The sequence below is a fragment of the Bradyrhizobium sp. Unk1 genome, assembly GCF_059512345.1.
Map to the genome: position 1 here is coordinate 56,425 of NZ_JCAMOP010000035.1, position 44,712 is coordinate 101,136.

Annotated in this window: 41 protein-coding genes; 19 read left to right on the forward strand and 22 right to left on the reverse strand. The window is 65.1% G+C overall.

Translation table 11 applies throughout. The annotated features are described in order from the left end of the window. Window positions 1-95 precede the first annotated feature (95 nt). A complete protein-coding gene (locus AC5ZFO_RS34685; protein WP_496123200.1) occupies window positions 96-359 on the reverse strand; it encodes a PilZ domain-containing protein in 264 nt (87 codons plus the stop codon). 268 nt (window positions 360-627) lie between these two features. Continuing rightward, window positions 628-939 carry a hypothetical protein gene (locus AC5ZFO_RS34690; protein ID WP_282523311.1) on the reverse strand — a complete coding sequence of 104 codons (312 nt, stop codon included), beginning with the start codon at window positions 937-939 and terminating at the stop codon, window positions 628-630. Window positions 940-1,787: 848 nt separating this feature from the next. Between AC5ZFO_RS34690 and AC5ZFO_RS34695 the strand changes: the two genes are divergently transcribed. Continuing rightward, window positions 1,788-2,003, forward strand: a complete 216-nt coding sequence (locus tag AC5ZFO_RS34695; protein WP_404979834.1) for a hypothetical protein — start codon at window positions 1,788-1,790, stop codon at window positions 2,001-2,003. Window positions 2,004-2,015: 12 nt separating this feature from the next. Here AC5ZFO_RS34695 and AC5ZFO_RS34700 read toward each other — a convergent pair whose 3' ends face one another. Continuing rightward, window positions 2,016-2,258, reverse strand: a complete 243-nt coding sequence (locus tag AC5ZFO_RS34700) for a hypothetical protein (protein ID WP_282523310.1) — start codon at window positions 2,256-2,258, stop codon at window positions 2,016-2,018. Between the two features lie 253 nt (window positions 2,259-2,511). Beyond that, window positions 2,512-4,041 (reverse strand): glycosyltransferase family 39 protein, encoded by a 1,530-nt coding sequence (locus tag AC5ZFO_RS34705; RefSeq protein WP_282523364.1) that lies wholly within the window; start codon window positions 4,039-4,041, stop codon window positions 2,512-2,514. Between the two features lie 299 nt (window positions 4,042-4,340). On the opposite strand from AC5ZFO_RS34705, the gene AC5ZFO_RS34710 reads away from it, so the two are divergent. The 4 genes from AC5ZFO_RS34710 (at window position 4,341) to AC5ZFO_RS34725 (ending at window position 8,219) form a co-directional block, all read left to right on the forward strand. Continuing rightward, window positions 4,341-6,071, forward strand: a complete 1,731-nt coding sequence (locus tag AC5ZFO_RS34710) for an adenylate/guanylate cyclase domain-containing protein (protein WP_496123201.1) — start codon at window positions 4,341-4,343, stop codon at window positions 6,069-6,071. A gap of 219 nt (window positions 6,072-6,290) precedes the next feature. Then, window positions 6,291-7,490: a SorA family sulfite dehydrogenase catalytic subunit gene (sorA, locus tag AC5ZFO_RS34715; RefSeq protein ID WP_282523308.1), complete on the forward strand. Its 1,200-nt coding sequence runs from the start codon at window positions 6,291-6,293 to the stop codon at window positions 7,488-7,490. Between the two features lie 12 nt (window positions 7,491-7,502). Beyond that, window positions 7,503-7,811, forward strand: coding sequence for a SorB family sulfite dehydrogenase c-type cytochrome subunit (gene sorB, locus AC5ZFO_RS34720; RefSeq protein ID WP_282523307.1), 309 nt, complete (start codon window positions 7,503-7,505; stop codon window positions 7,809-7,811). 207 nt (window positions 7,812-8,018) lie between these two features. Further along, the gene (locus AC5ZFO_RS34725; RefSeq protein ID WP_008134691.1) at window positions 8,019-8,219 is read left to right on the forward strand and encodes a cold-shock protein; all 201 of its coding nucleotides are present in this window, start codon (window positions 8,019-8,021) and stop codon (window positions 8,217-8,219) included. Between the two features lie 170 nt (window positions 8,220-8,389). Here the strand turns inward: AC5ZFO_RS34725 and AC5ZFO_RS34730 are convergent, their stop codons facing one another. Further along, window positions 8,390-8,851 carry an Lrp/AsnC ligand binding domain-containing protein gene (locus AC5ZFO_RS34730; protein ID WP_166081550.1) on the reverse strand — a complete coding sequence of 154 codons (462 nt, stop codon included), beginning with the start codon at window positions 8,849-8,851 and terminating at the stop codon, window positions 8,390-8,392. 114 nt (window positions 8,852-8,965) lie between these two features. On the opposite strand from AC5ZFO_RS34730, the gene putA reads away from it, so the two are divergent. The 3 genes from putA (at window position 8,966) to AC5ZFO_RS34745 (ending at window position 14,105) form a co-directional block, all read left to right on the forward strand. Next, window positions 8,966-11,977 (forward strand): bifunctional proline dehydrogenase/L-glutamate gamma-semialdehyde dehydrogenase PutA, encoded by a 3,012-nt coding sequence (gene putA / locus AC5ZFO_RS34735; protein ID WP_282523306.1) that lies wholly within the window; start codon window positions 8,966-8,968, stop codon window positions 11,975-11,977. 116 nt (window positions 11,978-12,093) lie between these two features. Then, window positions 12,094-13,299, forward strand: a complete 1,206-nt coding sequence (locus AC5ZFO_RS34740; protein ID WP_282523305.1) for a CaiB/BaiF CoA transferase family protein — start codon at window positions 12,094-12,096, stop codon at window positions 13,297-13,299. 158 nt (window positions 13,300-13,457) lie between these two features. Then, window positions 13,458-14,105: a glutathione S-transferase family protein gene (locus AC5ZFO_RS34745; RefSeq protein WP_282523304.1), complete on the forward strand. Its 648-nt coding sequence runs from the start codon at window positions 13,458-13,460 to the stop codon at window positions 14,103-14,105. Window positions 14,106-14,116: 11 nt separating this feature from the next. On the opposite strand, the gene AC5ZFO_RS34750 is transcribed toward AC5ZFO_RS34745, so the two are convergent. From AC5ZFO_RS34750 to AC5ZFO_RS34775, 6 genes are all read right to left on the reverse strand, one after another. After that, complete coding sequence (locus AC5ZFO_RS34750) at window positions 14,117-14,284, reverse strand: hypothetical protein (RefSeq protein ID WP_014492272.1); 168 nt, start codon at window positions 14,282-14,284, stop codon at window positions 14,117-14,119. 80 nt (window positions 14,285-14,364) lie between these two features. Next, window positions 14,365-15,912 (reverse strand): hypothetical protein, encoded by a 1,548-nt coding sequence (locus AC5ZFO_RS34755; protein ID WP_282523303.1) that lies wholly within the window; start codon window positions 15,910-15,912, stop codon window positions 14,365-14,367. Between the two features lie 93 nt (window positions 15,913-16,005). Beyond that, window positions 16,006-17,013 carry a hypothetical protein gene (locus tag AC5ZFO_RS34760; protein ID WP_496123202.1) on the reverse strand — a complete coding sequence of 336 codons (1,008 nt, stop codon included), beginning with the start codon at window positions 17,011-17,013 and terminating at the stop codon, window positions 16,006-16,008. A 327-nt stretch (window positions 17,014-17,340) separates the two neighbouring features. Further along, on the reverse strand, window positions 17,341-17,838 hold the full coding sequence (locus tag AC5ZFO_RS34765) for a TPM domain-containing protein (protein ID WP_282523301.1): 498 nt from the start codon (window positions 17,836-17,838) through the stop codon (window positions 17,341-17,343). 5 nt (window positions 17,839-17,843) lie between these two features. After that, window positions 17,844-18,761, reverse strand: a complete 918-nt coding sequence (locus tag AC5ZFO_RS34770; protein WP_282523300.1) for a TPM domain-containing protein — start codon at window positions 18,759-18,761, stop codon at window positions 17,844-17,846. A 138-nt stretch (window positions 18,762-18,899) separates the two neighbouring features. Further along, window positions 18,900-19,514: a LemA family protein gene (locus tag AC5ZFO_RS34775; RefSeq protein ID WP_282523299.1), complete on the reverse strand. Its 615-nt coding sequence runs from the start codon at window positions 19,512-19,514 to the stop codon at window positions 18,900-18,902. A gap of 140 nt (window positions 19,515-19,654) precedes the next feature. On the opposite strand from AC5ZFO_RS34775, the gene AC5ZFO_RS34780 reads away from it, so the two are divergent. The 3 genes from AC5ZFO_RS34780 to AC5ZFO_RS34790 are packed head-to-tail and all read left to right on the forward strand — an operon-like array spanning window position 19,655 to window position 22,865. Further along, window positions 19,655-20,509: an enoyl-CoA hydratase gene (locus tag AC5ZFO_RS34780; RefSeq protein WP_282523298.1), complete on the forward strand. Its 855-nt coding sequence runs from the start codon at window positions 19,655-19,657 to the stop codon at window positions 20,507-20,509. 4 nt (window positions 20,510-20,513) lie between these two features. Then, window positions 20,514-21,653: an acyl-CoA dehydrogenase family protein gene (locus tag AC5ZFO_RS34785; protein WP_496123203.1), complete on the forward strand. Its 1,140-nt coding sequence runs from the start codon at window positions 20,514-20,516 to the stop codon at window positions 21,651-21,653. A gap of 15 nt (window positions 21,654-21,668) precedes the next feature. After that, window positions 21,669-22,865: an acyl-CoA dehydrogenase family protein gene (locus AC5ZFO_RS34790; RefSeq protein ID WP_282523296.1), complete on the forward strand. Its 1,197-nt coding sequence runs from the start codon at window positions 21,669-21,671 to the stop codon at window positions 22,863-22,865. 165 nt (window positions 22,866-23,030) lie between these two features. Here the strand turns inward: AC5ZFO_RS34790 and AC5ZFO_RS34795 are convergent, their stop codons facing one another. The 3 genes from AC5ZFO_RS34795 to AC5ZFO_RS34805 all read right to left on the reverse strand — a co-directional run bounded on the left by AC5ZFO_RS34795 (window position 23,031) and on the right by AC5ZFO_RS34805 (window position 27,510). Beyond that, window positions 23,031-25,355, reverse strand: a complete 2,325-nt coding sequence (locus AC5ZFO_RS34795) for a xanthine dehydrogenase family protein molybdopterin-binding subunit (RefSeq protein ID WP_282523295.1) — start codon at window positions 25,353-25,355, stop codon at window positions 23,031-23,033. A 249-nt stretch (window positions 25,356-25,604) separates the two neighbouring features. Next, window positions 25,605-26,480 (reverse strand): dihydrodipicolinate synthase family protein, encoded by an 876-nt coding sequence (locus tag AC5ZFO_RS34800; RefSeq protein ID WP_496123204.1) that lies wholly within the window; start codon window positions 26,478-26,480, stop codon window positions 25,605-25,607. Between the two features lie 64 nt (window positions 26,481-26,544). After that, window positions 26,545-27,510, reverse strand: a complete 966-nt coding sequence (locus AC5ZFO_RS34805) for a VOC family protein (RefSeq protein WP_282523293.1) — start codon at window positions 27,508-27,510, stop codon at window positions 26,545-26,547. Window positions 27,511-27,710: 200 nt separating this feature from the next. On the opposite strand from AC5ZFO_RS34805, the gene AC5ZFO_RS34810 reads away from it, so the two are divergent. Together AC5ZFO_RS34810 and AC5ZFO_RS34815 are read left to right on the forward strand one after the other, a co-directional pair. After that, complete coding sequence (locus AC5ZFO_RS34810) at window positions 27,711-28,577, forward strand: S1C family serine protease (RefSeq protein ID WP_282523292.1); 867 nt, start codon at window positions 27,711-27,713, stop codon at window positions 28,575-28,577. After that, complete coding sequence (locus AC5ZFO_RS34815) at window positions 28,574-28,945, forward strand: response regulator transcription factor (protein ID WP_282523291.1); 372 nt, start codon at window positions 28,574-28,576, stop codon at window positions 28,943-28,945. The genes AC5ZFO_RS34810 and AC5ZFO_RS34815 overlap by 4 nt, the downstream gene beginning before the upstream one ends. 12 nt (window positions 28,946-28,957) lie before the next feature. Here AC5ZFO_RS34815 and AC5ZFO_RS34820 read toward each other — a convergent pair whose 3' ends face one another. From AC5ZFO_RS34820 to AC5ZFO_RS34835, 4 genes are all read right to left on the reverse strand, one after another. Beyond that, window positions 28,958-30,034: a sensor histidine kinase gene (locus tag AC5ZFO_RS34820; protein WP_282523290.1), complete on the reverse strand. Its 1,077-nt coding sequence runs from the start codon at window positions 30,032-30,034 to the stop codon at window positions 28,958-28,960. Continuing rightward, the gene (locus tag AC5ZFO_RS34825; RefSeq protein WP_208084800.1) at window positions 30,021-30,713 is read right to left on the reverse strand and encodes a response regulator transcription factor; all 693 of its coding nucleotides are present in this window, start codon (window positions 30,711-30,713) and stop codon (window positions 30,021-30,023) included. Before AC5ZFO_RS34825 ends, AC5ZFO_RS34820 begins: the two co-directional genes overlap by 14 nt. A 100-nt stretch (window positions 30,714-30,813) precedes the next feature. Then, on the reverse strand, window positions 30,814-31,398 hold the full coding sequence (locus AC5ZFO_RS34830) for a hypothetical protein (RefSeq protein ID WP_496123205.1): 585 nt from the start codon (window positions 31,396-31,398) through the stop codon (window positions 30,814-30,816). A gap of 338 nt (window positions 31,399-31,736) precedes the next feature. Further along, window positions 31,737-34,073, reverse strand: coding sequence for a Tex family protein (locus AC5ZFO_RS34835; protein WP_496123206.1), 2,337 nt, complete (start codon window positions 34,071-34,073; stop codon window positions 31,737-31,739). A 247-nt stretch (window positions 34,074-34,320) separates the two neighbouring features. On the opposite strand from AC5ZFO_RS34835, the gene atzD reads away from it, so the two are divergent. Together atzD and AC5ZFO_RS34845 are read left to right on the forward strand one after the other, a co-directional pair. After that, window positions 34,321-35,439, forward strand: coding sequence for a cyanuric acid amidohydrolase (gene atzD, locus AC5ZFO_RS34840; protein WP_282523287.1), 1,119 nt, complete (start codon window positions 34,321-34,323; stop codon window positions 35,437-35,439). Between the two features lie 111 nt (window positions 35,440-35,550). After that, window positions 35,551-37,020, forward strand: a complete 1,470-nt coding sequence (locus AC5ZFO_RS34845) for an amidase (protein WP_282523286.1) — start codon at window positions 35,551-35,553, stop codon at window positions 37,018-37,020. A gap of 188 nt (window positions 37,021-37,208) precedes the next feature. Here the strand turns inward: AC5ZFO_RS34845 and AC5ZFO_RS34850 are convergent, their stop codons facing one another. After that, on the reverse strand, window positions 37,209-37,526 hold the full coding sequence (locus AC5ZFO_RS34850) for a hypothetical protein (RefSeq protein WP_212484393.1): 318 nt from the start codon (window positions 37,524-37,526) through the stop codon (window positions 37,209-37,211). A gap of 173 nt (window positions 37,527-37,699) precedes the next feature. On the opposite strand from AC5ZFO_RS34850, the gene AC5ZFO_RS34855 reads away from it, so the two are divergent. Then, window positions 37,700-38,608: a PaaI family thioesterase gene (locus AC5ZFO_RS34855; RefSeq protein WP_282523285.1), complete on the forward strand. Its 909-nt coding sequence runs from the start codon at window positions 37,700-37,702 to the stop codon at window positions 38,606-38,608. 68 nt (window positions 38,609-38,676) lie between these two features. After that, the gene (locus tag AC5ZFO_RS34860; RefSeq protein ID WP_038942774.1) at window positions 38,677-39,042 is read left to right on the forward strand and encodes a hypothetical protein; all 366 of its coding nucleotides are present in this window, start codon (window positions 38,677-38,679) and stop codon (window positions 39,040-39,042) included. Here the strand turns inward: AC5ZFO_RS34860 and poxB are convergent. From poxB to AC5ZFO_RS34875, 3 genes are all read right to left on the reverse strand, one after another. After that, window positions 39,039-40,775, reverse strand: coding sequence for a ubiquinone-dependent pyruvate dehydrogenase (gene poxB / locus AC5ZFO_RS34865; RefSeq protein WP_496123207.1), 1,737 nt, complete (start codon window positions 40,773-40,775; stop codon window positions 39,039-39,041). The genes AC5ZFO_RS34860 and poxB overlap by 4 nt on opposite strands. Window positions 40,776-40,855: 80 nt before the next feature. After that, on the reverse strand, window positions 40,856-41,488 hold the full coding sequence (locus tag AC5ZFO_RS34870; protein ID WP_282523282.1) for a 2-dehydro-3-deoxy-6-phosphogalactonate aldolase: 633 nt from the start codon (window positions 41,486-41,488) through the stop codon (window positions 40,856-40,858). Window position 41,489: 1 nt separating this feature from the next. Next, window positions 41,490-42,416 carry a 2-dehydro-3-deoxygalactonokinase gene (locus AC5ZFO_RS34875; protein ID WP_282523281.1) on the reverse strand — a complete coding sequence of 309 codons (927 nt, stop codon included), beginning with the start codon at window positions 42,414-42,416 and terminating at the stop codon, window positions 41,490-41,492. Between the two features lie 255 nt (window positions 42,417-42,671). Here AC5ZFO_RS34875 and AC5ZFO_RS34880 point away from each other — a divergent pair, with 255 nt between their 5' ends. Together AC5ZFO_RS34880 and AC5ZFO_RS34885 are read left to right on the forward strand one after the other, a co-directional pair. Continuing rightward, window positions 42,672-43,769 carry an LLM class flavin-dependent oxidoreductase gene (locus AC5ZFO_RS34880; RefSeq protein WP_028151542.1) on the forward strand — a complete coding sequence of 366 codons (1,098 nt, stop codon included), beginning with the start codon at window positions 42,672-42,674 and terminating at the stop codon, window positions 43,767-43,769. A gap of 57 nt (window positions 43,770-43,826) precedes the next feature. Next, window positions 43,827-44,381, forward strand: a complete 555-nt coding sequence (locus AC5ZFO_RS34885; protein ID WP_282523280.1) for a flavin reductase family protein — start codon at window positions 43,827-43,829, stop codon at window positions 44,379-44,381. Window positions 44,382-44,712: the final 331 nt, after the last annotated feature.

Consider the following 44,712-nt stretch of genomic DNA (forward strand, 5'->3'; position numbering starts at 1 on the left):
CGGCGGCTTCGGCGCGCGAACTTGGACGCCGGTTGACACGATCCCCTAGTGGTAATTGAGCGCCAAATTACCTGCCGTCAAAGCCCGAACAACCTTCAAACGAACGTCACGTCGATTCTGAAGGGGGCCCGCCAGACCACGCGACAGGGCAACTTCAGAGCAGAGTCTGATATGATCAATGCGAAGGCGACAGGTATTCGGTCAGTCGATTCCTGAAGTTGCAGCGCTGCACCTGACGTCGAGATATTGCGGATCACGCAAGGGATTTTGTCGCGCCTACACTCGATCTGGGCTGGCATTGCCACTCGGAACCGTGGTGCACGCCGGGTCTCTACCATGGGCTGCAGGCTCCTATTCATCCCCTTAAAATGATGCGAACTCCTCGGCGCTTTGATTTATCCAGAGCAGTGCCGCACGGCTATCCAACCAGAAAAGCTGGTCGTCCTCCCCTTCGCCGGAAGTCATGTGCAACAGAAAGGAATTGTCGCCGTATCGAAATAGCGTGTCACGCGCCTGACGCTCAGTCAGAGTCTGGACATCGAGAAAAGAATACCGATGGGTTGCGACAAGCCTCATGTCCCGGGCCCTTTCAACCTCGTGTTAGATCATCTTCCAACCAGGTCGGCGTCACCGCCGGGAACGGCGCAGCGTTAGGTATTTGTTGCCCCGGTCCTGAACCATGTAACGGGCTTCCTCCACCGAAGCGGTCAGCTCTTCCGCGTGCCGAGCAAGCTGACGGATGTTCGGATCATCTGCGAAATCGCGGAGAATGATCCGAACGCACTTGTTGGCAAGGTCGAGCACCCATAGTGCGTGACGCATGTCATCTTGGGTGCGAAGGTTCTCTCCATCCAACTCGGACAGCACATTTGTGAGTCCATCTAGCCGGACGATGGCAGCATGCGGCGCGGGACGAGGGAAATTAATGATGCCGGACATCATTGTCCTTAAAATATTCAATATGCATCGAGTATTATGGCCAACATTCAATAGTTTCTTAAAATGCTTACAAGAGCTGCTATCGGTTTTTGGCGCATACGATTGTACCGGAAGCAATGGCAGATCCTGGCCCTTAGCAGAACGGCGGTACGGGTCACTGCCATGCCTGTTCTCTAGCCGACATCAGACGTGACCGCGCATATCCGCTGATCGGTTCACGCGTCGCAGCACGGAATCCGGCAACGCTCGTGCCAGCGCCTTCGCCTCATACCACGGCGCATCAACCCATTAAGAAACTGGTTACCAGTCAATGTCACCATTTGGATATTAGGCCGCCATTTGCGGCGCGCATTCTGAGAACGGCTCAATATTTCGACACGCCCGGTTGGCGGTCTCTTTCAGGAGAGGCCCAATGTTTAAGGGCTTAACGGCAGCGCTTGTGGCGCTGATCAGCACATTGCAACTGGATCGATACCTAACCAACGGTCGGTACACCGACGCGGCCGCGGATATGCTGCGGCAAATCAGGCGCGCGTTTGGATTTTGAGGTGCACTGGACGATTTGAGGCCGGTGATGAAGGGCATCCCATGGACTGATCTCGATGCGGAGGAGCAACGCGCCATTGCGATATTGGGAGCCGGGCTCTCCATCGAGCTGTGTGACCCCGTCGCTCTCGCAAGATTGAAGCGGCTCGGGCTGATCGCGGGGTCTCATCTGACGGCTGCTGCGCACGCGTTGCGGAGGCGCGTTGTTCTGGAAGAACTCAGTGCGCGGGATTGAGCCGCGTAACCAATTGGCACGCTCGATCCTCGCCTGGTCGGGAATGCCCTGACAGGACTAACAAGGCTTGGGGATTTTGATGCGGGCAGGTGCAATTGAGCTGATCGTGGAGGGCTACGTTTCCCTCAGGGACCAAACAGCTCTTGATGAGCTTCGGACACAGCGCCGCAAACTTATCGCAGATCTCGATGCATGTACCGGGATCGACTGCACGAGTACGATCCGACAGATCGAGGACGACATCGTCGTGATTGAGGCCGGGCTGGCGCGGTTGGCGGCCTAGTCGGCGGGATGTTTAGAGATTGCCCGGTGTCGTATCGACAACGCTGCGCCCGGCGTGGATCAGGTCCTTCTTCGTCACTCGCGCGCTGCGAAGATAATAACCTCGCTCCTGAACGGCTGCCCTGATCTCGTCGCTGACCTTGAGAACTCTCCCTCTGCTCTTGCGCCATTTATTGGAAGAGTAGAGCACGGGCATCGGAGAGCCATTGCTGACGACAAGGAAGTCCCGCTTGCCATTGCGATAGACATCAAACATGTCTCATCCCCGCAGATAATATCAATTAGAGCAAATATGTTTCGTCACGACTGCTCCAGCTTAGTGGCTTAGATGCTTGAGCGGGTGGTAATCTGGGATGGCGACCTGTGAATGTCGGAAAAAATGCTGGTTGCAGCTAAGCGATCAGCTCAGATTTCTGTTTGCATGTTGTTATCATGCCACGCCAAGCCGCTTCAACGCGTGGCCTCGTTGGCATCTGGGACAAAGGGGAGAAAGGAAGAACGGTGCCTCGCTAGGCGAACGTACGCTTCTCGAATTCCCCCGCCAGCACGCGCCATTGAAACAGCGGCGAATCCGTTGGCGGCGAGAGTTCCGGCGTCCAGCCTGTGAGCTTCTCAATCACATACGTGTCCGTCAGAACGCCGCGCCAGCGACGTCCGACCTGGCCGAGCTGCTCGCGCTTCGCCGGGATCGATCCCCACACCGGTGCGCGATTGTCCGGCTCTCGCCCGACATAGATGCCCGCATGCCCGCTGATCCGATCCATGCCGGGATCGCGGAACCCCTGGAAGCGGCCACGTTCGTTGATCTCGATGACGGGCACGCGTCCCCTGAACAGCCAGCGCATCATCGCGTAGGTGCGATAGTCCGTGGTTGCGATCCAGGTCGCGCCGGTCTCGTCGAGCGCGGCCTGCGTACGCACAGCTACCTGCTCGTAGCCGGCTTCGGCGCCGATCGGATCGATCTTGCCGAGGAGATTCCAGGGCGCGGCGACATAGTACAGGAATACGATGACGACGAAGGTGATCCCCGAGACGACCGCCGTGTTGAGCCAGAAGATGCTCGACCGGATCATCCGCGCCGACCAGTGCTCGTGCGACAGCATGACGAGGTTGACCGCAGCGGCGGCAAAGCCGACCGGCCACATGAACATCGGCCAGGTGTCGCCGACCCTGAGCGTCGTCGACTTGAACAAGAAATAGAGGAACGGCACCAGCACCGCGGTCGACAGCAGGATCGCAACCGGCTCGCGCGTGCGATAGCCGCGCCACGCCGTCATCACGAGACCTGACAGCACCACCGGCAGCATGACGAAGCCGACCAGGCCGAATTGCAGGCCGATGTAATCGCCGATCGTGCGCAGCGAGATGCCGTAATTGGCGGTGGCCCGCACGCCCTGGAAACGGAACGAGGCCCAGTCGTGCTGCGCGTTCCAGATCAGCACCGGCGAGAACACGGCAATCGCGATCAGCACCGCGAGATAGGGGTAAGGGCTGCGCAGCCAGCGCCAGCGCCAATCCGGCACCAGCAGAAACGCGGCGACCGCCGGCGCGAACATGATCGCGGTGAATTTCGACAGCATCGACAGCCCGGCGAACAGGCCCGCCGCCAGCCACCAGCGTCCGTCGCCGCCCTGCGCGAGCCGCACCAGGGCCCACATCATCGCCACCGCGAACGGGATCATGGCGACGTCCGGCGCGACCTTGGCCATCAGCAGGCCGTAATAGAGCGCAGCCTCCGGCATCAGCACCGCGAACATGATGGCGCGCGCATCATGGGTGAGGCGGCGGACGATGTCGGCGAGCAGCAGCTGCGTCACCAGCATCGCGACGATGCCACTGAGGCGAACGCCGAGCAGAGTGTCGCCGAAGATCGCGGTGCCAAAACGGATGAACCAGGCGATCATGGGGGGATGATCGAGGAAGCTGAGCGCCCCCTCCTTCGACCAGGTCCAGTAATAGGCCTCGTCGGTGCGCAGCTCGATCGCGGAGGCGTAGATGATGCGCAGCAGCGTCATCGCGGCGATGACGAGCACGGCCATGACGAGGGGACGGCGCGCGGCGCCGGCTGGGGGCGTGGTGATATCGGGGGCTGTCGTCACGGCCGCGCTTTTCGCCAACCTGGGAGGGGGAGTCAATGCGGGGGAGATCGTAGGGTGGGCAAAGCGGAGCGTGCCCACCATCGAGGGATGCGATGCGGGATGGTGGGCACGGCGCCAAGGCGCCTTTGCCCACCCTACGATATCGTAACCTTGCCGCGCATGTGATCAGGCCAGCTGTCCGCCCCTGGAATTAAACGCTACGCTGGCTGTTCTCCTTCATGAACTGATACAACCGAATCATGGCCACCGCATCCTCACGATTGTCCGAACTTTCCCGCGCGACCAGCGTGCGGCAGGTTCGGCTGGTCTGCGGCGTCATCCTGTTCTCCTACGTGGTGAGCCATTTCCTCAACCATGCGCTCGGCAACATCTCGGTCGATGCCATGGAGATCGGAGTCTACTATCACACCGCGTTCTGGCGGTTCCTCCCCATCGCGATCGTGTTCTATACGGCCGCGCTCACGCATATGGGGCTCGGCATCTACGCGCTCTATCAGCGCCGTCAGTTCCGCTGGCGGACGATCGAGCCGCTCCAGCTCGTGCTGGGCTTGAGCATCCCCGCCCTCGTCATGGCCCACGTGATCGGCGTCCGGCTCGGCTACACGCTGTACGGACACCAGAAACTCTATCCGCAGGAACTCTATCTGTTCTTCGTCACCTCGAACCGCATCTGGACCATGACGATCCTGCTGATCATCGCCTGGGTCCATGGCTGCATCGGCATCTATTTCTGGCTGCGCCTGAAACCGTTCTTCGCGCGCGCCGCGCCCTATCTGCTCGCCGCCGCCGTGCTGATCCCGACGCTGTCGCTGCTCGGCGTCTACCAGGGCGGACGCAGTGTCCAGATCGAGGTCGACGACGGCGAGTGGCGCACGCACAATCTCACCCGCCGCCAGCTCGGCTCGACCGCGGAAGCGGCGACGCTCGATCGCATCACCGGCGGCCTCACCATCGGCTATGTCGGCCTGCTCGGGCTGGCGCTGGCGGCGCGCGGCGTGCGCGCCTTGCGCGAACGGCGCCGCGGCATGATCGCGCTGTCCTACGGCAACGGCAAGACGGTGCGCGTGCCGAAGGGTCTCTCCGTGCTGGAGGCGAGCCTGCGCCACAATGTGCCGCATGCCAGCGTCTGCGGCGGCCGCGCCCGCTGCTCGACATGCCGCATCCGCATCATCGGCGACCATGCCGCCCTGCCCGAGCCGTCGCAGCGCGAGGCCTTCGTGCTCGCGCGCGTCGGCACCGCCGATCCCTCGATCCGGCTTGCCTGCCAGCTGCGGCCGGACTCCGACCTCTCCTTCTTCCAGCTGTTCACGCCCCACACCCATTCGGCGGACGGACAGGCCTCGACATCGGCCAGAATCGGCCAGGAGCGCTACCTCGTCAGCCTGTTCGTGGACATGCGCGGTTCGACGCAGCTTGCCGAGAAGCGGCTGCCGTTCGACACCGTTTTCATCGTCAACCGTTTCCTCGGTGCCGTCTCGCGGGCCGTGATCGAGAACGGCGGCCAGCCGAACCAGTTCGTCGGCGACGGCATGCTGGCGCTGTTCGGGCTGTCGGCCGATCCGGAGACCGCCTGCCGGCAAGCGCTGAAGGCTGCCGCCGCCATCGCCACGCATATCGACGAGCTCAACGAGCTCCTGAGCCACGATCTCCGCCAGCCGATCCGCTTCGGCATCGGCATTCACGGCGGCGAGGTCATCATCGGCGATATCGGCTATCGCGATCATATTGTCTTCACCGCGCTCGGTGATGCCGTCAACGTCGCGGCCCGGCTCCAGGACATGACCAAGACGCTGGCCTGCGAGGCGATCGTCTCGGAGGAGGTCCGCCGTACCGCCGGCCTTGCCGACGATGCGCTGCCGCAGCAGGAGGTCGCGATCCGCGGCCGCGACGAGCCGCTGGCCGTGCGCGTGGTTGCGGATACGAGGCAGCTGTCGGCGCTGGTTGACCAAAGCGAGCGCGTCGCGGCCTGAGGCTTCACCTCTCCCCGCAGGCGGGGCGAGGGAGCGCTCCTTCGTTCGCGGCTGCAGCTCGACTCGATCTCGTCGCGGGGTAACACCGGCTTGCTGCAACGCAGCGGCATGGGCCTGCTGCGAAAGCACGAATTGACTTCATCTCAATCGTTGCGACAGATGAGCGCGGGATCGCGGTGATGACCGCTGTCCAACGAAAAGCTCCGGGAGGAGACGAGAATGTTCGATCGACGCGACCTGCTCAAAGGAGCGGGCCTTGCCGCTATGGCGGCCACACTGAATTCCACCAAGGCGCTGGCCCTCGACACCGTCACGCTTCCCTTCGCCAATGGCGAGCGGCCGCTGGTGAAATATCCGCAGAAGCGGCCGATGATCGGCCTGACCAGCCGACCGCCGCAGCTCGAGACGCCGTTTGCGATCTTCAACGACGGTCCGATCACGCCGAATAACGCGTTCTTCGTGCGCTACCACCTCTCGGACCTGCCCTACAATCTCGATCCCGACAAGTTCACGCTCGAGGTCAAGGGCAAGGTCGACAAGCCGCTCAAGCTGTCGCTCAAGGACATCAGGAAAATGAAGGCGACCGAGATCGTCGCCGTCAACCAGTGCTCCGGCAACAGCCGCGGCCTCGTAGAGCCGCGTGTCGCCGGTGGCCAGCTCGCCAACGGCGCGATGGGCAATGCGCGCTGGCGCGGCGTGCCGCTGAAGGCCGTGCTCGAGATGGCGGGCGTGCAGAGCGGGGCCAAGCAGGTCACCTTCAACGGCATGGACGGCCCCGTCAGCGACAAGACGCCGGATTTCGTCAAGGCGCTCGATCTCGAGCACGCCACCGACGGCGAGGTGATGCTGGCCTATGGCATGAACGGAGAGGACCTGCCGTTCCTCAACGGTTTTCCGCTGCGCCTGATCGTGCCCGGCTATTACGGCACCTACTGGGTCAAGCACCTCAACGAGATCACCGTCATCGACAATGTCTATGACGGCTTCTGGATGAAGTCGGCCTATCGCATTCCTGATACCCCGAACAATGCGGTCGAGCCGGGCACCGCGCCGAAGGCGACGATCCCGATCAACCGCTTCACCATCCGATCCTTCATCACCAGTGTGCCCGACGGCGCCAAGCTGAAGGCCGGCGGCACGACGCTGCGCGGCATCGCCTTCGACGGCGGCAAGGGCATCAAGGACGTCCAGGTTTCCACCGACGGCGGCAAGACCTGGGTCAGCGCCAAGCTCGGCAAGGATCTCGGCAAATACTCATTCCGTGAATGGAAGCTGCCGGTGAAGCTCGCGGCGGGCGCCCACGAACTCAAGGTGCGCGCCACCGGCAATGGCGGCGAGACCCAGCCGGATGCGCCACGCTGGAACCCGGCGGGTTATCTACGCAACGTCGTCGAAACCGTCCGCGTGACCGTGGCCTGAGGGAGAATGATCATGCAGCGCACCGTTCTCCTCGCCATCTCACTCGCCGTCGCCGCAATGGTGGGTTCGGCGCTTGCAGCGCCGCTCAACTACAAGACGCCCGACGAGGTCGCCGTCTTCAAGCCGGGCCCCAATCTCGAGGTCGTGCAGGGCAATTGCAGCGCCTGCCACTCGGCCGATTACGTCAACACGCAGCCGCCGATGAAGGACAAGAAGGGTTTTTGGCAGGCCGAGGTGACCAAGATGATCAAGGTCTATGGCGCCCCGATCGACGATGCCGATGTCGGCAAGATCGTCGATTATCTGGCCGCGACTTATTGACGGATGGCGCGCCGCGTGCCGATCAATTGACCGCGAAACGGGCAAAATCGGCAAAAACGCTGCGAAGTTGAGCGGAATTCGGCGAAATGCCGATATGGTTTGAGCTACCAAGCCGGCCACATTCCGCGTATCCTGTTAGGACCGAACCGGCCGGTTGGCGGGGACTGGCGTTCGAGATCTCGGAGGAAGACCCGCGGAGAAGACGTGATGGCTAAAGGTACGGTCAAGTGGTTCAACCCGACGAAGGGTTATGGATTTATCCAGCCTGCGTCGGGCGGCAAGGATGTGTTCGTGCATATCTCGGCAGTGCAGAAAGCCGGTCTGTCGTCCCTGAACGAAGGACAGACGGTGGAATACGAAGAGATCGCAAACCGGGGCAAGACCTCCGCAGAGAACCTCAAAGTATAAGCCCGGCAGCCTTTGCTGCCTCCCGGATCTGTTCGGGAGCCGGGCAAAAAAAATTTTAGAAGACGGCCAGTGCATTCGACGACGGGCGTTGCGATTGCACACGGAGAACTATTTTCCCGCGAAGACCGCTCGTTCAAGGCCACAGCAATGACAATCGCGACGGCACTTCGTTAGTCCACCGGCAATGGTGCGTCGCGCTTGATCTCTTCCATCACCGCATAGGTTCGCGTCTCGCGCACGCCCGGCATCGACAGCAGGGTCTCGCCGAGGAAGCGTCGATAGGCGGTCATGTCCGCAAGCCGCGCCTTCACAAGATAGTCGAAGCCGCCTGCAACCATGTGACACTCCAGCACCTCGGGCGCGAGTTTCACCGCGCGTGCGAAGCGCTCGAAAATGTCGGGCGTGGTCTTGTCGAGCAGCACCTCGACGAACACCAGAAGACCCAGGCCGAGCCGGTGCGGATTGAGCCGCGCCCCATAGCCCTCGACAAAGCCCTCACGTTGCAACCGCTTCAGCCGCTCGCCAACTGAGGTCGGCGACAGCCCGATGCGCTCGGCGAGCTCAACATTGGCGATGCGCCCGTCCTGCTGCAGAATGGAGAGGATCTTCCGGTCGATTCGGTCGAGTTCCATATTTTATGCGGCCAATGCGTCAATGACCTTCATTTCCTAAGGCAAATTGGCTAAATTGTCTATCGAACTACGGCCTAGCGGGCCTTATCCTGGATTTCAGCCACAGGACACGCCATGCCGAACATCCCGCCGCCCTTCACCGCCCCCTACGCGCCCGATGATGCCGAGATTGCCGCGCAGCTCTTGCCGGCTTCGCATCTCAGTCCGCCGCAGGAGGCGCGGATCGACCGCACCGCGACGCGGCTGATCGAGGCGATCCGCAAGCGCGACGACCGGCTTGGCGGGGTCGAGGACATGCTGCGGGAGTTCGCGCTTTCGACCAAGGAGGGGCTCGCCCTGATGGTGCTGGCCGAGGCGCTGCTCCGCGTGCCCGACGCGCGCACCGCCGACCAGTTCATCGAGGACAAGCTCGGCGAGGGCGACTTCATCCACCACGAGACCAAGTCCACGGCCTTCCTGGTCAACGCCTCGGCCTGGGCGCTCGGCCTCTCGGCGCGGGTGATCCAGCCCGGCGAGACGCCCGACGGCACCATCGGTCGGCTGGTGAAGCGGCTCGGCGCGCCGGCGGTGCGCACCGCCACACGTCAGGCGATGCGGCTGATGGGCAACCATTTCGTGCTGGGGGAGACCATCGAGCAGGCACTGGAGCGGGGTAAGCCGCGCTCCGGTGAGAGGCCGCGCTACTCCTTCGACATGCTCGGTGAAGGTGCGCGCACCGCGGCGGATGCCAAGCGCTATTTCGACGCCTATGCCAGTGCGATCGAGACCATCGGCAAGGCGGCGGGCAGCCATCCCCTGCCCGACCGGCCCGGCATCTCGGTCAAGCTGTCGGCGCTGCATCCGCGCTTCGAGGCGATCAGCCGCGCCCGCGTGATGGCCGAGCTGGTGCCGCAACTGCTGGACCTGGCGCAGCGCGCCAAGGCCCATGATCTGAACTTCACCGTCGACGCCGAGGAAGCCGACCGGCTGGAGCTGTCGCTAGACGTCATCGCGGCAACGCTCGCCGATCCCTCGCTCAGCGGCTGGGACGGATTTGGCCTGGCGATCCAGGCCTATCAGAAGCGCGCCAGCGCCGTGATCGACTATGTCGACGCGCTCGCCCGCGCCCATGACCGCAAGCTGATGGTGCGGCTGGTCAAGGGCGCCTATTGGGACACCGAGATCAAGCGCGCACAGGAGCGCGGGCTGGACGGCTATCTCGTGTTCACGCGCAAGGCGATGACGGATCTGAACTACGTCGCCTGCGCGCAGAAGCTGTTGGCCCTGCGGCCGCGCATCTTCCCGCAATTCGCCACCCACAACGCGCTGACGGTCGCGACCGTGCTGGAGCTTGCGCAAGATGGCGGCGGCTTCGAATTCCAGCGCCTGCATGGCATGGGCGAAGCGCTCTACGAGCAGCTCGCCAAGGATCACGTCAAGGATCATCCCGACATCGCCTACCGCACCTATGCGCCGGTCGGCAGCCATCGCGACCTGCTCGCCTATCTGGTGCGGCGACTGCTGGAGAACGGCGCCAACTCGTCGTTCGTGGCGCAGGCGGCCGACTATCGCGTGCCGGTTGTGGCGCTGTTGCAGCGTCCGGCCGATGCCATCGTCCGGCCGCAAGCGGCGGCTCATCCCAAAATTCCGCTGCCGGGCGATCTGTTCGCGCCGGAGCGGCGCAATTCGCGCGGCGTTGAATTCGGCACGCGCGCGGCGCTCGACCGGTTGCTGGCAGAGGTGAAGGCCGAGGCAGCCGGCCTCAAGCCGATCGCGGATGCAACGCCGGACCGAGCCAATGCGGCGGTGACGGCTGCGCGCGCCGGTTTTGCCGCCTGGAGCCGAACGCCGGCGGCCACGCGCGCGGCCGCACTGGAGCAGGCCGCGCATCTTCTGGAGAGCCGGAGCGCCCATTTCATCGCGTTGCTGCAAGCCGAGGGCGGCAAGACGCTGGACGATGCGCTGTCGGAGCTGCGCGAGGCCGCCGACTTCTGCCGCTATTATGCCGCGCAGGGCCGGAAGCTGTTCGGCGTTGATGCCGCCATGCCGGGCCCGACCGGCGAGAGCAATGCGCTCGCCATGCGCGGGCGCGGCGCCTTCGTCGCGATCTCGCCGTGGAATTTTCCGCTGGCGATCTTCCTGGGCCAGGTCACGGCGGCATTGATGGCCGGCAACAGCGTCGTTGCAAAACCCGCCGAGCAGACGCCGCGCATCGCCCGCGAGGCCGTAGCCCTGCTGCACGAGGCCGGCATTCCCAGGAGCGCGTTGTATCTCGTCACCGGCGACGGCCGCATCGGCGCCGTGCTGACCGCGCATGCCGACATCGCCGGCGTCGTCTTCACCGGCTCGACCGAGGTCGCGCGGGCGATCAACCGGACGCTCGCCGCCAAGGACGGGTCGATCGTGCCGCTGATCGCGGAGACCGGCGGCATCAACGCCATGATCGCGGATGCGACCGCGCTGCCCGAGCAGGTCGCCGACGACGTCGTCACTTCGGCCTTCCGCTCCGCCGGCCAGCGCTGCTCGGCGCTGCGGCTGCTGTTCGTGCAGGAGGACGTCGCCGACCGCATGATCGAGATGATCGCGGGCGCGGCGCGGGAACTCAGGATCGGTGATCCCAGCGATGTCGCAACCCATGTCGGTCCGGTGATCGACGCCGAGGCCAAGCAGCGCCTCGATGCGCATATCGCGAGGATGAAGAGCGAGGCGCGGCTGCACTTTGCCGGCACTGTGCCCGATGGCTGCTTCGTCGCCCCGCACATTTTCGAGCTCAAGGACGCCGGCCAGCTCACCGATGAGGTGTTCGGTCCGATCCTGCACGTCGTGCGCTATCGCGCGGAAAACCTCGACCGCGTCCTGCAGGCGATCGAGCGCAGCGGCTATGGACTCACGCTCGGCGTTCACTCCCGCATCGACGACACCATCGAGGCGATCATCGATCGCGTCCAGGTCGGCAACATCTATGTCAACCGCAACATGATCGGCGCCGTAGTCGGCGTGCAGCCCTTCGGCGGCAACGGGCTGTCCGGAACCGGCCCGAAGGCGGGCGGCCCGCATTACCTCGCGCGCTTTGCAACCGAGCAGACCGTGACGATCAACACCGCGGCAGCCGGCGGTAATGCCGCGCTGCTTGCAGGGGAGGAGTGAAGCCCTGCGCCCGGCGCCGTTGCATCCCGGCGAAACATCGGTCTAATGCTGCCATGACTTGGCCTGCGCCAATTCCAGCGCGCGGGAAACAACAAGAGCGAGGGAGCACCGCCGCGATGGAAAAGGGCATTTTTGCAGGCCTGAAGGTTCTGGACTGCGCGAGCTTCATCGCAGCGCCCGCGGCCGCGACCGTGCTGTCGGATTTCGGCGCCGACGTCATCAAGATCGAGCCGCCCGGCGCCGGCGACCCTTACCGCAATCTGCCCAACATTCCGGGCTATCCGACCAGCGAGCACAATTTCGCCTGGCTGCTGGAGGCCCGCAACAAGAAGAGCATCGCGCTCGACCTCGCAAAGCCGGAGGCGCAGGCCGTGCTCTACAAGCTTGTGGAAGAGGCCGACGTCTTCATCACCAACATGCCGCCGCCCGTCCGCGCCAAGCTCGGCATCACCTATGATCATCTCGCCCATCTCAACGACCGGCTGATCTACGCCTCCTTCACCGGCTATGGCGAAAAGGGCGAAGAGGCCAACAAGCCCGGCTTCGACAGCAACGCCTATTGGGCGCGCTCCGGCCTGATGGACCTCGTCCGCGCCGACACCCACACGACGCCGGCTCGCTCGGTCGCCGGCATGGGCGACCATCCCTGCGCCATGGCGTTCTACGGCGCCATCGTCACCGCGCTGTATCAGCGCGAGAAGACCGGAAAGGGCTCGCATGTCGCCTCCAACCTGATGGCCAACGGCGTGTGGGCGGCGAGCGTGCTGGCGCAGGCAAAGCTCTGCGGCGCCAAGTTCGCTGAGAGACGCCCGCGCGAGCGCGCGCTCAACGCCGTCGCCAACCATTACCAGTGCAAGGACGGCCGCTGGCTGATCCTGTCGCTGCTGAGCGAGGAGAAGCAGTTCCCGACGCTGGCCAAGTGCCTGGGACGCGAAGACCTGATCACCGATCCGCGCTTTGCCACCAAACCCGACCGCCACGCCCGCTCGGTCGAGCTGATCAAGATCTTCGACGAGACCTTCGCGACCAGGGATCTTGCCGAATGGCGCAAGATCCTCGACGGCAACGGCCTGGTGTTCGGCATCGTCGGCATTCTCGACGACATCCCCAACGACAAGCAGATGCTCGACAACGAGGTGCTGGTGCCGTTCGAGAACGACACCATGCTCACCATCTCCAGCCCGATCTGGATCGACGGCGCCAAGAAGGTCCAGCCGCGCAAGCCGCCCGGCGTCGGCGAGCACAGTGACGAGATTTTGCGCGGGGCGGGATACGACGAGAAGGCGATCAAGCAGCTGCGGGGTTTGGGGGCTGTTGGTTAGGGTCGGCACGCCCTCGCAACCTCGTCATTGCGAGCGCAGCGAAGCAATCTAGGATCCCATCGCAGATGCATTGCTGGATTGCTTCGCTGCACTCGCAATGACGGCGTGGGACGATCTCGCTATAAACTCACGACAACATCGCGTCTCGTGAGGTCCTCATGCCCAACTACCGCCTGCACTACTTCCCGGAATCCGGCAACAGCTACAAGCTGGCGTTGATGCTGACGCTTTGCGGCGAGAGGTTCGAGCCGGTATGGACCGATTTCGGCGGCGGCGTCACGCGCACGGCGGAATGGCGCAAGGCCGTGAACGAGATGGGCGAGATTCCCGTGCTCGAGGTCGACGGCGTAAAGATGACGCAGACCGCGCCCTTGCTGCTGAAGCTTGCCGAGCAGTACGGCCGTTTCGGCGCCGAGACCGAGGACGAGACGTTCGAGCTGCTGCGCTGGCTGTTCTGGGACAACCACAAGCTCACCGGCTACATGGCGACCTACCGCTTCATGCGGGCGTTCACCGAGAAAAACGATCCGCAGGTGCTGAAGCATTTTCGCCGGCGGCTCGAGGACTTCCTCGGCATTCTCGACGGACATCTCCAGCACAATGCCTTCGCGATCGGCACGAGGCCGACGGTCGCCGATATCTCGATGATGGCCTACCTGCACTATCCGAGCGATGAGCACGGTTTTGATTTCGCGGCGAGCCATCCCGCCGTCCACGCCTGGCTTGGCCGCATGGCCGCGCTGCCCGGCTGGAAGCCGGCCTATGAGCTGCTGCCGGGAAAGCGGATGACGAACTACGCGAAGTGAGGGCGCTGGTACTAACCCCTCAGCGCCAGCCACCCCAGCGTGAACAGAATCCCGCCGACGATCACAACCACCGCGACCGCCCAGGTGCTGACGCGAATGCTGCCGGTGACCTGCTTGGCTTCCTCATTGCGCGCGATCTCGCGATTGCGCTCCTTGTCGGCGTCGCTGGTCTCAGTCATGGGTCATCCAAACCGGTTGCTGGTTTTATCTGGCGCGTGATCTTTTCGAAAAACCGCTGCACACTTTTCCGGATCACGCGCTAACGCGTCTTGATGAAGCACATGCCGATGCGGCTCGATGCCGCGGCAGCCTGACAGGTGAGACCTTTAGCACAGCTCCATGACGTAAAACTCCTGTCCGACGTTCCCGATCCCGCATTTTGCAGGGAACAATGGGCGCCCCAGCCGTCCTGATATTCGGTGCCGGCCAGCTCCTGGCTGCCGCGGGTCTGCGGCCGGCTGGCAAATCCGCGTGAGAAATCAGGGCGTTTGCCCGCGGCGAATGCGGTCAGGATGTCGCGGCGGCGGACCTGGTCGCCGAAGAAATGCGGCGAGGCCGGCACGATGGTGGAATTCGACGGGTTGTCCGCCAGCCAATCGACGCCCGGGAAGTGGAAGCCGCCGATGCCGCGGGTCTGGTGGCAGCCGGCGCAGGTAACGTCGTTGAGGCGGCGCTGGAAGCCTGCGACCGAGCGGATGTTCTGCATGTCCCCGCGCGCGGCGGCCTGCTTCAGCGCGCCGACAACGTCGTTGTCGGTGAAGACGGGATTGTCCTTGCCCTCCCCTTTTCCTTCCCCTTGCATCATGCCGAACTCCGGCTGCAATCCGGAGGCATCGAGGCCGGCAGGCGTCGGCACCACCGCGGCCTTGGCCAGGAATTTCTCGGGGATCAGCACCGTGCCGCGATCGAACTCGCGGAGATTTTCCGGCGCAAGCAGCCACGCCTTGAAGTCACGTCGGAGCGCATCGTCCGCGGCGATCCGGTCGCGGTCGATCTGGTTCTCCAGCGTCGATTCCTCGAACGTCTTCGCGGCCGCGTTGTACTTGAACACCTTGAGCAGATAGTCGGAGCGGAAATCGTGCAGTGCTGATTTCGGCGCGATCGAGATCTGGATATTGGTCTCGATGCGATCGAGCATGGCGTCGGAAGGGGAGATGCCGCCGCCGATCAGCCCCTGCCAGTCGCCATTGTCGAGCCACCGCCGCGCGACCTCAGCACAGGTGACAGGCTTGCCGCTCGCATCGGTCTGGCGCGCATCGCGTGCCTTCATCACCAGATTGAACGTCATCGGCAGACGCGTCGCGGTCTTGCCACCTTCCGGCTTACTCTCGAAACGCACCAGCCGATAGATCAGCCTGATCTCACCGCACGACTCCTCCGAGACATAGGCGCGGTCCATGCGATTGACGATGCCCGCCAGCACGAAGCGGGTGTCGCGCGATTTCAGATTGGCCCGATCGAACAGCTGCACGTCAAAGCCTTCCCCGACGCCGATGGTCTCGGTCGGGTACGCCGCCTTCTGCCCGATGATGTAGCGGTCGAACTCCGCGTCGATCGCAGATGGAATGTCCTTGAGCTGCGACAGCGACGAGAACAGTAAATCGGTCGTCAACGGAAAGTCCGCGTTCCGCTCCGGCCATAGCAGGCGCGAGATCGTGAGCGAGTCGCTGTGGTCGAGATTGCGGAGCAGATCGGGATCGATGATCGCCGTGCCGCGCGTCAAGGGCACGTTCTCCGCTGCGAAAAGCGAAACAGTCCCGCCAAGCAAGACGGCGGCAGCAACGAGAATTCGCAACGCGCGGCTCATGCCTTCAGTAACACCGCCTGAGCCGGCCTATTCAAGTCAAAAGGCGCTTCACGTAGTGGTGAAGCGCCTCTTCGAAAGTCGAATGTCCAGCGCTCAACGCGCGACGATCAGGCCCTTGCTGGTGACGACGACCCAGCGGCCGTCCTGGCGGCGGATCGCGTCGACGCGGCCAATTCCGGGGATGGGGTCACCGGCATAGACCTCGTAGAGGCCGCCGCGGCCCTCGATCAGCGCGCCGCCATTGGCGACGTCGCGCAGAACCCAGCCGTCGATCGTCGGCAACCGGCCGACCTCGGTCTTGGGCGCGGCAGGGGTCGGAACCGGTGCGGCGGCGGCGGTCGCAATTTGGGTCGGCGCGATCGAGCCGGTGGTTTCCTTCGCGGCGGCGGCAGCCTGCGCGGGGGCCGCCGGCGGCGTGGCGCGGAGCTTGTCGACGGTCTCGGACAGCTTTGCGATTTTGGCCATCGGCTCGGCCTGGGCCTTCTCAAGCTTGTCGAGGCGGTCATTGGCCCGGTTGAACTGGCCGAGGCCGGTCTTGGAGGTGTGCTCGACATTCGCCTTCAGTGCGACGACATCGGCATCGATCCTGGCAACCGAGGATTCCAGCGCGCTGGTGTCGGCGACCTGCGCCGGCGCGGGGGCCGGGGCTGCGAAGTGCATCATGCCGGCGGTCGCAAGCGCGCCGCTGATGGCGCCGACGCTGGCGGCGATCGCCACCACCGCGGCCATCGCCGACAGGCGACGCTTGCCGCCGGTCTCGCGCGGCTCGTCCGCCTTCACATGCGGGGCAAACTCCTCGCGCTCCCAGGAGCGCTCCGACGGTGCCATGACGATGAGCTTGCCGGGCTTCGGCTCGGGCTTGGTCTCGGCTTTGGCTTCGAACTTCGGCGCCTCGATTCTCGATGCCTCGATTCTTGGCGGCTCGACCTTGGGGGCTTCCACCTTGACGGGATCCGGCTTGGGCGGCGACTCATGGTCCGGGGCGATCGAGGGGGCCTCGATGCCGGCAGCCTCGACGGCAGGTGCAGTCGCGGCGGGTTCGACGACGCTCGCCTGTTCGCCGATCTCTTCGCCGATCTCTCGGGCAGCCTGCTCAGCCATTGGTTCGCTCACAGTTCGAATACTCCACTCTGGATTGACCTTTTGGTAACTTTCATTGCTTGCGAAATCCTTACTTAGGGACCCGCTTACCGAAATTTTAGGAAGTCATCCGGGGCCGAATTTGGCCGGGAACGTGGAACCGGTGTGGCAGGCGTGAAACAAATTGTAAGCGGGGGAAGATGAACGGCCGCGGAATGGCTGCCTCCACACCGTCATTGCGAGCGCAGCGAAGCAATCCAGAATCTTTCCAAAGCCGCAGTCTGGATTGCTTCGCTGCGCTCGCAATGACGGAGCGCGCCGCACCCGCCGGCTCCCAATCACTATCCGTCACATCACGACCGGCGCATCCGGCAGTTCGTTCGCGTGCGGGCCCTGCGGCGGAAAATGCCGCGACAGCTCGCGCGATACCGCAGCGATGCCGCCGATCACGCCGCGCTCGAACTGGCCGGAGGCGAACTCGGCCTCCATCGCGCGGCAGATGTTCTCCCAGCCCTCGTCACCGACCTTCGCATGAATGCCGCGGTCGGCCACGATCTCGACGTCGCGATCGGCAAGCAGGAGATAGATCAGGACGCCGTTGTTGTGCGCGGTATCCCAGATGCGCAAGTGAGAGAACACATCGAGCGCGCGCGCGCGGGCCGGCTGGTTGCGGAACAGTGGCCGCCCGTCGAGCGCGCCTTCGACGACGAAACGGACCTGGCCGGAATGCGCGGTCTCACCCTGCTTGATCGCCTGCTCGATGCGGGCGAGCACGGCTGGTGGAAAGATCTGCTTCGCGCGCCAATGATGCTGCACGAGATGTCTGGCAATGCGCTTGATCCTCATGACCGCTACCAGCTCCCCGAGGCGCCGCCGCCGCCAAAACTGCCACCACCGCCGCTGAATCCGCCGCTGTCGCTGGACGACGATCCGCTGCTCCAGCCGCCGCCCGAAGAACCGCTCGACCACGAGCCGCCGCGCGACGACCCCGAGCTTGGCGCCATCGCCGAAAACAGATCGGCGATGAAGCCGATAATGAAACCGACGACGCCGAGCGCCATCGCCAGCGTGAGAGAGCCGAGAATGAGCCAGGTCAGCGCTGCGATGATGCCACCGGTCGCCAACGATCCGACCAGCCGTCCCAGCATGGCCCGGAAGAACCCGCCGACCCCGATGGAGGCGAACAGCGTCACAATGAACAGCGGCGCGAGATCGTCCAGATTGCCGAAATTCACAGTCGGCGAAGGTACTGGCAGCGGCTCGCCGTCGATCACGCGGATCATGCGATCTACGCCATCGGAGATACCGCCGGCGAAATCGCCCGTCCTGAACTTCGGTGTGATGATCTCGTCGATGATCCGCCGCGAGGTGACGTCGGTGAGTGCGCCCTCGAGGCCGTAGCCGACCTCGATGCGCAAATGGCGGTCATTCTTGGCGACGACGAGGATCGCGCCGTCGTCCACCTTCTTGCGGCCGATCTTCCAGGCGTCCGCCACGCGGATCGCGAACTGCTCGATCGTCTCTGGCTGCGTGGTCGGCACGATCAGGACAGCGACCTGGCTGCCTTTTCGAGTCTCGAAGTCACGCAGCTTTTGCGTGAGCGCGGCGACGTCGCCGCTCGACAGCGTGCCGGTCTGATCGACCACGCGGCCGGTGAGTTGCGGCACGGCGACATCGGCGAAGGCGGGGAATGCGAAGACGAAGAGGAGTGCGATCGCGAAGACACACGACGAGAAGACCGAACAGGCTCGCCACAACCCCGCTGTCATCGCCCGGCTTGACCGGGCGATCCAGTATTCCAGAGACGCCAGCGGATTACGGAGAAGCCGCGGCGTACTGGATTCCCCGCCTTCGCGGGGAATGACGGCGGTGGGTGGGGCTGGGCGCATTCGCAAAACGGCGCGCAGCTACTTCGACGGCGCCGGCGCAGGCGCCGGATTGAAATCGACCTTCGGCGCGGTCGAGATTTCCTTCTCGTTGTCGACCGAGAAATTCGGCTTCTCCTTGTAGCCGAACATCATCGCGGTGAGGTTGCTCGGAAACGAGCGGATGGTGACGTTATAGTCCTGCACCGCCTTGATGTAGCGGTTGCGCGCGACCGTGATGCGGTTCTCGGTGCCTTCGAGCTGCGACATCAGATCCTTGAACAGCGCGTCCGACTTGAGCTGCGGATAGTTCTCGGTGACGACCAAGAGACGCGACAGCGCGCTGGAGAGCTCGCCCTGGGCGGCCTGGAACTTCTGGAAGGCGGCGGGGTCGTTCAGCACCTCGGGCGTCGCCTGGATGCTGCCGACCTTGGCGCGCGCATTGGTGACGCCGAGCAGCACGTCCTTCTCCTGCTGCGCAAAGCCCTTCACCGAGTTGACGAGACTGGGCACGAGATCGGCGCGGCGCTGATACTGGTTCACGACCTCGGACCAGTTGCCCTTGATCTGCTCGTCCTCGCTCTGGATGGCGTTGTAGCCGCAGTTGGTCAGGCTCAGCGAGGCCAGAGCCGCCAGCACGGTCAGGATCTTGCGCATCAGATTTCTCCCGGTGGAATCTGACGCAAACTACCAGATTGGACACGAAAAGCAGCCGATTTACGCAAGCCTCTTGCCTATCCCTGGCCGACATAGTCAACTTGAGCAAAACAAGAACGGAAACGCTAGGGGGAAGCGCCATGTCCTCGTTCGAGACCATCCTCGTGGAGCGGCCGGAGCCGGCGATTGTCCGGATCGTGATGAACCGGCCCGAGGCGCGCAATGCGCAGAACCTGCAGATGACCTACGACCTCAACGCCGCGTTCGACGAGGCGGTGCAGGACGATGCGGTCAAGGTCATCATCCTCGCCGGCAACGGGCCGCACTTCTCCTCAGGGCACGATTTGCGTCCCGGCGGCAAGAATGCCGCAGGTGCCGATTTTCCGCCGATCGGAAATTGGGGTGGCTTTGCGGAGGCGAACGCGCATGGCCGCTTCGCGCGCGAACAGGAAATCTATCTCCAGATCACGCGGCGCTGGCGCAACCTCGCCAAGCCGACCATTGCCGAGGTGCACGGCAAATGCATCGCCGGTGGGCTGATGCTGGCCTGGGCCTGCGACCTCATCGTCGCCAGCGACGATGCGCAGTTCTGCGATCCCGTGGTGACCATGGGCGTCTGCGGCGTCGAATGGTTCGTGCATCCCTGGGAGCTCGGCCCGCGCAAGGCCAAGGAATTCCTGTTCACTGCCGACAGCTGGAGCGCGCAGGAGGCGCATCAGCTCGGCATGGTCAACCGGGTCGTGCCGCGCACGGAACTTTCAGCGTCGGTGCTGGAGCTGGCGCGCCGGATCGCATCAAAGCCGTCCTTCGCGCTGAAGCTGACCAAGGAAGCGGTGAATCGCTCGGTCGATGTGATGGGCCAGCCCGCCGCGATCGACCAGGCCTTTGCGCTGCATCAGCTCTGTCACGCCCATAACCTTCACGAGTTCGGCACGGTGGTCGATCCATCCGGACTGCATCCCTCCGTGCGCAAGCCGCCGGCGGCCGCGGAGTAACGACATGGACCTCAATCTCAGTGACGAGCAACGGCTGCTGCGCGAGAGCGCGGATCGCTTCGTGGCCGAAAGCTACGACGCCGATCATCGCCGCAAGATGGCGAAGGACTCGTCCGGCTTCAGCCCTGCGGTGTGGAAGCAGTTCGCCGAGCTTGGCTGGCTGGCGCTGCCGATTCCCGAAGAGTTTGACGGGCTCGGTGGCGGCGCGGTCGAGATCGGCATTCTGATGGAAGCTTTTGGCCGCGGGCTGGTGTCCGAGCCGTATGTCGCGACGGTCGTGCTGGGAGCGGCGCTGATCGAGAAGTGCGGCAGCACGACGCAGAAGCAGGCGAGGCTGCCGAAGGTCGCGGACGGATCACTGAAACTCGCCTTCGCCCATTCCGAGCGCGCGGCGCGGTTCGATCTCGCCAAGGTCGCGACCGTCGCCCACAAGACGGCGCAAGGCTGGCGTCTTGCCGGCAGCAAAATCGCGGTGCTCGACGGCCACGCCGCCGACGAGATCATCGTCTCCGCGCATATCCACGACCATAAGGGACCATCGGGGTGGATCGGCCTGCTCCTGGTCCCGGCAAAGACGCCGAGCGTCGCCATCAACGACTATGAGCGCCTCGGCGGCGGCCGGGCCTGCAACATCGAACTATCAGGCGTCGAGCTACCGGAGGACGCTCTCCTGGGTGACGGCAGCGATGCCCTGCCCGCGATCGAATTGGCCGTCGATCGCGCCATGGCCGCGCTTGGCGCGGAAGCCGTCGGCATCATGCAGACGCTGCTCGACACTACGCTGGAATACACCAAGATCCGAAAGCAGTTCGGCCGGCCGCTCTCCGCGAACCAGGTGATCCGCCACCGCCTCGCCGACATGGCAATGCAGGTCGACGAGGCGCGCTCGATGGCGCTGCGCGCCGCGCTGAAAGCAGATAGCCCGCCGGTCGAGCGCGCGCGGGCTGCGTCGGGCGCGAAAGCGAAGATCGGCAAATGCGCGCGCTTCGTCGGCGAGCAGTCGATCCAGCTCCACGGCGGCATGGGCGTCACCGAGGAGCTCGAGGTCGGCGCCTATTTCAAACGGCTGGTCGCCTTCGACACGCTGTTCGGCGGCAGCGCGCATCATTTTAGCCGCCACGCCCAGCTTAGCCGCACGGCCTGACACAAGGAGCGCATCATGGACCTCTCGTTCAACGCCGAGGAGCGCGCCTTCCAGGACGAGGTGCGCGGCTTCATCGCCAAGAATCTCACCGAAGAGATGAAGCGCGCAACCGCGCTGACGCCGTCGGTGTTCTCCGATCCGGATATCGGCATGGCTTGGCAGCGCGCGCTGCACCGGCAGGGCTGGGGCGCGCCGGGCTGGCCGGCCGAACATGGCGGCCCGGACTGGACGCCGGCGCAGCGCTGGATTTTCGAGACTGAATCCGCGCGCGCTGGCGTGCCCAACGTCAACGTGATGGGCGTGAAGATGGTCGGGCCCGTCATCATCGGCTTCGGCTCGGCGGAGCAGAAGAATTTTTATCTGCCGCGCATTCTCTCCGGCGAAGACTATTGGTGCCAGGGCTATTCCGAGCCGGGCTCCGGCTCCGACCTGTCCTCACTGAAGACGCGCGCGGTGCGCGACGGCGACGACTACATCATCAACGGCACGAAAATCTGGACCACCCATGCGCACCACGCCAACCGCATGTTCGCGCTGGTGCGCACCAGCGAGGGGCCGCGGCAGCAGGACGGCATCAGTTTTATTCTGATCGACATGACGACGCCGGGTATCACGACACGCCCGATCATCACCATCGGCGGCGACCACGAGGTCAACCAGGTGTTCTTCGACGATGTGCGGGTGCCCGTGGCCAATCGCGTCGGCGACGAAGGCAAGGGCTGGACCTACGGCAAATATCTGCTCGAGTTCGAGCGCGGCTCCGGCATTGCGTCAGCGAAGCTGCGCGAGGGGTTGAAGGCGATCGCGGAGCTGGCCGAGTCGGACCTGACGGGACGCGCGATCGACAGTCCGGATGTCGCCGCGCGCATCTCCGAGGTCGAAATCGACATCGACGCACTGGAGATGACCGAGCTGCGCGTGCTCTCCGCACTTCAGACCGGCCAAAATCCCGGCGCGGTGTCGTCGATCCTGAAGCTGCGCAATAGCGAGATCCGCCAGGCCGTGACACGGCTGGGGGCCGACGTGATCGGTCACGACGCCCTCGCGGTCGAACCGATGCGCCCGCTCTACAAGCTCAACCACGCGCCGGCGACGCCTGAGGAGATGCTGACGGTGGTGCCGGAATATCTCAACGGCCGGGCCTACACGATCTTCGGCGGCACCTCGGAGATCCAGCGCGATATTATTGCGAAGATGATGCTGGGGATTTGAGGGCCACAACTCTCTCCGCCGTCATTGCGAGGAGCCCTTGCGACGAAGCAATCCAGACTTCCTCCGCGGAAAGATTCTGGATTGCTTCGCTGCGCTCGCAATGACGTTGTGGCAATAGCGCGGGCCCGGATTTCGCTACGCTCCATCCGGCTAAGCACCGCCCTCTTAGCCTGCCACCTTCGCGTCCTTGATCGCCTTCCATATCTTCTGCGGCGTCAGCGGCGTGTTGAGCTGGGTGATGCCGAGCTCGGCGAGCGCATCCATCACGCCGTTGGTGACGCAGGGCGGGCCGCCGATGGCGCCGGATTCGCCGCAGCCCTTGGCGCCGAGCGGATTGGTGCGGCAGGGCGCGGAATCGTCCAGCGTCACCACGATCGGCGGCACGTCGTCGGCGCGCGGGATGCAGTAATCCTGGTAGCTCGCGGTGAGGAGCTGACCGTCGGAATCATACGAGACGCCCTCATAGAGCGCCTGACCGATGCCCTGCGCGACGCCGCCATGGATCTGGCCGGTGACCAGCATCGGGTTCACGGCGACACCGACGTCGTCGACGGTGGTGTAGCGCACGACGCGGGAGACGCCGGTCTCCGGATCGATCTCGACCTCGCAGATATGCGTGCCGTTCGGCCAGCTCGGGCCATCGACCTCGCCTTCGGAATCGACGCTGAGCTTGGCGCCGCCCTCCTTCTCGGCGAGATCGAACAGGCTGATGCGGCGGTCGGTGCCGACCACGGTGAGCATGCCGCCCTGATATTCGATGTCCTCGACCGAGGTCTCGAGCACGTTCGCCGCCTTCTCGCGCGCCTTCTGGATCAAATCATTCGACGAGACCGCGACCGCCGTGCCGCCAACGAACAGCGAACGCGAGCCGACGCTGCCAAAGCCCATGGCGAGATCAGTGTCACCCTGGACGACGTCGATCTTGTCCATGGCAATGCCGAGCGTGTCGGAGATCATCTGGGTGTAGGTGGTCTGCAGCCCCTGCCCCATCGCCATGGTGCCGGAGTGTAGAACCACCCGACCCTGCGAGGTCGCGTGCAGGCTGACCTTCTCGGTGTGGGCGCGGCCGCCGGTCCATTCGATGTAGGAGGTGAGCCCGCGGCCGTAGAGCAGGCCCTTCTTCTTCGCCGCCTTCTTGCGCGCGGCAAAGCCGTCCCAATCGGCCAACTTCACGGCGCGATCGAGCATGTGCGCAAAGGCGCCGGAATCGTAAACCTGCCCGGCGGCGTTGGTGTAGGGCAGCTGTGCCGGCTTGATGTAATTCACCTTCCGGATCGCGCGCGGATCCATGCCGATCTTTCGGGCGGCTGCGTCGAACAGGCGCTCGACGATGAACACCGCTTCGGGACGACCGGCACCGCGATAGGCACCGACCGGCGCGGTGTGGGTCATCACCGACTGCACCTCGAAATGCACCAGCGGCAAATCGTAGACGCCGGTCTGCACGAACGGCCCTAGCACCAGCGGAATGATGTTCGCCGCACCCGAGGAGTAAGCGCCGGTGCAACCGATCGACTTGACGCGATAGGCCAGCACCTTGCCCTTCTCGTCGAGCGCGAACGACGCGGTCGAGGTGAGATCGCGGCCGTGGGTGCCGCCGACGAATTCGTCGGTGCGGTCGCCGCGCCAGCGGATCTTCCTGTTCAGCTTGGTCGCGGCATAGGCGACGATGCCGTCTTCCGGATAGAGGTTGGTCTTCTGACCAAAGCCGCCGCCGATGTCGCTGACCAGCACGCGGACGCTGTCCTTGGGGCGCTTGAGCACGGCTTCCGCCAGCACGTCGCGGGTCGAGGCCGGCGTCTGCGACTGCACATGCAGGAGGAGACGGCCGGTCTTCTTGTCGATCTCGGCAATGGTCGAGCGCGGCTCCATCGCGGAGGGCACCAGACGCTGGCTGACGATGTCGAGCTCGACCGTATGCGCAGCCTTGGCAAACGCCTCGTCCGCCTTGGCGGCATCGCCATAGCTCATCGCGCCGACGATGTTGTCGGGCGCCTCCGGCCACACCACGGGCGCGCCGGGTTTTACGGCCTCGACGGGGTCGACCACGGCGGGCTGCACATCGTATTCGACGACGATGGCCTCGGCCGCGCTCTGCGCCTCGGCGCGCGAGGCGGCCACCACTGCGGCCACGGCTTCGCCGGTGTAACGCACGATCTCATGGGCGAGCAGGCGGCGCGGCGGCACCGTCATGGGCTTGCCGTCGGGGCGCTTGAAGATGCTCAAGGTCGGGATGGTGCCGATGTCGTCCTTGATGAGGTCAGCGCCGGTGTAGATCGCGGTGACGCCGGGCATGGCGGCCGCGGCGCTGGTGTCGATCGAGACGATCTTCGCGTGGGCATGCGGCGAGCGCAGCACATGCAACCACAGCGCGCCCTCCTCCGGCTTGTCGTCGATGAACTGACCCTTCCCGGTGAGCAGCCGCTGGTCTTCCAAACGCTTGACGGGCTGGCCCGCTCCGAAACGCAAATTGCCGGGAAGAATGTTCATTCCGTGGGGTCCTCAGGGTCTTTTCGAAACTGCGGGCAGCCTTTTAGCGGATCGATCGGAGGCATACCAGCCGCGGTTTTAGGCGGGATATGCATGGATTTGGCATGCCGTCTCGCAAATCCGCGATTCCGTCGGGTGGGCAAAGGCGCGCTCTTCGCGCGCCGTGCCCACCACCCTCAATGACGGGCAAATGGTGGGCACGCTACGCTTTGCCCACCCTACGGCACCGATCGCGGGGACGACCGCTCGTTAATCAAGCTCCCTCAACGCCGCTCCCACGACCTTGCGGGCGTCGGCCGACAGCGCGGCCTGCGGCGGGACGGGATCGCCGACGTCGTAGCCCTGGATCGCCAGCCCCGCCTTGATGCAGGCGGCGAGGTTGAATCGGGCAAAGGCCTCGTTGATCCGCCACAGTCTGCGCTGGAGCGCCATGGCCTCGTCCCAGCGGCCGGCCTTGCAGAGGTCGTAGAGTGCGACGCTCTGGCGCGGGATGATGCAGGCCGGTCCCGCCATCCAGCCGAGCCCGCCGATCAGCATCACCGCGGCCGGGATATGGGCGGAGGCCGAGAACACGCGCAAGGCATCGCCGCAGCGGTTCATGATCGAGAGCAGCCGGCCGGTGTTGGTCGAGGCGTCCTTGATGTAGCCGATGCGCGGATGTTCAGCGAGGCGCGCGATGATGTCGAGCGTGAGATCGGAGCGCTGGAATTGCGGATTGGTATAGATGACGACGGGGATGTCCACGGCATCCGCGATGCTGCGGAAATAGGATTCCACCTGGGCATCGGCGAGCGGAAAGTACGCTTCCAGGATCGCCAGAATGCCGTTGGCGCCGAGTCTTTGATAGGCCTTCGCCTGCGCCACCGCATCCGCCGTCGAGGTGGAGGCGACGCCGGCCACAACCGGCACGCGTCCCTTCGCGGCCTGGATGGTGGTCTGCACGATCGCGCTGCGTTGCGCGGCATTGAGATAGGCGAACTCGCCGGTCGAACCCAGCGGCGTCAGCCCGTGCACGCCGGCGCCGATCAGATCGTCGCAGAGCTTGCCGAGGACCTCGGTGCGCACCGTGCCATCGGCATCGACGGGCGAAACAAGATAAGGAAAGACGCCGTGAAAATCGGACATGTCAGGCTGAACCCCGGAAAACTGGCTAGCGCCTGACCGGTCATAGCAATGCCCGTGCCGGCGATCAAACCCTGATCAGGCGCACCCGCGTGCCCCAGGGATCGACGGCCTCCAGACCGTTGGCGAGCGCAGTGACCTGCGCGCCGCCCTTGCGCAGGCGTTCCTCCTGCGCAGCGAGAATGTCCTGCTTCGCCATCACCAGCGAGAACCAGGCAAGCCCCGTGGTCTGATCGTCGCGTTGGCCGGCCCCCTGGCTCTGCCAGACGTTCATGCCGAGGTGATGGTGATAGCGGCCCGACGACAGGAACGCGGCGCCGCCACGGCGGCGGGTCGGATCGAGGCCGACCGTGCCGTGATAGAATCGTTCGGCCTCGGCGAGATCGCCGACACGCAAATGCATGTGGCCGACGCGCAGACCGTCCGGTGCCTTGGCGTAGTCTGCGACGCGCGTGTTGGTCAGCGACAAGAGGTCGGGGATGTTGAGCTCGTCGCTCGCCATCTTCACGCTGCCCTCGCTCCACTGCCATTGCGAGGGATCGCGGTCGGCATAGACCTCGATGCCGTTGCCTTCGGGGTCGTCGAGATAGACGGATTCGCTGACGAGATGATCGGCGAAGCCCGACAGCGGCACGCGATGCGAGGCGGCGTGCACCAGCCAGCGCGCGAGATCTTTGCGCGACGGCATCAGGAAGGCGGTGTGGTAGAGGCCCGCGGCGTTGCGCGGCTCGATCGCGGCCTCGGGACGGGCTTCCAGCACGAGCAGCGTGATGCCGGCCGTGCCGAGCGTCGCGGCGGTCGCGGAGCGCTCGATCACGGTCAGTCCGATCACGTCGCGGTAGTAGTCCGCGACCTTGTCGAGGTTCTTGACCCGGAGCGTCACCATGCCCACCCGCATCGGCGTGCGGCTGGCATAGGTCGGCCCACCGCCTTGCGGCATGCCCTCGGCCCGAGCGGCGGCGGCCGCCGCCATCGCGAGCGAGGTCGCGCCGGCGAGTTGGAGCAGGGTGCGGCGGGTGAGGTCGGCGGTCATCGGTCGGGGCTCGCTGGAAACGCTTAGGGACGTGCGGTGCAATTCCTGGATTGCTACACGTTCCCGTGAGGGCGTCCCAATCACATGTTCGTCGGCCGCCGGCCTGCGGAGGCCGGCCCGCCCCGTCTGTCCTGGCCACCCGGCCAGTTTCGCAATCGCCCGCGACATCCCAGATTGAGGACAATCTACAGGAGCCTTCCATGACCGACCCCACTCCTCTGTCGTCCCTTTCGTCCGCGCTCGCGGATGTCGTGACGCGTACCGCGCCGTCCGTCGTCGCCGTGCATTCGCATCGCTCCCGCGCCACCGGCTTCGTCTGGAAGCCCGGCTTGATCGTCACCGCCGACGAAGCGCTGGCCGACGAGGGCGATATCCAGATCGGCCTCCCCGACGGCAGCACCGCGGCCGCCACGATCGCCGGCCGCGACCATACGACCGACATCGCGCTGTTGCGCACCGATGCCAGTCTTGCACCGGTCAAGCTGGCCGCGACCGTTCCGCCCCTCGGCACGCTGTCGGTCGTCGTCGCCAGCGATCGCGATGCGCCGAGCGCGGCGCTCGGCATGGTGTCACTGTCCGGCAAGAGCTGGCGCTCCTTGCGCGGCGGCGACATCGATGCGCGGATCGAGCTCGACGTGCGCCTGCGCTTCGCCCAGCAAGGCGGGCTCGCGCTCGATGCATCGGGCGACGCCTTCGGCATGGCCGTGCTCGGGCCGCGGCGGGTCCTGGTGATCCCGACGGCGACAATCGAGCGGGTCGCGGCACAGCTCGAGGCGCGCGGCCGCATCGCCCGCGGATATCTCGGCCTCGGGCTCCAGCCGGTGCGGCTCGACGATGGCATCGGCGCGATGGTGATGAATGTCGACAAGGCCGGCCCTTCGGCTGCGGCCGGCATCCGCCAGGGCGACGTCATCGTGGCGGTCAACGACCATAAGCTCTCCGGCGTGCGTGCGCTGTCGCGGACGCTGGGACCTGCAAGCGTCGGCACGGTGGTCGATGTCGCGGTGCGCCGCGGCGGCGAGCCGGTCAGCTTCAAGGTCACGATCGGCGAGAGGCCGGAGGCGTGAGCGAGGACAACGCGCCCGAGATCGTGCTCGCCCTGGAGATCGACGATCCCGCCCTCGCCGATCGCCTGGCGATCCTGCTCGGCAACATCGCCGGACTTCGGCTGGCCGCGCCCGGCGAGGCCGCCACGGCGACGGTCATGGCCCGCGATCCGCGCATCATGCCGGAAGACATCGCGCTGACGCAGCGAGAGCTCGATGTCCTGGCGCTGATGGCGGAAGGCGCGTCCAACAAGCTGATCGCGCGCCAGCTCGGCATTTCCGTGCACACGGTCAAATTCCACGTCGGTTCGCTGCTCGACAAGCTGGATGCAACCGGCCGCACCGACGCGGTCGCGCATGCGGCACGCCGCGGCGTGATCGAGCTATGACGCTGTCAGCTCCTATCGCGCTGATGTCGCCGGGAAGCTGAGCCGGACCGTGAGGCCCGGCGCATTGTCGTGCAGCGCGATCTCGGCGCCATGGAGGCCGGCAACCGCCGCGACCAGGCTCAGGCCCAGACCGTTGCCCGGCGTGTAGCGGCTCTGTTCCAGCCGGTAGAAGCGCTTGAACACGTGATCGCGCTCCCCGGTGGGAATGCCTGGACCATCGTCGGCGATCGCGATCACCGCCACGCCACCGGCGCTGCGACAGGTCACGGTGACCTGCCCGCCCGCGCGGCCGTGCTTGATCGCGTTGTCGACGAGATTGGCGATGGCGTCGAACAGCAGGTCGCGGTCCCCCGTAATCGCCACCTCGCGGTCGCCGTCAAGGCTGAGGCGGGTCGCGACCTGTTCGGCCGCGGCGTCGTAGAGCTCGACGACCTCGCCGGCAATTTCAGCGAGGTCGAGCCTGCGAAACGCACTCCGGCGGGCGCGGGTCTCGATCTCCGAGATCCGGGTGATGGAAGCGAACATGCCGAGCACGGCGTCGAGATCGGCGATGGTATCGCCAATCAGCGTCGCATCGGCCTCACCGTTGCGCGGGGTGTGATAAGCCTTTTCCAGCCGGCCGCGCATGCGTGTCAGCGGCGTGCGCAGATCGTGGGCGACGTTGTCGCTGACCTGCTTGACCTCGCCCATCAGCGTCTCGATGCGGTCAAGCATCTGGTTGAGGTTTTCGGCGACGCGGTCCCACTCGTCGTGACTGCCGCGCAAGGGAATGCGCCGGTCGAGCCCCGACAGCATGATGGCGCGGCTGGCCGCATTGATCTCCTCGATCCGTCCGACCGTGCGCCGCGTCACCAGCACGGCGGCAAGACCGGCCAGCACGGCCAGCAGCACGGCGACCGCTATCATCGCAAGCTCGATCATCGCGGTGAAGCCGCTGTGATCGCCGGCGTCGCCGACCCGGCCCTGCACATAGGCAATCGTGCCGAAATAGACATAGGCCATGATCGCCGCGACGATCAGCCCGAACGTCGCGATCGCGATCAGTGCCAGACGGAAGGTCGAGGAGCGGAGCGTCTTAGCCAGGAGCACGGATGCAATATCCGATGCCGCGGATCGTATGGATCAGCGGATAGGCCTGGGCATCGTCGACCTTGCGGCGGACCCGCCCGACATAGACGTCGATGATGTTGGTGGAGGGATCGAAATGCAGGTCCCAGACATGCTGGAGCAGCATCGCCCGGGAGACGACGCGGCCTTCGTTGCGGACGAGATATTCGAGCAGCTGAAACTCGCGCGGCAGCAGCGGAATTTTCCGGCCGCGCCGACTGGCGTTGCGCGCGATCAGGTCGATGGCGAGATCGCCGACCCGCAGGATGGTTTCCTTGGCGACGGTCTCGCTGCGGCGGCCGAGCGCCTCGAGGCGCGCCAGCAGCTCGACGAAGGAGAACGGCTTGACGAGATAGTCATCACCCCCGGCGCGCAGACCGCGCACGCGGTCGTCGACCTCGCCGAGCGCGGAGATGATCAGGAAGGGTGCGGCGATGCCGTCGTCGCGCAACTGGCGCATTACGGTGATGCCGTCGATGTCGGGCAGCATGCGGTCGATGGTGATCACGGCATAGTCGCGGGCGACGCCGTGGCTCAGGGCTTCACGACCGGTCGCGGCAAGATCGACGTCGTAGCCCGAGGTGGTGAGTTCCTCGACGAGCTGGCCTGCGGTTTCCGGATCGTCCTCGACGACCAGAATGCGGCGGTGACCTCCGGTCATGCAAAACTCCGCGCGACGATCGCCACCAGACTATCCCGTTCCGGGGCTGAGCGGAACTGCCCGGCGGCGATCGCGACAATGGTGCGGTACCGCGATGCGACTACCAATAGTCTCCGCACACATTGACCAATTGCCACCCATAGGCTGTCCAGCTCCTTTGCCAGCAGCCATCGTCGTAATAGTTGCCATATTTGGCATAGAAGAACGGCGCGCCGACGAAAGCGAACCGGTTGAAGCGGTGACGATGGAAGAAGGCATGGCGACCAATGAACGGCCTGCCGTGCCAGCCCGGGCCAGCAAACCGCGGGCCGAAAGCGGCGCGGGTCGCCAATGGTGCACCGACAAAGCGCGGCCCCATGGCAGCACGGGCGGCCATTGGCGAACCGGCGAAGCGGGCGCCACCGAAGCCCGGGCCGCCAGCAAAGCGCGCGCCACCCATGCCACCGAAACCACCCGCGCGCATGCCGCCGAAGCCACCCGCATGCATTCCGCCGCCACCGAAATGCCCGCCACCGCCAAAGCCGCCATGGCCGCCGCCGCCGAAGCCACCACCGCCGAAGCCGCCACCGCCATGGCCTCCGCCACCGCCGCCGCCGCCGCCGCCACGGGCAAGCACAGGTGAAGCGAGCGCCATCATTGCGGCGAGCGTCACCGCAGTGACGCCTTTGAGAAGCCTGTTGTCCATCGAAGCATCCTCCGTGCTGCGCAGCGATCTTTCTGCCGCGCGAGGAGGATCAGATGAGAGGAAGGGACAGGCACCTTCAACTTACAAACGCGCCAGATTCTGACGCGGGTGTTAGGGACGAACGCTCTTTCGCTCCCTCGCCCCGTTCTGACGGGGAGAGGGCGGGATGAGAGGCTGCGTCCGCGAATGCGATCTAAAAAGTGATGGCAACGCCTGTCCCGTGCACAATCAACTTACGAGTCGGAGGGACCTTTGACTCCGGTCAACCGCATGCCTTCACCCGGATCGCTGGCGCGATCCGAATTCTCCCCGCAAAGAGCGGGGGAGAGGTCAAAGTATCACGCCCGCTTGCCACCGTTCTTCTCGGCCGCGCGGCGCATGGCCTCGGCAAGGGCACCGCCGCCGGAGGATTCCTGGTTGCGCGGCGCCGACGACGTCATGCGCGCGGGGTTTCGCGAGCTGTTGTCCCGCTGCATGCCGGGCGCGTCTTTCTTGGCACCGACCTCGTCGTCGAGGCGCAAGGTCAGCGAGATGCGCTTGCGGGCGACCTCGAAGTCCAGCACCTTCACCTTGACGATGTCGCCGGGCTTCACCACCTCGCGCGGATCCTTGATGTAGGTCCTGGACATCGCCGAGATGTGAACCAGGCCGTCCTGATGCACGCCGATATCGACGAAGGCGCCGAAGGCGGCAACGTTGGTCACGGTCCCTTCGAGGATCATGCCCTTCTGGAGATGCTTGATCTCCTCGACGCCTTCCTTGAACACCGCGGCCTTGAACGCCGGACGCGGGTCGCGGCCGGGCTTCTCGAGCTCGCGCAGGATGTCCGTGACGGTCGGCAGACCAAAGGTCTCGTCGACGAAATCCTTCGGCTTCAGCGTACGCACGATCTCGCTGCTGCCGATCAGCGCCTTGATGTCGCTCTTGGTGGCACTGAGAATCCGCCGCACCACGGGATAGGCTTCCGGATGCACGCCGGAGGCGTCGAGCGGGTCCTCGCCGCCGAGGATGCGCAGGAAGCCCGCGCATTGCTCGAACGCCTTCGGCCCGAGGCGCGGCACGTCCTTCAGCGCCTTGCGCGACTTGAACGGGCCGTTGGCGTCGCGGTGTGCCACGATGCTCGAGGCCAGGCCGGAGCCGACGCCCGACACGCGGGCCAGAAGCGGCGCCGAGGCGGTGTTGACGTCGACGCCGACCGCGTTCACGCAGTCCTCGACCACGGCATCGAGCGACTTGGCGAGCTTGGCCTGGCCGAGGTCGTGCTGGTATTGGCCGACGCCGATCGCCTTGGGCTCGATCTTGACGAGCTCGGCGAGCGGATCCTGAAGACGGCGGGCGATCGAAACCGCGCCGCGCAGGGTGACGTCGAGACCCGGCAACTCCTCCGAGGCGAAGGCCGAGGCCGAATAGACCGACGCGCCGGCTTCCGATACCACGATCTTGGTCATCTTCAGCTCGGCCAGACCCTTGACGAGATCGCCTGCAAGCTTGTCGGTTTCGCGCGAGGCAGTGCCGTTGCCGATCGCGATCAGCTCGACACGATGCTTCAGCGCAAGCTTGCCGAGGATCGCGAGCGCCTCGTTCCACTGCCGCTGCGGCTCGTGCGGATAGATCACGGCGGTATCGACCACCTTGCCGGTCGCGTCGGTGACGGCGACCTTGACGCCGGTGCGGTAGCCGGGATCGAGGCCCATGGTGACGCGGGTGCCAGCGGGTGCCGCGAGCAGCAGGTCGCGCAAATTGGAAGCGAACACGCGCACGGCCTCGGTCTCGGCGGCGTTCCACAGCCGCATGCGCAGGTCGATGTTGAGATGCACCTGGATCTTGGTACGCCAGGCCCAGCGCACGGTGTCGATCAGCCAGCGGTCGCCGGCGCGCTTGAGGTCGGCGATGCCGAACCGCTTCATGATCTTCAATTCATAGGCGCTCGGCACGCCCGGCGGCGACGCTTCGGCTTCGGCCTGGATCTGGAGATCGAGGATCTCTTCCTTCTCGCCACGGAACATCGCGAGGATGCGGTGGGACGGGAGCTTCGTCAGCGGCTCGGAGAACTCGAAATAGTCGGCGAACTTCTCGCCCTCGGTCTTCTTGCCGTCGCGCACCTTGGAGGCCATGCGCGCATTGGTCCACACGTCCTCGCGAAGCGCACCGATCAAATCGGCGTCCTCGTCGAAGCGCTCGACCAGGATGGCCCGGGCACCGTCGAGCGCGGCGGCGGCATCGGCCACGCCCTTCTCGGCGTTGATGAAGGTTTCGGCCATGACCTTCGGATCGTTGACCGGCTCTGCCATCAGCTGATTGGCGAGCGGTTCGAGCCCGGCTTCCTTGGCGATCTCGGCCTTGGTGCGGCGCTTCGGCTTGAACGGCAGGTAGATGTCTTCGAGGCGCGCCTTGCTGTCGGCGGCGAGAATGGAGGCTTCGAGCGCGGCATCGAGCTTGCCCTGCTCGCGGACCGATTCGAGGATCGCCTTGCGGCGGTCTTCGAGCTCGCGCAAATAGCCCAGGCGCTCCTCCAGGGTGCGCAATTGCGCGTCGTCGAGCGCACCGGTCGCTTCCTTGCGGTAGCGGGCGATGAAGGGAACCGTGGCGCCGCCGTCGAGCAACGTCACCGTCGCCTCGACCTGCTCCGCCCGTACCCCAAGCTCCTGCGCAATTTTCTGGTTGATATTTGCCACGCGAGAATCCCTCTATCCAAGCACGCGACGCGGGGGCGAACCACCGGCAGCGGGACGCCGCTTATGGACCAACCGAGGTTGATTCATCAAGATGCGGCGCGCAACCGTCGACAGAGGATTTTTTTGTCGAACCGGATGCGATCTCGCCACATTCGTGGGTGCCTGCGCCCCGCTTGTGCCTTGACATGCGCCTCCGTTCCACGGCTGGTTGACCCGCCGGACCACCGAACTCGACACGAGGACTGCAATGCGGACAGCATCGGTCGGCGTCTTCAAGGTCGCCACCACTGGCCCCGGCGACGTCTCCGGCCTCATGGCCATGATCGGCTCCGGCGCGATCGACCCGACAACGATTTTGGCCATCCTCGGCAAGACCGAAGGCAATGGCGGCGTCAACGATTTTACGCGGGAATATGCCGCTGCTGCGTTGTGCACGGCGCTGGCGCCAGGACTCGGCCTTTCGCCAGAGGCGGTCGAGCAGCGCATCGCCTTCGTGATGTCGGGCGGCACCGAAGGCGTGCTCAGCCCGCATATCACGGTGTTCACCCGCCGCGAAGCCGAGCGTCCGGCAGGCATGTCCGGCAAGCGCTTGAGCATCGGCATGGCGCACACGCGGGACTTCCTCCCCGAAGAGATCGGCCGCTCGGAACAGATCATGGAAACGGCCAAGGCGGTGAGGGCCGCGATGGCGGATGCCGGCATCACCGATCCCGCCGACGTCCATTTCGTGCAGATCAAATGCCCGCTGCTCACCAGCGACCGCGTCGAAGCCGCAAACGCGCGCGGCAACAAGACGGCCACGACCAGCGCCTACAGCTCGATGGCCTATTCGCGCGGCGCCTCCGCGCTTGGGGTCGCTGTCGCGCTCGGCGAGATCGATTCCAATGTCAGAGACGACGACGTGCTGCGGCGCTACGATCTGTTCTCGAAGGTCGCCTCGACCTCGTCAGGGATCGAGCTGATGCACAACGTCATCATCGTGCTCGGCAACTCGGCGTCTTCAGCGAGCGAGTTCGAGATCGGACACGCCGTGATGAACGATGCGATCGATGCCCCGGCCGTGGTGTCGGCGTTGAACAGCGTCGGGCTTGGTGTTGGCCTTGGCGTCGCGCCGCTAGCCACCGAGGGCCGCGAGCTCGTCAACATCTTCGCCAAGGCCGAGGCCTCGCCTGATGGCAGCGTGCGCGGCTTCCGCCATACCATGCTGGAGGATACCGACATCAGCTCGACGCGCCACGCCCGCGCGGCCGTCGGCGGCCTGATTGCAGGCCTTGCCGGCACCGGCGCGGTCTATGTCTCCGGCGGTGCCGAGCATCAGGGGCCGGCCGGCGGCGGCCCGGTTGCGGTGATTGCACGCCTGCCCTAATGACGCGGCGACCTCTCCGCCCGGCGCAACCCTGCCCTTCGCCCCGGCTCAGTTGATTCAGGCGGCCCCTTGCGAAAAAGGTGGCGCCGCATCCTAGGGGATTTTGACTTCATGACTTTGCCGATGAGCTGGAACGAATGGGCGCAGCACGATGGCGTCGGGCTGGCGGCGCGCGTCCGCAAGGGCGAACTGTCGGCGAAGGAGTTGGCGCGCCAGGCCGCCGCGGGCGTCGCCAAGGTCAACCCGGCACTGTCGGGTGTGGTCGAGCTGTTCGAGGACGTGATCGCCGATCCGGCCAAGGACGGCGCCAATCTCGCCGGCCCGTTCGCCGGCCTGCCCTTCCTGATGAAGGACCTCGGACCGACCATGAAGGGCCGGCTGCAGGAGATGGGCTCGCTGCTGATGCGCGGCAATCGCGCCGCGGCCGACACGTTCCTCACCGGTAAATTCCGTCAGGCAGGCCTCAACCTGATCGGACGCACCACGACGCCGGAATTCGGCGTGTGCAGCTCGGCCGACAATCCCGCCGTCTACGTGACGCGCAATCCCTGGAATACCGACTACACCACCTGCGGTTCATCGGCGGGCAGCGCGGCGATGGTCGCGGCCGGCGTCGTCCCGATCGCGCATGCGACCGACGGCGGCGGCTCGATCCGCATTCCCGCCGGCGTCAACGGCAATATCGGTTTGAAGGTGTCGCGCGGCGTGTTCTCGCTGGCCCCGCACATGTCCGACCTCACCGGCCTCGTTTCGATCCAGGGCTGCCAGTCGCGCTCGGTGCGCGACACCGCGGCCTTCGTCGATCATGCCCGTGGACCTGCGCCCGGCGAGTTCATGCCGTTCTGGACCACGGCGCAGCCCTATTCCGAGATGATCAAGCGCGATCCGTCAAAGCTTCGCATCGCGCTGTCGCACAGCTGGGGCGACTATACCGCAACGCCGGAGATCGCCGCCGAGCTTGAGAAGACCGGCCGCTTCCTCGAAGGCCTCGGCCATCACGTCGAATACGCGCTGCCCGAACTCGACTTCCGCGCCGCCTTCGCGGCGCAGACCACCTGCTATATCAGCAATTTTGCCGTGGTGATCTCCAACATGCTTGCCGCGCGCGGACTGGAAAAGCCGCCGGAGGATCTGATCGAGCCCATGAACATCAGGATCTGGGAAGCCGGCCGGCACACCAGCTTCGCCGAGCGGGCGAAGATGCAAGGCGTGTTCAACACGACCTCGCGCGGCTTCGGCGCGTTCTTCGAGCAGTGGGACGTGATCCTGACGCCGATCACCGCGTTGCCGACGCCGAAGGTGGGCACCAGGGAATATCTCACCATCTCCGACAATCCTGACGTGCTCGACTGGTTCGGCAATCTCTGGCGCTTCTTCGCCTTCACGCCGCTCGCCAATCTCTGCGGCATGCCGGCGATCTCGATGCCGATGGCAGAGCAAGACCACGGCCTGCCGCTCGGCATCCAGGCCATCGCCAAGCAGGCCAATGACGGCCTGCTCCTGCAGCTCGCCGCCCAGATCGAGCGCGCGCTCGACGGTAAGTGGAATGGCGGCAAGAAGCCGAAGGTGCATGTGGGCTGAGGCGAGGCTATTCGCCTTGGACAAGCGTCCACGTCCCTGAGGCCATCCTTCGAGACGCCCGCTTTGCGGGCTCCTCAGGATGAGGTCTGGTTTCGCGGCGAGACGTCAGACCCTCATGGTGAGGAGACCGCGAAGCGGTCGTCTCGAACGATAAGGCCGAGCGCGCGAGCCAACCTCCAAAGCGGATCTCAATTCTTCACCGTCGGGATCACCTCCGCCGGCTGCTGCTGCCCCTGCTTGTACATCGCCAGAGCCTTGTCGAGCGCTTCGCGCAGCGCCAGCGCTGCGGCCACGCTGCAGCGCAAGTGCGCGGTCTGGACCACGTCGACCCTGACGGCGGCACCGACCGGCATCAGCAGGTTCGCGGCGAGCTCGATCTGGATCGCGCCGTTGTGGTGTCCGAAGCAGGATGCGCCGTCGAAATAGATGATCGGTGCCCGTTCCGAGCTGGAGCTCGAAATGGTCACGGGCCCCTGATTGGTGGCGGGTGTTTCGGGGTCGGCCATGGGCACTCCTCGGGGCTGGTCGGCGGACGAAACGCCCACCATCGTTGCTTCGGCACGCCGTGTCGAGGCCAAACCGGCCCAGGCAGACCTGACTGCAGACCTAACTGCCGACCTGCCTGATGAGCCCCTTTCGGGGTTTTGCGCGGCACCCGACACTGGTCTAGAACGTCGTCATGTCCACTTCACCCACCACGCTTCCGTTCGAGGAACTCGCCGAGGCGGTTAAGAGCCGCCGTTCCGACTACGGCCATATCAGCGGGCTCCAGCTCGACCGCTTCGCCCCCGCCGAGGCCTGGTCCAGCCTGCCCTACCGTCCGGTCTTCGTCGGCGACACCGAGACCGGCGTGCTGCATGGCGGCGTCGTCACGGCGATGCTGGACGAAAGCTGCGGCATGGCGGTGCAACTTGCACTCGACGGCACGCGCGCGATCGCAACCCTGGATCTGCGCATCGATTATCAGAAGCCGGCGACACCGGGCCTCGACATCAAGGCGCATTCGGTGTGTTACCGCACCACGCGTTCGATCGCCTTCGTGCGCTCCACCGCCTATCAGGAGTCCGAGGACGATCCGGTCGCAACCGCGACGGCCTGCTTCATGATCGGCGCCAACCGCACCAACATGCTCGCGGACCGCAGGATGGATTCGCGCAGCATCCCGACGCTGGAGGCGCCCGACGATCCGGACGGCCCGTTCGCCAACAGCCCGTTCGCGCGCTGCCTCGGCATTCGCGTCAATAACGACGGCACGCTGACGATGCCGTTCTCGCCGCAGATCATCGGCAACCCGATCCTGCCCGCGATCCATGGCGGCATGACCGGTGCCTTCCTCGAGACCACCGCGATCCTCGGCGTGAGGCGCGAGCTCGGCATCGCCGCGCTGCCCAAGCCGATCGGACTCACCGTCAACTATCTGCGTTCCGGACGTGCCCTCGATACCGTCGCCAATGTCTCGATCGTGAAGCAGGGCCGGCGTATCGTCGCCTTCGAAGCGCGGGCCTGGCAGGACGATGCGAGCAAGCCGATCGCCACCGCTTTCGGCCATTTCATGCTGCGGCCAACGCCCGGAAGTGACGAGGAATAGGCGTATTTTCCCTTGACGGCGAGGGACCGGGCCACAACGATAGCCTGGTTCCTGCGAGAGGTATTGGATTGCGGCATCCGCTCGACATCATCGCCATGTTCGCCGCGCTCTGGCTGCTGGCGTCGATGGTGCTCGACGCGCTGACGCCGAAGGAGCTGACCGCGGTGATGATCGGCATCGCGATCGGGCCCGCCATCGTCATCACCGCCGTGTTCTATTATTTGCGCTGCCCGCGCACCGATTTCGCGGTGATGTTCGCAGCACTCTGGCTGATCTCCGATATCGCCATTGCATTCATCTCGCCGACGCAGCTGCCGTATTTCCTGATCGCACTCGGCTTCGTGCCGGCCCTGCTGATCGGCATCGTGCTGCACTGGCAGCGCTTCCAGCACCGCCACGAGCGGCTGCCCGCGCCCTCGGTGAAGCGGGGCTAGCGCGGTAGCAGATTTGTTTTCGCGAGATCCAGCACCTCGTCACCGCGGCCATTCATCACCGCGCGCAGCACCCAGAGGCTGAAACCCTTGATCTGCTCGGGCGTGATGGTCGGCGGCATCGACAGCTCCTGCTTCGCCGTGACGACATCGAGCAGCGCGGGTCCGTCATGGGCCAGCATCTCCTTCACGGCGCCCGGGAGCTCGCCGGGGTCCTCGACGCGTTTGGCGAAAATGCCCATCGCGCGCGCCATCGTCGCGAAATCGGGATTCTCAAGATCGACATTGGTGTCGACGAACCCGGCCGCCTTCATCTCCAGCGCAACGAAGCCGAGCACGCCGTTGTTGAAGACCACGATTTTCACCGGCAGCTTCATCTGGGTCAGCGTGATCAGGTCACCCATCAGCATGGTGAAGCCGCCGTCGCCGGAGAGCGAGATGATCTGGCGGCCCGGCTGCGAAGCCTGCGCGCCGATCGCCTGCGGCATCGCGTTGGCCATCGAGCCGTGCACGAACGAGCCGATCAGCCGGCGGCGGCCGTTCATGTCGAGATAGCGCGCGGCCCACACCGTCGGCGTGCCGACATCGGCGGTGAAGACGGCGTCATCAGAAGCATGGTCGCTGATGACTTTTGCCAGATATTGCGGATGGATCGGCTTGCTGCCCGGTGTCCCCTTCGCAAGCGAGTCGAGCCCTTCGCGCGCCTTCTTGTAGTGCGCGATGGCGTCGTCGAGATGTTTCCGCTGCGTCTTGGTCTTGAGCAGCGGCAGCAGCGCCTCGATGGTCAGCTTGACGTCGCCGACAATGCCGAGATCGATCTTGCACCGCCGTCCCAGATTTTCCGGGCGGATGTCGATCTGCGCGATCTGCGCATCGGTGGGGAAGAACTGCTTGTAGGGAAAATCAGTACCGAGCATCACCAGCGCGTCGCAGGCGTGCATGGCGGCGTAGCCCGAGGCGAAGCCGATGAAGCCGGTCATGCCGACGTCGTACGGATTGTCGTACTCGACATGCTCCTTGCCGCCGAGCGCGTGTACGATCGGGCTCTTCAGCGCTTCGGCCAGCTGCATCAGCGGCGCATGCGCGCCGGCGCAGCCGCGACCACAGAACAGGGTGATGCGCTCCGCGCCGTTAAGGAGATCAGCAAGCGCCTTCAGCTCATCGGCCTGCGGCACGACCTTCGGCGCCGACAGCGCAAGGCCGCGCGTCGTCGACAGCGCGCGCTTGGGCGGGCTGCGGAACGCGACGTCGCCGGGCATCGCGATCACCGCGACGCCGCGCAGGCCTACGGCTGCGCGGATGGCGTTCTCGATCACGTAAGGCAGCTGGCTCGCATCCGACACCAGCTCGCAATAATGGCTGCATTCGCGGAACAGGTTCTGCGGATGGGTTTCCTGGAAATAGCCGCCGCCGATTTCCGCCGAAGGGATCTGCGCCGCGATCGCGAGCACGGGAACGCGGCTGCGATGCGCGTCGAACAGCCCGTTGATCAGGTGCAGATTGCCGGGGCCGCAGGAGCCGGCGCAGACGGCCAGGCTGCCCGTCATCTCGGCTTCGCCGGCGGCGGCGAAGGCCGCGACCTCCTCGTGCCGGACATGGATCCATTCGATAGTGCCGCGGCGGCGCAGCGCCTCGGTAAGACCGTTCAGACTGTCGCCGACGATGCCGTAGATGCGCTTGACGCCGGCCTGTTCGAGCGTTGCCACGAACAGATCGGCCACGTTGTTGATCGCCATGTCGGTCTCCTGATCTCACTGATGCGGCAAGATAGGATAAAGCGCGACCGTGACGCCATCACGGCTTGTTTATTGCCGCGTCAGTCTTTCGCAATCGCCCGATCGTAGGCCTCGATTGTCACCTTTGCGCGAGCGGCGACATCGGCCGCCGTCATGCCGGGCTTGTAGAGGCTGGAGCCGAGCCCGAACGCCGTCACGCCGCCATTGATGTATTCGGCAAAATTCTGGTCGGAGACGCCGCCGACGGCGGCGATCATCACGCCGGCCGGCAGCACGGCTTTAATCGCGGCGATGCCGGACGCGCCGAGCACGCCGGCCGGAAAGAATTTCAGGCCCGATGCGCCGGAGCGCGCGGCGAGCAGGGCCTCGGTCGGTGAGAACACACCCGGCAACGTCACCATGGCGTACTGATGTGCACGCATGAGCACCTGCGTATCCACATTCGGCGAGACCATCAACTTGCCGCCGACGTCATTGAGACGATCGACATCTGCGGCGGTGAGCACCGTGCCGGCGCCGATCAGGACGCCGGCCGGCGCGAGCTTCACGGCAGTCGCGATCGAGCGGAACGGCTCCGGCGAATTCAGGGGGATCTCGATCGCGGTCATGCCGGCCTCGATCAGCACGCCGACGATCGCCTCGGTCTCCTCGGGCTTCACACCACGCAGGATCGCGACCAGCGGACGCTGCATCGGCGGAAAGGGAACGCTCATCTCAAGATTCCTCTCGTTTCGTCCAGATCGCGGCAGCGGCCATCGACAGGCCGCGGCGAACGGCTTCATCGGCATCGATCGGCTGAACGGTGACCGACAGCGCATCGAAGGCAAGCCGGTACAGCATCGCGAGCCGCCCGGAGGCAATCAGCGTGATGCCCGCTTTCGGCACGGTGCCGGAGAGCCCTGCTGCCAGCTCGACACCGATCAACGTGCCCGACAGCGTCTCGCGCGCGGCGGCCGGCGTGCCGCCGAACAGAAGCTGCCGCGACCGCGCGCCGAACAGGAGGTTGGCCGCGAAGGCCGGCGCCTCATATGCGGCTTTCACGGCGGCCTTGAAGCTCGCGACATCCTCGGCGTCATCGGCGCCGGCGACCGCCAGCGACAAGATCGTCTCGCGCGAAACCACGCTGAAGAGCTCGCCGGTCATGAAGGTGGAAAAGTGCGCGACCGTGCCGTCCTTCACGCGCACCCATTTCGAATGCGTGCCAGGCATGCAGACCAGCGCGTCGCCTGCGGCCTCGAGGCCGAGTGCGCCGAGCAGCTGCGTCTCCTCGCCGCGCATCACGTCCGGCGCCTTGGCGTCGCGCTGCGCGATGCCGGGCAGGATGCGAATATCGCGCGTCTCGCCGGGCACTGGCGCGGCCTGCTTCAGCACAGCGGAGAGCGGCGCAGGCGTGTCAACATAGCCGGCCTCGACCCAGCCGGTCTTGGCGCCCGCCATGCCGCAGACAAGCACCGGCAGCTGGGCAGGGGCCGCGACTGCTCTGAGATGCGACTGCAGCACGCCGGCAAAGCCGGCCTTGGCCGCGGCCAGCATGCCCTCATCGCTGCGGCGCTCCGCCAGCACCTGGCCGGTGCGGTCGATCAGCCAGAGCCGAAAACTGCTGGTGCCCCAGTCCACCGCGACACAGGCGGGTTCGGTCATCTCAACACGTATCCTTTCAACACGTATCCTTGGTCTCACCGGCAAGACGCCGTCTCGCGACAATGAGACGGACGCTCGCAAACCTGCCCCGGGATATCGGCTATTGCCGCCTCAAACCAGCGATTTTTCGCAGGTCCGAGGCGCTCGCCGCGCTGGCACGCCGCTTGCGATGCCGTGGCACACCGCTTGCTAAAGCTGTCCTGTTCAAGTCCAGGAACGCGCAACAAGACGCGTCAACATCAGATGAGGAAACCCATGGAGATCGGCTATTTCACGATGCCTTCGCATCCGCCGGAGTGCGGCCTGAAGGAAGGAAACGACTGGGACCTGCAAGTCATGCGCTGGCTCGACGAGCTCGGCTACCAGGAAGCCTGGGTCGGCGAGCACCACACCGCGCCCTGGGAACCCAATCCCACGCCGGACCTCCTGATCGCGCAGGCGCTGATGCAGACCAAGAATATCCGCATCGGGCCGGGCGGCTTCCTGCTGCCCTATCACCACCCGGCCGAGCTCGCCAACCGCGTCGCGATGCTCGACCATCTCTCCGAGGGCCGGCTCAATTTCGGCGTCGCAGCTTCGGGCCTGCCGAGCGATTGGGCGATGTTCAACGTCGACGGCATGAGCGGACAGAACCGCGACATGACCCGCGAGGCGCTGGAGATCATCCTGAAGCTGTGGTCCGATCCCGCGCCCTTCACCTACAAGGGCAAGTTCTGGACGGTGACCAAGCCGGACACGATGTTCGACTTCCTCAAGCCGCACATCAAGCCTCTCCAGGCCCCGCATCCGCCGATCGGCGTTGCCGGATTGTCGAAGAACTCGGACACGCTGAAGCTCGCCGGCGAGCGCGGCTTCATTCCGATGAGCCTCAACCTCAACCCGGCCTATGTCGGCAGCCATTGGGACTCGGTCGAGATCGGCGCCGCCAAGACCGGACGCAAGCCGAACCGCGCGGATTGGCGCCTCGTACGCGAGGTGTTCGTCGCCGACACCGACGAGGAGGCCTGGAAGCTGTCGACCGGTGACATGATGGGCCGGATGATGCACGAGTACTTCCTGCCCCTGCTCGGCCATTTCGGCTTCAAGGACTATCTGAAGCACGCGCCCGATGTGCCCGACAGTGACGTCACCGTCGAATATTGCGCCAAACGGAACTGGATCGTCGGCTCGCCCGCAACCGTCGCCGAGAAGATCGAGAAGATCTACGACGAGGTCGGCGGCTTCGGCGTGCTGCTGGTATTCGGCTTCGACTACAAGCACAAGCCGGAGGCCTGGCGCCACTCGCTCTCGCTGCTCAGCAAAGAGGTGATGCCGCGCCTGAAGCATCTCGGCTCCGCGAAGAAGGCCGCTTGACGCGCGGCGGGTGCGGCGCAATCGTGTCGCACCCGCCCCCGTTTCGGAGATTTCGGCGTGAGCGTCGACGCAAAGGATTTCAAACTGGCAATGCGCCAATGCGCCGGCGCGGTTGCGCTGGTCACGGTTGGCGCCGAACACGGCAAGCGCACCGGGTTGACGGTGACATCAGCCTGTTCGCTGTCGGACAATCCGCCGTCACTGATCGTCTGCGTCAACCGCAACGCCAGCGCACATGCCCGCATCCGCGAGGAAGGCGCCTTCGCGATCAACTTTTTGCACGAGGACCACGCCCTGCTCGCGCTCACCTTCAGCGGCCAGAAGGGCGTCAATGGCGACGACCGATTTTCGTTCGGGCAGTGGACGCGCGGGGTGACCGGCGCACCGGTGCTGACGGATGCGGTTGCCGCGTTCGACTGCGCGCTGGCGCAGGAATTCGAGACCAAGACGCATTCGATCTTCGTCGGCGAGGTGCGCGGCGTCTCGCATTCCGACGGGGCCGCGCCGCTGGTGTATCTGCGCAGCAGCTTCCACGTCCCTCACGAGATCCGCGGCACCGTTACAGTCGGCGACCTCGATTCGCGGCATCTGAGCTGGAGCGATTTTTCGTAAGAGCGCTCCAAGCGCGCTGCCCTTCCCTTCTCCCCTTGCGGGAGAAGGTGGCGCGAAGCGCCGGATGAGGGGTATCTCTCCGCGAGTCTGGAATTATAGTCGTAGGGTGGGCAAAGCGAAGCGTGCCCGCCACTCCCGTTGCAGTGTCGGATAGATGGTGGGCACGGCGCAAGTGCGCCTTTGCCCACCCTACGATATCTGTGATCGCGGAGAGAGACCCCTCACCCGTCTCGCCGCTACGCGGCGATCCACCCTCTCCCACAAGGGGCCTGTTGCGTAATTCGTCAATTGTGATTCCCTCGGGCAAAGCCTTGGAGGGTAGCGATGGCGG

What these genes read in the sequence shown, in the direction of transcription:
- AC5ZFO_RS34845 (WP_282523286.1), top strand. Translation starts at nt 35,551, where the DNA reads ATGACTTTGCCGATGAGCTGGAACGAATGGGCGCAGCACGATGGCGTC.
- putA (WP_282523306.1), top strand. Translation starts at nt 8,966, where the DNA reads ATGCCGAACATCCCGCCGCCCTTCACCGCCCCCTACGCGCCCGATGAT.
- AC5ZFO_RS34770 (WP_282523300.1), bottom strand. Translation starts at nt 18,761, where the DNA reads ATGACAGCGGGGTTGTGGCGAGCCTGTTCGGTCTTCTCGTCGTGTGTC.
- AC5ZFO_RS34805 (WP_282523293.1), bottom strand. Translation starts at nt 27,510, where the DNA reads ATGACCGCCGACCTCACCCGCCGCACCCTGCTCCAACTCGCCGGCGCG.
- AC5ZFO_RS34700 (WP_282523310.1), bottom strand. Translation starts at nt 2,258, where the DNA reads ATGTTTGATGTCTATCGCAATGGCAAGCGGGACTTCCTTGTCGTCAGC.
- AC5ZFO_RS34825 (WP_208084800.1), bottom strand. Translation starts at nt 30,713, where the DNA reads ATGACCGGAGGTCACCGCCGCATTCTGGTCGTCGAGGACGATCCGGAA.
- AC5ZFO_RS34710 (WP_496123201.1), top strand. Translation starts at nt 4,341, where the DNA reads ATGGCCACCGCATCCTCACGATTGTCCGAACTTTCCCGCGCGACCAGC.
- AC5ZFO_RS34800 (WP_496123204.1), bottom strand. Translation starts at nt 26,480, where the DNA reads ATGTCCGATTTTCACGGCGTCTTTCCTTATCTTGTTTCGCCCGTCGAT.
- AC5ZFO_RS34830 (WP_496123205.1), bottom strand. Translation starts at nt 31,398, where the DNA reads ATGGACAACAGGCTTCTCAAAGGCGTCACTGCGGTGACGCTCGCCGCA.
- AC5ZFO_RS34755 (WP_282523303.1), bottom strand. Translation starts at nt 15,912, where the DNA reads ATGAGCCGCGCGTTGCGAATTCTCGTTGCTGCCGCCGTCTTGCTTGGC.
- poxB (WP_496123207.1), bottom strand. Translation starts at nt 40,775, where the DNA reads ATGGCGATCAACAACGTGGCCGATCTGTTCGTGGCAACGCTCGAACAG.
- AC5ZFO_RS34690 (WP_282523311.1), bottom strand. Translation starts at nt 939, where the DNA reads ATGTCCGGCATCATTAATTTCCCTCGTCCCGCGCCGCATGCTGCCATC.
- AC5ZFO_RS34855 (WP_282523285.1), top strand. Translation starts at nt 37,700, where the DNA reads ATGTCCACTTCACCCACCACGCTTCCGTTCGAGGAACTCGCCGAGGCG.
- AC5ZFO_RS34780 (WP_282523298.1), top strand. Translation starts at nt 19,655, where the DNA reads ATGTCCTCGTTCGAGACCATCCTCGTGGAGCGGCCGGAGCCGGCGATT.
- AC5ZFO_RS34810 (WP_282523292.1), top strand. Translation starts at nt 27,711, where the DNA reads ATGACCGACCCCACTCCTCTGTCGTCCCTTTCGTCCGCGCTCGCGGAT.
- AC5ZFO_RS34705 (WP_282523364.1), bottom strand. Translation starts at nt 4,041, where the DNA reads ATGGCCGTGCTCGTCATCGCCGCGATGACGCTGCTGCGCATCATCTAC.
- AC5ZFO_RS34795 (WP_282523295.1), bottom strand. Translation starts at nt 25,355, where the DNA reads ATGAACATTCTTCCCGGCAATTTGCGTTTCGGAGCGGGCCAGCCCGTC.
- sorA (WP_282523308.1), top strand. Translation starts at nt 6,291, where the DNA reads ATGTTCGATCGACGCGACCTGCTCAAAGGAGCGGGCCTTGCCGCTATG.
- AC5ZFO_RS34775 (WP_282523299.1), bottom strand. Translation starts at nt 19,514, where the DNA reads ATGCGCAAGATCCTGACCGTGCTGGCGGCTCTGGCCTCGCTGAGCCTG.
- AC5ZFO_RS34790 (WP_282523296.1), top strand. Translation starts at nt 21,669, where the DNA reads ATGGACCTCTCGTTCAACGCCGAGGAGCGCGCCTTCCAGGACGAGGTG.
- AC5ZFO_RS34880 (WP_028151542.1), top strand. Translation starts at nt 42,672, where the DNA reads ATGGAGATCGGCTATTTCACGATGCCTTCGCATCCGCCGGAGTGCGGC.
- atzD (WP_282523287.1), top strand. Translation starts at nt 34,321, where the DNA reads ATGCGGACAGCATCGGTCGGCGTCTTCAAGGTCGCCACCACTGGCCCC.
- AC5ZFO_RS34745 (WP_282523304.1), top strand. Translation starts at nt 13,458, where the DNA reads ATGCCCAACTACCGCCTGCACTACTTCCCGGAATCCGGCAACAGCTAC.
- AC5ZFO_RS34870 (WP_282523282.1), bottom strand. Translation starts at nt 41,488, where the DNA reads ATGAGCGTTCCCTTTCCGCCGATGCAGCGTCCGCTGGTCGCGATCCTG.
- AC5ZFO_RS34850 (WP_212484393.1), bottom strand. Translation starts at nt 37,526, where the DNA reads ATGGCCGACCCCGAAACACCCGCCACCAATCAGGGGCCCGTGACCATT.
- AC5ZFO_RS34730 (WP_166081550.1), bottom strand. Translation starts at nt 8,851, where the DNA reads ATGGAACTCGACCGAATCGACCGGAAGATCCTCTCCATTCTGCAGCAG.
- AC5ZFO_RS34785 (WP_496123203.1), top strand. Translation starts at nt 20,514, where the DNA reads ATGGACCTCAATCTCAGTGACGAGCAACGGCTGCTGCGCGAGAGCGCG.
- sorB (WP_282523307.1), top strand. Translation starts at nt 7,503, where the DNA reads ATGCAGCGCACCGTTCTCCTCGCCATCTCACTCGCCGTCGCCGCAATG.
- AC5ZFO_RS34725 (WP_008134691.1), top strand. Translation starts at nt 8,019, where the DNA reads ATGGCTAAAGGTACGGTCAAGTGGTTCAACCCGACGAAGGGTTATGGA.
- AC5ZFO_RS34740 (WP_282523305.1), top strand. Translation starts at nt 12,094, where the DNA reads ATGGAAAAGGGCATTTTTGCAGGCCTGAAGGTTCTGGACTGCGCGAGC.
- AC5ZFO_RS34685 (WP_496123200.1), bottom strand. Translation starts at nt 359, where the DNA reads ATGAATAGGAGCCTGCAGCCCATGGTAGAGACCCGGCGTGCACCACGG.
- AC5ZFO_RS34875 (WP_282523281.1), bottom strand. Translation starts at nt 42,416, where the DNA reads ATGACCGAACCCGCCTGTGTCGCGGTGGACTGGGGCACCAGCAGTTTT.
- AC5ZFO_RS34765 (WP_282523301.1), bottom strand. Translation starts at nt 17,838, where the DNA reads ATGAGGATCAAGCGCATTGCCAGACATCTCGTGCAGCATCATTGGCGC.
- AC5ZFO_RS34750 (WP_014492272.1), bottom strand. Translation starts at nt 14,284, where the DNA reads ATGACTGAGACCAGCGACGCCGACAAGGAGCGCAATCGCGAGATCGCG.
- AC5ZFO_RS34760 (WP_496123202.1), bottom strand. Translation starts at nt 17,013, where the DNA reads ATGGCTGAGCAGGCTGCCCGAGAGATCGGCGAAGAGATCGGCGAACAG.